The organism is Drancourtella sp. An12 (assembly GCF_002160935.1).
Taxonomy (GTDB): Bacteria; Bacillota; Clostridia; order Lachnospirales; family Lachnospiraceae; genus Sellimonas; species Sellimonas catena.
In genome coordinates this window covers 1-57,671 of sequence record NZ_NFLO01000003.1, presented here as the reverse complement: position 1 = coordinate 57,671, position 57,671 = coordinate 1, and the positions used below count along the sequence as shown (strand labels likewise).

Annotated in this window: 53 protein-coding genes (1 of these 53 running past the window's edge); 51 read left to right on the top strand and 2 right to left on the bottom strand. The window is 44.9% G+C overall.

Annotated elements, in window-relative coordinates; all coding sequences use genetic code 11:
* The 25 genes from dxs to B5E64_RS04220 form a co-directional block, all read left to right on the top strand.
* A protein-coding gene (gene dxs / locus B5E64_RS04340; protein WP_087167313.1) for a 1-deoxy-D-xylulose-5-phosphate synthase crosses the window boundary here: on the top strand, positions 1–757 show its final stretch. Its footprint begins 1,145 nt before the window's first position; only the last 757 of its 1,902 coding nucleotides appear in the window; its start codon lies off the left edge, out of view; its stop codon occupies positions 755–757.
* A gap of 3 nt (positions 758–760) precedes the next feature.
* Complete coding sequence (locus tag B5E64_RS04335) at positions 761–1,573, top strand: TlyA family RNA methyltransferase (RefSeq protein ID WP_087167312.1); 813 nt, start codon at positions 761–763, stop codon at positions 1,571–1,573.
* Between the two features lie 4 nt (positions 1,574–1,577).
* On the top strand, positions 1,578–2,387 hold the full coding sequence (locus B5E64_RS04330; protein WP_087167311.1) for an NAD(+)/NADH kinase: 810 nt from the start codon (positions 1,578–1,580) through the stop codon (positions 2,385–2,387).
* 4 nt (positions 2,388–2,391) lie between these two features.
* A complete protein-coding gene (argR, locus tag B5E64_RS04325) occupies positions 2,392–2,841 on the top strand; it encodes an arginine repressor (RefSeq protein WP_087167310.1) in 450 nt (149 codons plus the stop codon).
* A gap of 38 nt (positions 2,842–2,879) precedes the next feature.
* Positions 2,880–4,565, top strand: coding sequence for a DNA repair protein RecN (recN, locus tag B5E64_RS04320; RefSeq protein WP_087167309.1), 1,686 nt, complete (start codon positions 2,880–2,882; stop codon positions 4,563–4,565).
* Between the two features lie 103 nt (positions 4,566–4,668).
* The gene (locus tag B5E64_RS04315) at positions 4,669–5,730 is read left to right on the top strand and encodes a SpoIVB peptidase S55 domain-containing protein (RefSeq protein WP_087167308.1); all 1,062 of its coding nucleotides are present in this window, start codon (positions 4,669–4,671) and stop codon (positions 5,728–5,730) included.
* Between the two features lie 130 nt (positions 5,731–5,860).
* Positions 5,861–6,649, top strand: a complete 789-nt coding sequence (gene spo0A / locus B5E64_RS04310; protein WP_087167511.1) for a sporulation transcription factor Spo0A — start codon at positions 5,861–5,863, stop codon at positions 6,647–6,649.
* A gap of 70 nt (positions 6,650–6,719) precedes the next feature.
* A complete protein-coding gene (gene glgA, locus B5E64_RS04305; protein WP_087167307.1) occupies positions 6,720–8,156 on the top strand; it encodes a glycogen synthase GlgA in 1,437 nt (478 codons plus the stop codon).
* 32 nt (positions 8,157–8,188) lie between these two features.
* On the top strand, positions 8,189–9,058 hold the full coding sequence (gene metF, locus B5E64_RS04300; RefSeq protein ID WP_087167306.1) for a methylenetetrahydrofolate reductase [NAD(P)H]: 870 nt from the start codon (positions 8,189–8,191) through the stop codon (positions 9,056–9,058).
* Entirely contained in the window at positions 9,051–9,698 is a 648-nt protein-coding gene (locus B5E64_RS04295; protein ID WP_087167305.1) for a vitamin B12 dependent-methionine synthase activation domain-containing protein, read from the top strand. The genes metF and B5E64_RS04295 overlap by 8 nt, the downstream gene beginning before the upstream one ends.
* 16 nt (positions 9,699–9,714) lie before the next feature.
* On the top strand, positions 9,715–12,177 hold the full coding sequence (locus B5E64_RS04290) for a homocysteine S-methyltransferase family protein (protein WP_087167304.1): 2,463 nt from the start codon (positions 9,715–9,717) through the stop codon (positions 12,175–12,177).
* Between the two features lie 87 nt (positions 12,178–12,264).
* A complete protein-coding gene (gene alaS, locus B5E64_RS04285) occupies positions 12,265–14,910 on the top strand; it encodes an alanine--tRNA ligase (RefSeq protein ID WP_087167303.1) in 2,646 nt (881 codons plus the stop codon).
* Positions 14,911–15,051: 141 nt separating this feature from the next.
* Positions 15,052–15,228 (top strand): 30S ribosomal protein S21, encoded by a 177-nt coding sequence (gene rpsU / locus B5E64_RS04280; protein ID WP_005603101.1) that lies wholly within the window; start codon positions 15,052–15,054, stop codon positions 15,226–15,228.
* Positions 15,229–15,336: 108 nt separating this feature from the next.
* Positions 15,337–16,011 (top strand): response regulator transcription factor, encoded by a 675-nt coding sequence (locus tag B5E64_RS04275; RefSeq protein ID WP_087167302.1) that lies wholly within the window; start codon positions 15,337–15,339, stop codon positions 16,009–16,011.
* A gap of 89 nt (positions 16,012–16,100) precedes the next feature.
* Positions 16,101–17,027, top strand: coding sequence for an ATP-binding cassette domain-containing protein (locus tag B5E64_RS04270; protein WP_087167301.1), 927 nt, complete (start codon positions 16,101–16,103; stop codon positions 17,025–17,027).
* On the top strand, positions 17,011–17,859 hold the full coding sequence (locus tag B5E64_RS04265; RefSeq protein WP_087167300.1) for an ABC transporter permease: 849 nt from the start codon (positions 17,011–17,013) through the stop codon (positions 17,857–17,859). The genes B5E64_RS04270 and B5E64_RS04265 overlap by 17 nt, the downstream gene beginning before the upstream one ends.
* On the top strand, positions 17,860–18,762 hold the full coding sequence (locus B5E64_RS04260) for a HAMP domain-containing sensor histidine kinase (RefSeq protein WP_087167299.1): 903 nt from the start codon (positions 17,860–17,862) through the stop codon (positions 18,760–18,762).
* Between the two features lie 123 nt (positions 18,763–18,885).
* Positions 18,886–20,013, top strand: a complete 1,128-nt coding sequence (locus B5E64_RS04255; RefSeq protein ID WP_242960095.1) for a D-alanyl-D-alanine carboxypeptidase family protein — start codon at positions 18,886–18,888, stop codon at positions 20,011–20,013.
* A 46-nt stretch (positions 20,014–20,059) separates the two neighbouring features.
* Positions 20,060–20,878, top strand: a complete 819-nt coding sequence (locus B5E64_RS04250) for an HAD-IIA family hydrolase (protein WP_087167298.1) — start codon at positions 20,060–20,062, stop codon at positions 20,876–20,878.
* Positions 20,875–21,774, top strand: coding sequence for a metallophosphoesterase (locus B5E64_RS04245; RefSeq protein ID WP_087167297.1), 900 nt, complete (start codon positions 20,875–20,877; stop codon positions 21,772–21,774). Before B5E64_RS04250 ends, B5E64_RS04245 begins: the two co-directional genes overlap by 4 nt.
* Positions 21,775–21,878: 104 nt before the next feature.
* Entirely contained in the window at positions 21,879–22,667 is a 789-nt protein-coding gene (locus tag B5E64_RS04240) for a segregation/condensation protein A (protein WP_087167296.1), read from the top strand.
* A complete protein-coding gene (scpB, locus tag B5E64_RS04235) occupies positions 22,636–23,205 on the top strand; it encodes an SMC-Scp complex subunit ScpB (protein ID WP_087167295.1) in 570 nt (189 codons plus the stop codon). The genes B5E64_RS04240 and scpB overlap by 32 nt, the downstream gene beginning before the upstream one ends.
* 104 nt (positions 23,206–23,309) lie before the next feature.
* Positions 23,310–24,341, top strand: coding sequence for a 3-deoxy-7-phosphoheptulonate synthase (locus tag B5E64_RS04230; RefSeq protein ID WP_087167294.1), 1,032 nt, complete (start codon positions 23,310–23,312; stop codon positions 24,339–24,341).
* Between the two features lie 239 nt (positions 24,342–24,580).
* The gene (locus B5E64_RS04225) at positions 24,581–25,804 is read left to right on the top strand and encodes a D-alanyl-D-alanine carboxypeptidase family protein (protein WP_242960084.1); all 1,224 of its coding nucleotides are present in this window, start codon (positions 24,581–24,583) and stop codon (positions 25,802–25,804) included.
* A 219-nt stretch (positions 25,805–26,023) separates the two neighbouring features.
* Positions 26,024–26,770, top strand: coding sequence for a transposase (locus B5E64_RS04220; RefSeq protein ID WP_162610130.1), 747 nt, complete (start codon positions 26,024–26,026; stop codon positions 26,768–26,770).
* 71 nt (positions 26,771–26,841) lie between these two features.
* Here B5E64_RS04220 and B5E64_RS04215 read toward each other — a convergent pair whose 3' ends face one another.
* Entirely contained in the window at positions 26,842–28,632 is a 1,791-nt protein-coding gene (locus tag B5E64_RS04215) for an aminopeptidase P family protein (protein ID WP_087167291.1), read from the bottom strand.
* Between the two features lie 225 nt (positions 28,633–28,857).
* The gene (locus tag B5E64_RS04210; RefSeq protein ID WP_087167290.1) at positions 28,858–30,234 is read right to left on the bottom strand and encodes a peptide MFS transporter; all 1,377 of its coding nucleotides are present in this window, start codon (positions 30,232–30,234) and stop codon (positions 28,858–28,860) included.
* 1,066 nt (positions 30,235–31,300) lie between these two features.
* On the opposite strand from B5E64_RS04210, the gene B5E64_RS04205 reads away from it, so the two are divergent.
* The 26 genes from B5E64_RS04205 to B5E64_RS04080 form a co-directional block, all read left to right on the top strand.
* The gene (locus B5E64_RS04205) at positions 31,301–32,737 is read left to right on the top strand and encodes a carboxyl transferase domain-containing protein (RefSeq protein WP_087167289.1); all 1,437 of its coding nucleotides are present in this window, start codon (positions 31,301–31,303) and stop codon (positions 32,735–32,737) included.
* Positions 32,738–32,751: 14 nt separating this feature from the next.
* A complete protein-coding gene (locus B5E64_RS04200; RefSeq protein WP_087167288.1) occupies positions 32,752–33,513 on the top strand; it encodes an OadG family transporter subunit in 762 nt (253 codons plus the stop codon).
* Positions 33,514–33,525: 12 nt separating this feature from the next.
* A complete protein-coding gene (locus B5E64_RS04195; protein ID WP_087167287.1) occupies positions 33,526–33,894 on the top strand; it encodes a biotin/lipoyl-containing protein in 369 nt (122 codons plus the stop codon).
* Positions 33,895–33,921: 27 nt separating this feature from the next.
* On the top strand, positions 33,922–35,073 hold the full coding sequence (locus B5E64_RS04190) for a sodium ion-translocating decarboxylase subunit beta (protein WP_087167286.1): 1,152 nt from the start codon (positions 33,922–33,924) through the stop codon (positions 35,071–35,073).
* Positions 35,074–35,092: 19 nt separating this feature from the next.
* A complete protein-coding gene (locus tag B5E64_RS04185) occupies positions 35,093–36,505 on the top strand; it encodes an oxaloacetate decarboxylase subunit alpha (protein WP_087167285.1) in 1,413 nt (470 codons plus the stop codon).
* Between the two features lie 197 nt (positions 36,506–36,702).
* Complete coding sequence (locus B5E64_RS04180) at positions 36,703–37,656, top strand: MurR/RpiR family transcriptional regulator (protein ID WP_087167284.1); 954 nt, start codon at positions 36,703–36,705, stop codon at positions 37,654–37,656.
* Entirely contained in the window at positions 37,641–38,876 is a 1,236-nt protein-coding gene (locus B5E64_RS04175; RefSeq protein WP_087167283.1) for an NAD(P)/FAD-dependent oxidoreductase, read from the top strand. Before B5E64_RS04180 ends, B5E64_RS04175 begins: the two co-directional genes overlap by 16 nt.
* Before the next feature lie 46 nt (positions 38,877–38,922).
* Positions 38,923–39,588 carry a (d)CMP kinase gene (gene cmk, locus B5E64_RS04170; RefSeq protein WP_087167282.1) on the top strand — a complete coding sequence of 222 codons (666 nt, stop codon included), beginning with the start codon at positions 38,923–38,925 and terminating at the stop codon, positions 39,586–39,588.
* 159 nt (positions 39,589–39,747) lie between these two features.
* Positions 39,748–40,482, top strand: coding sequence for a CpsB/CapC family capsule biosynthesis tyrosine phosphatase (locus tag B5E64_RS04165; RefSeq protein ID WP_087167281.1), 735 nt, complete (start codon positions 39,748–39,750; stop codon positions 40,480–40,482).
* A 30-nt stretch (positions 40,483–40,512) separates the two neighbouring features.
* Positions 40,513–41,289, top strand: a complete 777-nt coding sequence (locus B5E64_RS04160; RefSeq protein ID WP_087167280.1) for a Wzz/FepE/Etk N-terminal domain-containing protein — start codon at positions 40,513–40,515, stop codon at positions 41,287–41,289.
* Positions 41,290–41,307: 18 nt separating this feature from the next.
* Positions 41,308–42,000 (top strand): polysaccharide biosynthesis tyrosine autokinase, encoded by a 693-nt coding sequence (locus B5E64_RS04155; protein WP_087167279.1) that lies wholly within the window; start codon positions 41,308–41,310, stop codon positions 41,998–42,000.
* Between the two features lie 20 nt (positions 42,001–42,020).
* The gene (locus B5E64_RS04150) at positions 42,021–42,779 is read left to right on the top strand and encodes an immunoglobulin-like domain-containing protein (protein WP_087167278.1); all 759 of its coding nucleotides are present in this window, start codon (positions 42,021–42,023) and stop codon (positions 42,777–42,779) included.
* Positions 42,780–42,797: 18 nt separating this feature from the next.
* Positions 42,798–44,291, top strand: a complete 1,494-nt coding sequence (locus B5E64_RS04145) for an LCP family protein (protein ID WP_087167277.1) — start codon at positions 42,798–42,800, stop codon at positions 44,289–44,291.
* A 37-nt stretch (positions 44,292–44,328) separates the two neighbouring features.
* Complete coding sequence (locus tag B5E64_RS04140) at positions 44,329–46,221, top strand: nucleoside-diphosphate sugar epimerase/dehydratase (protein WP_087167276.1); 1,893 nt, start codon at positions 44,329–44,331, stop codon at positions 46,219–46,221.
* Positions 46,222–46,486: 265 nt separating this feature from the next.
* On the top strand, positions 46,487–46,999 hold the full coding sequence (loaP, locus tag B5E64_RS04135; protein WP_087167275.1) for an antiterminator LoaP: 513 nt from the start codon (positions 46,487–46,489) through the stop codon (positions 46,997–46,999).
* A 65-nt stretch (positions 47,000–47,064) separates the two neighbouring features.
* On the top strand, positions 47,065–48,324 hold the full coding sequence (locus tag B5E64_RS04130) for an aminotransferase class I/II-fold pyridoxal phosphate-dependent enzyme (protein WP_242960082.1): 1,260 nt from the start codon (positions 47,065–47,067) through the stop codon (positions 48,322–48,324).
* A 9-nt stretch (positions 48,325–48,333) separates the two neighbouring features.
* Positions 48,334–48,966, top strand: a complete 633-nt coding sequence (locus B5E64_RS04125; RefSeq protein ID WP_087167274.1) for a sugar transferase — start codon at positions 48,334–48,336, stop codon at positions 48,964–48,966.
* Positions 48,966–49,484 carry a GNAT family protein gene (locus B5E64_RS04120; protein ID WP_087167273.1) on the top strand — a complete coding sequence of 173 codons (519 nt, stop codon included), beginning with the start codon at positions 48,966–48,968 and terminating at the stop codon, positions 49,482–49,484. Before B5E64_RS04125 ends, B5E64_RS04120 begins: the two co-directional genes overlap by 1 nt.
* On the top strand, positions 49,465–50,397 hold the full coding sequence (locus B5E64_RS04115) for a pyridoxal-phosphate dependent enzyme (RefSeq protein ID WP_087167272.1): 933 nt from the start codon (positions 49,465–49,467) through the stop codon (positions 50,395–50,397). The genes B5E64_RS04120 and B5E64_RS04115 overlap by 20 nt, the downstream gene beginning before the upstream one ends.
* A complete protein-coding gene (locus B5E64_RS04110; protein WP_087167271.1) occupies positions 50,390–51,373 on the top strand; it encodes an ATP-grasp domain-containing protein in 984 nt (327 codons plus the stop codon). Before B5E64_RS04115 ends, B5E64_RS04110 begins: the two co-directional genes overlap by 8 nt.
* Positions 51,374–51,728: 355 nt before the next feature.
* Positions 51,729–52,454: a sugar-transfer associated ATP-grasp domain-containing protein gene (locus B5E64_RS04105; RefSeq protein WP_204247049.1), complete on the top strand. Its 726-nt coding sequence runs from the start codon at positions 51,729–51,731 to the stop codon at positions 52,452–52,454.
* Between the two features lie 22 nt (positions 52,455–52,476).
* Entirely contained in the window at positions 52,477–53,583 is a 1,107-nt protein-coding gene (locus B5E64_RS04100; RefSeq protein ID WP_087167269.1) for an NAD/NADP octopine/nopaline dehydrogenase family protein, read from the top strand.
* A gap of 19 nt (positions 53,584–53,602) precedes the next feature.
* Positions 53,603–54,625 (top strand): sugar-transfer associated ATP-grasp domain-containing protein, encoded by a 1,023-nt coding sequence (locus B5E64_RS04095; RefSeq protein WP_087167268.1) that lies wholly within the window; start codon positions 53,603–53,605, stop codon positions 54,623–54,625.
* Positions 54,626–54,627: 2 nt separating this feature from the next.
* On the top strand, positions 54,628–55,851 hold the full coding sequence (locus tag B5E64_RS04090) for a CapA family protein (RefSeq protein ID WP_087167267.1): 1,224 nt from the start codon (positions 54,628–54,630) through the stop codon (positions 55,849–55,851).
* 45 nt (positions 55,852–55,896) lie between these two features.
* Positions 55,897–57,033, top strand: a complete 1,137-nt coding sequence (locus tag B5E64_RS04085; RefSeq protein ID WP_140398821.1) for a glycosyltransferase family 4 protein — start codon at positions 55,897–55,899, stop codon at positions 57,031–57,033.
* A 2-nt stretch (positions 57,034–57,035) separates the two neighbouring features.
* The coding region (locus B5E64_RS04080; protein ID WP_140398820.1) for a hypothetical protein at positions 57,036–57,671 on the top strand (636 nt) is incomplete at its 3' end.

The window sequence follows — 57,671 nt, the reverse complement described above, 5'->3', positions numbered from 1 at the left end:
GGTGTTTGCGGTGTACTCTTCTTTCCTGCAAAGGGGCTTTGACCAGATCATTCACGATGTGGCCCTTCAGAATCTTCCGGTTGTGTTTGCCGTGGACAGAGGCGGACTGGTCGGAAGTGACGGCGAGACTCATCAGGGGATTTTTGATTTGTCCTATCTGTCCATGATTCCGAACATGACAGTGATGTCCCCGAAGAATAAATGGGAGTTTGCGGATATGATCAGGTTTGCTATCGGATTTACCAAAGGACCGGTTGCCATCCGCTATCCAAGAGGAACGGCATATGACGGATACCGGGAGTTCCGGCCGGCGATAGAATATGGAAAATCAGAAGCAGTCTTTGAGGAGGAGGACATTGCCCTGATCAGTGTCGGTCATATGTTTGAAACGGCTGCAAAAGTCCGGGAAAAGCTAAAAGAGGCGGGTCTCAATGCAAGCCTGATCAATGCCAGATTTGTAAAGCCTCTGGATGAAGAGCGGATTGCAAAGCTGGCGGAAGATCACAGACTTCTGGTAACAATTGAAGAAAATGTAGAAAGCGGCGGTTTTGGAGAACGGGTGCTGGAGTTTGCCAATCGAATGGCTCTGGATGTCCGGATCTTAAACATCACTCTTCCGGATGATTATATTGAACACGGCAGTGTGGATATGCTGAGAAAAGAGGTCATGCTGGACGAAGAATCGATTCTGAAAAAGGTTCTGACCGTCTATGCGGGTATGCAGCATGAGATAGCAATGAAAAAAGGAGACCAGTAAAAAATGAAAGAACGTCTGGACGTATTACTTGTAAAACGAAATCTGGCTGAATCCAGAGAAAAGGCAAAAGCAGTCATCATGTCCGGCAATGTTTTTGTGGACGGACAAAGGGAGGACAAGGCCGGGACAACGTTTCCGGAGGATGTCGCCATTGAGGTGCGGGGCCATGCGCTCCCCTATGTCAGCAGAGGCGGACTGAAACTGGAAAAAGCCATGAAAGAATTTGACGTGGAGCTGCAGGATAAAGTATGCACGGACGTGGGATCCTCCACCGGAGGGTTTACAGACTGTATGCTTCAGAACGGGGCAAAAAAAGTATTTGCCATTGATGTGGGGAGAGGACAGCTTGCCTGGAAACTGAGGCAGGACGAGCGGGTGGTATGCATGGAAAAGACCAATATCCGCTATGTGACGCCGGAGGATCTGGGAGAGCCGATTGACTTTTCTTCCATCGATGTATCCTTTATTTCCCTGACCAAGGTTCTTCTTCCGATTTATCAGTATCTGACGAAGGACGGAGAGATTGTGGCGCTGATCAAGCCGCAGTTTGAGGCCGGCAGGGAAAAAGTCGGCAAGAAAGGGGTCGTGCGGGAAAGAAGCACACATGAAGAAGTGATCCGGATGGTGACGGACTATGCAGCTTCCATCGGATTTACGGTGAAGGATCTGACCTTCTCCCCAATCAAAGGACCGGAGGGAAATATCGAATATCTGGTCCACTTAAAGAAAACAAATGGGGAGGAGGATCGGGATGTGCCGTCAGATGAGGCGATCAAACGTGTCGTGACAGAGGCCTTTGAGACACTGGCAAAATAGAAAGATGAAACAGATTTACATTATCACAAACAGTGGAAAAGACGAACATCATAGAGTGACAAAGCAGGCGGTGTCTTATCTGGAAAGTCATGGTGTGCGCTGCATTCTGAACCGGGAAGAGGCGGAACAGGAAACAATCGACTGCGCCCTTGTCATCGGAGGTGACGGGACATTGATTCTTGCGGCCAGAGAGCTCCTGGGACGGGATGTTCCGATTCTCGGAGTGAATATGGGAACACTTGGATATCTGACAGAAGCGGAGGTGCAGAATCTGATTCCGGCACTGGACCGGCTGCTGGCGGGAGAATATTCTGTGGAAAACAGGATGATGCTTTCGGGAACGCTTAAAGATCTGAGGACAGATACGGCACTCAACGATATAGTTGTAACAAGAAGTGAATCGCTTCATATTGTCAGGCTGAATCTATATGTGAACGGAGAGTATCTGACTTCCTATCAGGCGGATGGCCTGATTATCTCTACGCCGACCGGATCTACTGCCTACAATCTGTCGGCAGGCGGTCCGATTGTGGAGCCGACGGCATCGCTGATTTTGATTACGCCGATCTGTTCACACTCCCTGAATAACAGCAGCATTGTCGTATCGGATGCTGATCTGATTGAAGTGGAGATCGGATCCAGAAGAAACAAAGAAGAGGAAGAAGCGGTCGTGACCTTTGATGGAACCGACATTATGAGGCTGAAAACAGGAGAACGGGTGCGTATCCGAAAAGCCAAAGAAGTGACGAAACTGATCCGGCTAAGCAGGATCAGTTTCCTGGAGACACTGCGGGAAAAAATGAAAGGAAATTAGCCGAATGAAAGTAAACAGACATGCAAAGATTGTGGAATTGATCCGGAAATATGATATCGAGACACAGGAAGAGCTGGCAGAGCGCTTAAATGAGGCGGGATTCAAGGTGACACAGGCAACCGTCTCCAGAGATATCAGGGATCTGAAACTGACGAAAGTGCCGTCAGAGAACGGGAGACAGAAATATGCCCTTCTCAGGCATGATGGAAAAGAAATGAGCGAGAAGTACATCCGTATTTTACGGGATGGCTTTGCGTCAATGGATATGGCAGAAAATATTCTGGTTATCAAAACCGTGCCGGGAATGGCCATGGCTGTTGCGGCAGCCATTGACGCCATGCAGTGGCATGAGATTGCCGGATGTATTGCAGGGGATGACACGATCATGTGTGCCATCCGAAGCAGGGAAGAAACAGTGGAAGTGATGGACCGGCTCAGAGGAATGGTCATGTAACTGCAGCCGGACGGATGTGCATAGAAAATGGAGGAGACATGTTACAAAGTCTGCACGTAAAAAATCTGGCGCTGATCGAAGAGGCAGAAGTCGAATGGAAGGACGGGCTGAATATCCTGACCGGGGAGACCGGAGCGGGAAAGTCCCTTCTTCTTGGTTCAGTACATCTGGCTCTCGGAGGAAAATACAGCGCCTCCATGCTCCGCGAAGGAGCGGATTACGGACTGGTGGAAATGGTCTTTTATATCCGGGATCCGAGACAGAAAGAAAAGCTTGTAGCACTCGAAATTGAACCGGAGGACGGGATTGTGGTTCTGAGCAGAAAACTCATGGACGGAAGGAGTATCAGCAGGATCAACGGAGAGATGGTTCCCATCGGGCGGCTGAAAGCAGCAGCGGAGATCCTGATTGATATTCACGGACAGCATGAGCACCAGTCCCTGCTGTACAAGAAAAAGCATCTGGAAATTCTGGATGCCTACGCAAAGGAAGAGGCAGACCCGGTAAAGAAAAAAGTCCGGGACGCATACCGTGTATACCGGGAGGCGGTAAAGACGTTGGAAGAGGCGGACAAAGCAGAGACCGAGCGCAGGAAAGAGGCCGATTTCCTTTCCTTTGAGGCAGCGGAAATTCGGGAAGCATCCCTTGTAACCGGAGAGGATGAGGAACTGGAACAGCGCTATAAAAAGATGCTCAATGCAAAGAAAATCACAGACAGCATTCAGGAAGCCTACCAGTGCACAGGGGAACTCTCCGATGTATCGGCATCCAGTCTGTTAAGCAGAGCCATCCACGCCATGTCGGAAGCATCGGCGTATGATGAACATATTAAAGAGCTTTACGGAGAACTGCTGGAGATCGACAGTCTGTTGAATGATTTCAACCGGGAACTCTCCGACTGTCAGGAAGAATTCCGCTTCTCCGAAGAAGAGTTTTATGAGACCGAAAACCGGCTCAATACGATCAATCATCTCAAAACAAAATACGGAAAGACCATTGAGGACATTCTGGCATACGCGGAAGAGACCGAAAAAAAACTCGCTGTACTGGCAGACTATGACGCATATCTGGAACAGCTTAGAAAACAGAAAGAAGAAGCACGAGAAGAGCTTCAGATCTGGACGGAGCAGCTGACCCGGATCCGGAAATCCTATGCAAAAGGACTTTCCGAAGAAATCCGTCAGGGAATTCTCGACCTGAATTTCCTGAACGTTGAATTTGAGACAGAGATCCGGCCTCTTTCCGATTTCACCGAATACGGAAAAGACGAGGCGGAATTCATGATTTCCCTCAATCCGGGAGAAAAGAAAAAGCCCCTCGGCATGGTAGCATCCGGAGGAGAACTCTCCAGAATCATGCTGGCCGTCAAATCTGTACTGGCTGACAAAGATGAAGTTGAGACACTGATCTTTGACGAAATCGATACCGGAATCAGCGGCAGAACCGCACAGAAAGTATCCGAGAAAATGGCACTCCTCGGAAAACGCCATCAGGTTCTCTGCATCACCCACCTGGCCCAGATCGCAGCCATGGCAGACGCACATTACCTGATCGAAAAACAGACCGATGATCAGAAAACAACAACCGGAATCCGGCTTCTGAATGAAGACGAAGAAATCCAGGAACTCGCAAGGATTCTGGGAGGAGCCGAAATCACGCATGCAGTTCTTGCCACAGCCCGGGAAATGAAAAAGCTTGCCGGAAACATGAAAAAAACAGAATAGAATACATGGTTTTGAAAATACTAATTGGGGACGTGTTCCGATGCAAAGGAACCCGTCCCCAATGATCATTTTCAGAATATTCAGTTTTTTAGGAGGCGGCGTTATGTGGGTGAAATGGTATCGAAGGGGCGTGCTGATCGTGCTTGTGGCGTTTATGCTCCTGGGTGGGAGCTATTGTTTTCTGGAGTGGAAGCAGGGACAGTTTGAACAGGAGGTCAGTACATCGGAAATTGACGAAAATCTTGTCATTCCCGGAGGTATGCCGGTGGGGCTTTATCTGGAGACAGACGGTGTGATGGTTCTTGGGACAGAGGCTGTGGAGGATGCGGACGGGATCGCAAAGGAGCCTGCCAGACATCTGGTAAAACCGGGAGATTACATTGTAGGAGTCGATGAAAAAGAGATTGGTACGAAAAAAGAGCTTCAGGCGGCGGTGGCCCGGGAGGAAGCAAGTGAAGTTGTCCTTCATCTGCGCAGGGAGGAAGAATACCTGGATGTGAAGACCGAACTGGTTGACAGTGAAGAGGGAAAGAAACTTGGTATCTGGGTAAAGGACAATGAACAGGGGCTGGGAACGATTACCTTTCTGGACAGTCAGAGTCATTTTGGCGCGCTTGGCCATGGAATCCGTGATACGGATACGAACGAACTTCTGGAAATCGGGGACGGACGCCTTTACACGACCAGCATTCAGGATATCCAGAAAGGAAAGGCGGGGGATCCGGGAGGAATGGAAGGCGTGATTGTCTACAATAATTACAATATCCTTGGATCCATCGACCAAAATACCGAGGAAGGAATTTACGGAACCATTGACCGGATTGACGCACTGTTTTCGGATCAGGAGCCGGTTCCGGCGGCTGCAAAAAAAGAGGTTCACACCGGAGATGCCGTGATCCGGTGTGCAGTAAGCGGAGAGGTGGAAGACTACCGGATTCGTATTACAAAAATCGACTGGAATGCCAGGGAAGCAAATAAGGCATTCGTAATCGAGGTGACGGACGAAAAACTCCTCGGCCTGACCGGCGGAATTGTGCAGGGAATGAGCGGAAGTCCGATTCTTCAGGATGGGAAACTGGTGGGGGCAGTAACCCATGTTTTTGTCCAGAACGCGGCCAGGGGGTACGGGATCTACATCGGGAATATGTTGAACCATGTCAGATAAGGAAAAAGAATGCAGGGAGATGTCGAATTGTTACGACAGCAATTTCTTGATTTGGCAAAATGTGAAATTTATAATAGTGATCGTAGCGTTTTTTAGGAAAGAATGGGAGAAAGCGGAGGTTGAAAGGAAAATGGATCAAGTAAATGTAGCGATCGCAGACGACAATGAACGAATGCTGGAACTTTTGGGAAATATTATCACATCGGACAAAGATCTTTCCCTCGTCGGCAAGGCGAACAATGGGGAAGACGTCTATCAGATTATAAAAACAAAAGAACCTGATGTCGTATTGCTGGATCTGATCATGCCGAAAGTCGACGGGTTAAGTGTGATGGACATGGTCAATAAAGACAGGACAATCCAGAAACGGCCGGATTTTATCATTGTTACAGCGGTTGGACAGGAGAAGATTACAGAAGATGCATTCCGCAAAGGTGCGGCCTACTACATTATGAAGCCATTTCGGAACGAAGTACTGATTGAGAAAATCAAAAGCACAAGATGCAAAAGACATATGGAAGCCCCTATGCAGGCGATGGAGGTACGAAAGAGAGAAGAAGACGCAAAGCCTCTGGAGACGAGGGTGACTGATATGATCCATGAGATCGGGATTCCGGCACATATCAAAGGATATCACTATCTGAGAGATGCGATTATCATGGCGGTGGAAGATATGGATGTTCTGAATGCCATTACGAAAATCCTCTATCCGACGGTAGCTAAAAAGCACCAGACAACGGCAAGCAGAGTGGAGCGGGCCATCCGCCACGCCATTGAAGTGGCATGGAGCAGGGGAAAGCTTGATGTTCTGGATGATCTGTTTGGCTATACAGTAAGCAACGGGAAAGGGAAACCGACCAATTCGGAGTTTATCGCCCTGGTAGCGGATACGATCCGATTAGAATACAAACATCGATAAATTCTTTGCAAATGCCGGAAAATGCGGTATAATAAGTCCATAGTTTATGTTTTATTCAGGAGGAAGACTTATGAAGAAAATATTATTTGTAGCATCTGAGTCGGTTCCATTTATCAAAACAGGAGGACTGGCAGACGTTGTAGGTTCCTTACCAAAATATTTTGACAAAGAAGAGTACGATGTCAGAGTAATGCTTCCGAAATACATGTGTATGAAAGAAGAGTGGAAAGAAAAACTGACATATAAAATACATTTTTATATGGACTTAAACTGGAGAGAGCAGTATGTCGGAATTCTGGAGCTTGTTCATGAGGGCATTACCTTCTATTTCATCGATAATGAATACTATTTCAACGGATTTACTCCGTACGGCGATACGAAATGGGATATTGAGAAGTTTGCGTTCTTCTCAAAGGCAGCATTAAGCGCCCTTCCGCTGATTGATTTCCGCCCGGATATCATTCACTGCCACGACTGGCAGACAGGACTTGTGCCGGTTTATCTGGACAATTTCCGGTACGGCAACGAATTCTTCCGCGGCATCAAGACGGTGATGACGATTCACAACCTCAAGTTCCAGGGAATCTGGGATACGAAGACAGTGAAGGACATCACAGGACTTCCGGCATATTATTTCGCGCCGGACAAGCTGGAAGCATACAAAGATGCCAACCTGTTAAAGGGCGGTATCGTTTATGCGGACAAGGTGACGACCGTCAGCAATTCCTATGCAGAAGAGATCAAGCAGCCGTTCTACGGAGAGCGCCTGGACGGTCTGATGAATGCAAGATCCAACTGTCTGTCCGGTATCGTAAATGGTCTTGATTATAATGAGTGGAATCCGGCGACGGACCCGATGATCGAGCACCACTACGATGTAACGAATTTCCGCAAGGAAAAGGTAAAGAATAAACTTGCGCTTCAGGAGGCACTTGGACTGAATCAGGATAAGAAAACCATGATGATCGGTATCGTATCCCGTCTGACTGACCAGAAGGGATTTGATCTGATTGCGTATGTGATGGATGAGCTCTGTCAGGATGCGGTTCAGATCGTGGCTCTTGGAACAGGAGAAGAGCGTTACGAAAATATGTTCCGCCACTTTGCATGGAAATATCAGGGTAAAGTATCGGCAAATATTTATTATTCTGAGCCGATTTCCCATAAGATTTATGCATCCTGTGATGCCTTTTTGATGCCGTCTCTCTTCGAGCCGTGCGGACTGAGCCAGCTGATGAGTCTGCGCTACGGTACCGTACCGATTGTCAGAGAGACCGGAGGATTGAAAGATACGGTAGAGCCGTACAATGAATTTGAAAAGACAGGGACCGGTTTCAGCTTTGCAAACTACAATGCCCATGAGATGCTTGCAACCATCCGGTACGCGGAGAAGATTTATTATGACAAACGCCGTGACTGGAACAAGATCGTAGAGCAGGGCATGAAGAAAGACTTCTCCTGGAAGAATTCCGCAAGGCAGTACGAAGAGCTTTATGAGAGCCTGTAAAGAATAAAACATAGACAGCTTAGGAGTACAACATGAAAATAAGAGAAAAATTACAATCAGGAAAAGTACATATTTCCTTTGAGGTGTTTCCACCGAAGACGGATGACAAATATGAGAGCGTCCTGAAAGCGGTGGATGAGATCGCCACTGTCAGACCTTCTTTCATCAGTGTTACTTACGGTGCAGGCGGCGGCACAAGCAAGAATACGGTGGGTATCGCATCCCATATTCAGAATGATCTGAAGGTGCCAAGCCTTGCTCACCTGACCTGCGTCTCTTCTACGAAAGCAGAAGTGCGGGAAGTGATCAAAAAATTAAAAGAAGAAGGTATTGAAAATGTGCTGGCTCTTCGGGGCGACATTCCGGAGGGAATGGAGTATCCGGCGGAGGACAAGTTTCAGCATGCCATCGGACTGATCGAACTTTTAAAAGAAAGTGGAGATTTCTGTCTTGGCGGAGCCTGCTATCCGGAAGGACATGTGGAGAGTGAAACACAGAAGGAGGATATCCGGCACCTGAAAGAAAAGGTGGACTGCGGGCTTGATTTCCTGACGACCCAGATGTTTTTTGACAATCATATTTTATACAATTTTCTGTATAAGATCCGGGAGGCAGGAATCACGGTTCCGGTGCTTCCGGGCATCATGCCGGTCACAAACAAAAGCCAGATCAAGAGGATCTGTTCACTGTCCGGAACTTATCTGCCGGAGCGGTTCAAAGCATTGGTAGACCGGTTCGGGGACAACCCGAAAGCAATGCGTCAGGCAGGCGTTGCATACGCGACGGATCAGGTGATCGATCTGATTGCAAACGGAATCAATAATATCCACATTTATTCCATGAACAAGCCGGAGGTTGCAAAGGCGATCATGGAGAATCTATCGGAGATTGTAGATGAATAGAAAGATAAGGGAGGCTGTCCGTTATCTGGGATATGGAAGACATGCGATAGATGAACAGACACTTGCTTTGGTGGAAAGCTCCATGGAGGAGCTTTCTTCCGGGGTAAGAGAGCGATTCATCTATCGCATTTTTGAATTATCTCAGGAGGGGGAGACCTTGAAAATCGGAGATTGGGAAATCAAAAGCAGAAGCCTTTCTAAAAACATGAAAGGCTGCAGACAGGCAGCAGTGTTTGCGGCGACTCTTGGGCCGGAAGCTGACCAGATGATCCGCAGGGCTTCTGTGACGGAGATGGCAAAAGCAGTTGTCCTGCAGGCCTGTGCAGCAGCGCTTCTGGAGGAGTACTGTGACAGCTGTCAGGATCGGATCGCGCAGGAAATGGCAGAAGAAGGAAAATACCTCCGTCCAAGATTCAGCCCTGGATATGGAGATTTTGATATCTGCCATCAGGAGATGCTTTTGAAGATCCTGCAGGCGGACAAGACCATCGGTCTTACGATGACAAAAAGTTTCATGCTGACGCCCACCAAATCGGTGACAGCACTGATCGGAATCAGTACGGAGCAGACGCCCTGTCACAGGCAGGGGTGCGAGGTCTGTGAAAAGACAGACTGCGCATACAGAAGAGACAGCAAGTAAGAAGGAGTGACCAGATATGAGAGAGCGGCTTGGAAAAGAGCTCCTGTTTTTAGACGGTGGAATGGGGACACTTTTGCAGGAGAGAGGTTTAAAGCCCGGAGAGCTTCCGGAGACATGGAATCTGAAGAGAAAGGAAGAGATTATTGAGATCCACAGACAGTATTATGAGGCCGGGAGCGACATAGTGCTGTCCAATACTTTTGGGGCCAATGCGCTGAAATTTCATGACGAGGACTGTTCTCTGCGGGAGATTATCTTTGCTGCGGTAGACAATGTCAAGACCGCCAGAGCTTTGGCCGGAAAGGATGACGGCAGACATTACGCGGCGCTGGATATCGGGCCGACGGGAAAGCTGCTTGAGCCAATGGGAGATTTGTCCTTTGACGAGGCTTACGAAGCCTTTGCTCAGGCGGCCCGTTATGGAGCTGAGGCAGGGGCGGATCTGATTCACATCGAAACCATGAGCGATACGTACGAAGTCAAGGCTGCAGTTCTTGCGGCAAAAGAGCAGACCGGTATTCCGGTGTTTGCGACATTGATTTTTGATGAAAGAGGAAAACTGCTGACCGGGGGCGATGTGACGGGGACAGTGGCCATGCTGGAAGGACTCGGCGTGGATGCTCTTGGAATCAACTGCGGACTGGGACCGGAGCAGATGCTTCCGATTTTAAAGGAGATCTGCCGACATGCCAGTGTTCCGGTGATTGTAAAGCCGAATGCGGGTCTTCCAAAGCAGAGAGACGGAAAGACATGCTACGATGTGACGCCGGAGATTTTTGCGGGATGGATGAAGCAGCTTGTGGAGACCGGAGCCTGCATCATTGGTGGATGCTGTGGTACGACCCCGGCTCATATCCGGGCCATGACAAAGGCATGCAGGGGTATGCAGATCCAGGTTCCAACGGAAAAAACGGAGACGATTGTTTCCTCCTACGGACAGGCTGTGGTACTTGGCGACTGCCCGGTGATTATTGGAGAGCGGATCAATCCGACCGGAAAGAAACGCTTCAAACAGGCGTTAAGAGAGCATGATATTGATTATATTTTAAAGGAAGGCATCCGCCAGCAGGAGCAGGGAGCCCATATTCTGGATGTCAATGTGGGCCTGCCGGATATTGATGAGCCGGCCATGATGGAGGAAGTTGTAAAGGAGCTTCAGGGCATTACGAGCCTGCCTCTGCAGATTGATACGGTGGATCAAAGAGCCATGGAGCGTGCCATGCGGATTTATAATGGAAAGCCGATGGTCAATTCCGTCAGCGGAAAACAGGAATCCATGGACATGGTCTTCCCGCTTGTGAAAAAATACGGCGGTGTGGTGATCGGCCTTGCACTGGATGAAAACGGAATTCCAAAGACCGCCGAAGGACGTGTGGAAGTAGCCGGAAAGATTATCCGGGAGGCTGCAAAGTACGGAATCAGGCCGAAAGACATTGTCATTGATGTGCTGACCATGACTATCAGTTCCGAGCCGGAAGGAGCCATCACGGTGCTTCAGGCACTGGAGATGGTACGGAAGAAATACCATGTCCGCACGGTGCTTGGCGTGTCCAATATTTCCTTCGGGCTTCCGTACCGCCCGGCAGTAAACTCCGTCTTTTATGCCCTTGCCATGCAGAAAGGCCTGACCGCGGGCATCATCAATCCGGGATCCGAAGAGATGATGAAGGCCTACCGTTCCTATCTAGCGTTGATGAACTTTGATAAAAACTGTGAAGCGTATATTGCGGCGTATGCAGATTATAAACCGGCCGGACCGGCCCGGACAGGCAGTCCGGCATCCGGGAAGACAGACAGTGCCGGCGGTGCTTCCGGAACTGGAAACGACCGGAAAACCGGGGAGATGGATCTGCGTTACACCATTGAGCGGGGGCTGAAAGAGGAAGCAGGCCGTCTGGCAAAAGCCCTTGCAGAGACGGAGGAGCCTCTTTCCATTATCAATCAGCATCTGATTCCGGCCCTTGACACGGTGGGAAAACGGTTTGAGCAGGGAACGCTGTTCCTTCCGCAGCTTTTGATGAGTGCGGATGCGGCGAAAGAGGCCTTTGCGGTACTCAAGGATACGATGGAACAAAGCGGCATTGTGCAGGAGAAAAACGGAAAAATCATTCTTGCCACGGTCAAGGGCGACATCCACGATATTGGGAAAAATATCGTCAAAGTGCTGCTGGAAAATTACGGATTTGATGTGATTGACCTGGGAAAAGACGTGGATCCGGAGCGGATCGTGGAAACAGCGGTCAAAGAGGACATCCGCCTGGTGGGATTAAGCGCTCTGATGACAACGACTGTGGTCAATATGGAGGAAACCATCCGGCTGCTCCGAAAAGAAAAGCCGGACTGCCAGGTTATGGTGGGCGGAGCGGTGCTCAATCAGGAGTATGCAGACATGATCGGAGCGGATTTTTACGGGAAAGACGCCATGCAGTCCGTCCATTTTGCGCAGAAAGTCCTGCATTCCGGGGAGAAGGAATCTTGACACCTTCCGTGCAATCCAGTATGATTAATAAGATAAGCAAAAGAAGAGAGAACGCTTGAAATATACAATGAGGAGGCAGACAGCGTCATGCAGACTTATGGAGTCAATGAGTTAAGAAAGATGTTCCTGGACTTTTTCGAGAGCAAAGAACATCTCGTTCACAAAAGTTTTTCCCTGGTGCCGCACAACGATAAGAGTTTGTTGCTCATCAATTCCGGGATGGCACCATTAAAACCATACTTTACCGGACAGGAGATTCCGCCGAGAAGACGGATGGCTACATGCCAGAAATGTATCCGTACCGGTGATATCGAAAATGTAGGAAAGACCGCAAGACACGGTACCTTTTTCGAGATGCTCGGGAACTTTTCCTTCGGAGATTATTTTAAAAGAGAGGCGATCCACTGGTCCTGGGAATTCCTGACCGAAGTGGTAGGACTTGATCCAAACCGCCTGTATCCGTCCGTTTACGTGGATGATCAGGAAGCCTTTGATATCTGGAACAAGGAGATGGGCATCCCGGCAGACCGGATTTACAAGTTTGGAAAAGAAGACAATTTCTGGGAGCACGGTTCCGGACCTTGCGGACCATGTTCCGAGATCTACTATGACCGCGGCGAAAAATACGGCTGCGGCAAACCGGACTGTACAGTAGGCTGTGAGTGCGACCGTTACATGGAAATCTGGAACAACGTATTCACCCAGTTTGATAACGACGGACACGGCAATTACAGCGAACTGGAACAGAAGAATATCGATACCGGAATGGGACTGGAGCGTCTGGCAAGTGTTGTACAGGACGTGGATTCCATTTTTGATATTGATACAATGAAAGCGCTCCGTGACCATGTATGCCGGATTGCGGGCGTGACTTACAAAGAGGATGAGAAGACGGATATTTCCATCCGTGTCATCACAGACCATATCCGTTCCGTGACATTTATGATTTCCGACGGAATCATGCCGTCCAACGAGGGAAGAGGCTACGTGCTTCGACGTCTCCTGCGCCGCGCATGCCGTCACGGAAGAATTCTGAATATCGAAGGAAAATTCTTGTCCGGTCTTTGCGAGACGGTAATCGCCGGATCCAAAGACGGGTACCCGGAACTGGAAGAAAAGAGAGATTTCATTCTCAATGTCATTAGTAAAGAGGAAGACCAGTTTAATAAAACCATCGACCAGGGTCTCGGCATCCTTGCAGAGATGGAAGCAGAGATGAACGAAAAAGGAGAGAAGATTCTTTCCGGAGACAATGCGTTCAAGCTCTACGACACATATGGATTCCCGCTGGATCTGACAAAAGAGATCCTGGAAGAAAAGGGAATTTCCGTAGATGAGGAAGGATTCCAGAAAGCCATGCAGGTACAGCGGGAGACCGCACGTGCAGCAAGAGGCGTAACAAACTATATGGGAGCAGACGTGACTGTTTATGAGTCCATTGACCCGTCTGTGACATCGACTTTTGTTGGATATGAGACATTGACACACAGCTCCAGGGTAACGGTGCTGACGACAGAGAACGAACTGACTGAGGCGCTGACCGAAGGCGTGGAAGGTACGATTTTCGTAGAAGAGACTCCGTTCTATGCAACAAGCGGTGGACAGAATGCAGACAAAGGTGTGATTACTTCCGAAGATGGAAGCTTTGAATTCGTAGTAAAAGACGTGAAGAAACTTCTGGGCGGAAAGATAGCGCATATTGGATATACAGTAAAAGGCATGATCCGTACCGGAGAGACGGTTGTGCTGAAAGTCGATGAGGAGAACAGAAGACTCTCCGCAAGAAACCACAGTGCGACTCATCTGCTTCAGAAAGCACTGCGTACCGTACTTGGAACGCACGTAGAGCAGGCTGGTTCCTACGTGGATGCGGCAAGACTTCGTTTTGACTTTACCCATTTCTCCGCACTGACGCCGGAAGAAATCAAAAAGGTAGAAGATATTGTAAACAAAGCTATCGCAGATGCCCTTCCGGTGAAGGTAGAAAACCTTCCGATCGAAGAGGCAAAAAAGACAGGGGCGCAGGCTTTGTTTGGTGAAAAGTACGGCGATATCGTCCGCGTTGTCAGCATGGGAGAATTCTCCAAGGAATTTTGCGGTGGAACACACGTGGACAATACTGCATCCATCGGATCCTTCAAGATTGTTTCCGAAGCAGGTGTGGCAGCAGGTGTGCGCCGTATCGAGGCACTGACTTCCAAAGGATTGATGGAATACTATGCAAATCTGGAAATGATTCTTCATGAGGCTTCCAGGGCTTTGAAGACGACACCGGATCATCTGGAAGAGAAGATCAGCCATCTGCAGGCAGAGAACAAAGAGCTTAGAAGCGAAGTGGAAAGCCTGAAGAGCAAACTGGCAAAGGATGCCATGGGAGATGTCACAGATCAGGCAGAAGTGATCGATGGAATTTCCGTGATCGCAACAAAAGTCGAAGGCGTAGACATGAACGGACTGCGTGATCTCGGCGATCAGTTAAAGGAAAAAGTCGGTGAAGGAGTCATCGTGATCGCATCTGTGACAGACGGAAAAGTCAGCCTGATGGCGACGGCGACAGACGGCGCGGTGAAGAAAGGCGCCCATGCAGGAAACCTGATCAAAGCCATCGCAGGACTGGTCGGCGGAGGCGGCGGCGGACGCCCGAACATGGCACAGGCCGGCGGCAAGAATCCGGATGGCGTGGATGCTGCACTGGAAAAAGCAAGAGAAACCGCAAAAGAACAGCTGGCATAATCCCGCAAAAGTGCGCACAAAGATGCGAAAAACTCCTTGACGGATAAAGAAAATATGGTATAATACTTGTAGTGCAATAAAATACCCGAACAGTCGTATGATGCACAATACAGGACTGGAGGGGAGGTTAGGTGTGAGACTATGTCAAATGTAATCGTTAAAGAAAACGAAAGTTTAGACAGCGCTTTACGCAGATTCAAACGTAACTGCGCAAAAGCTGGTATCCAGCAGGAGATTCGTAAGAGAGAACATTACGAAAAACCAAGCGTAAGACGTAAAAAGAAATCTGAGGCTGCTAGAAAACGTAAATATAACTAAGATGTGCAGAGACAGGATGCCGGAAGGCATCCTGTTTTTTTCTATGTTTACAGAAAACTTCGGACGTGCTACGATAGGAAAAGATGAGCCAAAAGGAAGGAAGACAGGATGAATATGATTTTGATTGTGGAAGATGATGTCAATATCAATGAGATGCTGAAAGAAGCGTTGGAAAAGGAAGGATACCGCTGCGTACAGGCATTTTCCGGGACAGAAGGGAGATTTGTGCTTTCGCAGGAACGGCCGGATCTGGTCCTTCTGGATCTGATGCTGCCGGGCATGTCCGGGGAGGCGCTTCTGAAAGAGATCCGTGCAAAAGGGGCCATTCCGGTTATTGTTCTTTCTGCAAAAGATGAGATGGACGATAAGGTGGATGTTCTCCTTGGCGGCGCGGATGATTATGTGGTCAAACCTTTTGAGATCCGGGAAGTGCTGGCAAGAGTCCAGGTACAGCTCAGAAAAAGTTCCGGCGCCAAAGAAACGAAAGTGCTGGAGCACAATGGACTTCTCCTTGACCGTGAGGAGCACCAGATCTACGTAGACGGGGTGCGTCTGGAAGGAGTGACCAGGCAGGAGTTTTTGATTCTGGAACTGTTTCTTAGCTGGCCCAAAAAAGTATTCAGCAAGGAAGAGATTTTTGAGGCGGCATGGGAGGAGCCGTTTATGGGTGAAACGAAGGCCATTGATGTGCATATCAGCAATATCAGGAAGAAACTAAAAACAGTATCGGACCGGTCGTTTATCGATACAGTATGGGGAATCGGCTATACACTTTCCAGATGAGATCTTTACGAAGTCTTTACTTTTTATTTGCGAAGGATTTGGAAAGAGAGTGTAAGATGAAAGCAAATAAAAAAAGGAGATGAATAAAAGTGAATCAGACGATAGTCAGAACCCAGGGACTTACAAAGCAATACGGGCATCACAGGGCGGTCAGCCGGATCAGCATGCATGTCCGGAAAGGGGCGGTATACGGACTGATCGGACGAAACGGCGCCGGGAAGACAACGTTTTTAAAAATGCTTGCCGGACTTGCATCGTCAAGCAGCGGTGAGATCGAGATATTCGGGCTGAGGGGAAAAGAACTTGCAAACGTACGGTCCCGGATCGGGTGCCTGATCGAGGCACCGGGGATTTACGGAAATTTAAGCGCCTATGATAATCTGGACCTGAAATGCCGTTTTTTCGGAATTCATAAAAAAGGATACATTGAGGAGATTCTGAAAATTGTAGGCCTTTCAGACACGGGAAAGAAAAAAACGAAGCACTTTTCTCTCGGGATGAAACAGAGACTTGGAATCGGCCTTGCTCTGGTAGGCGAGCCGGACCTGCTGCTGCTCGACGAACCGATTAACGGACTGGACCCGCAGGGAATTGTGGAGATCAGAGATACCATCCTGAAACTGAATAAAGAGAAAAATATGACGATTGTGATTTCCAGCCATATTCTGGAGGAACTCTCCAAGATTGCGACGGATTATGGCATTATCCATCACGGGGAACTGATCGAGGAGATTACACGGGAAGAACTGATGGAGCGCTGCGGCGAGCGGATTGAGATTGCTACGGGAGTGCCGGAACAGATTGTGCCGATACTGGACCGGCTTGGAATTCAGCAGTATCAGATCGTGGATTCCGGTCATGTGTGGGTCTTTGAGAAGATGGACCGGAGCGCATGGTTAAACAGGGAGCTGATTCGTGCCGGGGCGGATATCCGGGAATTGAAGGTGTGCAGCGAGAAGCTGGAGAATTATTATCTGAATCTGACAGGAGGTGCCGGTCATGCTGAATATCATTAAAATGGACTTTTACCGGATGCTGAAATCAAAAAGCCAGTACATTCTCTGGATCTTGCTTACTGTGATGCTGGTTCTCACTACTGCATCCATGCGGGAAGAATATAAGGATCCACAGGCAAGTGCCAATAACTGGGAGACGATGCAGGAAGGAGTAGAAGATACGGCGGAAAATCTTGGCATGTATGTGACAGTGCCGACAGAACCGGGGCAGAAAGCAACGCTCTATGACATGTTTTATGCCAACATGCAGGGGAAAGTGGAAGCGATTTTTATCGTCATTTTTGCCGTTCTCTTTGCAACGGCAGATATTCGGAGCGGATACATTAAAAACATCGGAGGACAGTGCAGGAGGCGGTCGGATCTGGTGATTTCCAAGGCAGTGATTTTATTTTTCTATACGGTACTGACCTTTTTGCTTACTTTGGCAGTTCAGGCTTTCTGTAATGCAGTATTTTACGGATATCTGGAGATCGGTCCGGTATCGGAGTTCCTCGGATATATCGGAACCCAGCTGCTGCTGCACTATGCACTGGCTCTGATTGTGATGGGAATTTCGATTCTTATTCTCAATAATATTATCAGCATGACGCTGGCGATCATGCTCTGCATGAATATGACGGTCCTGCTCTGGGGAATGGTCGGAAGAGGACTTCAATCAGTCTTTGACAGGACAGTGGACGTTCTTTCTTACACGGTAACGGGATCGATCAGTATACTGCAGCTTCACGGAGATCCGGATCTCCTGATCAAGGCAGCCCTGGTGGCGATTGTCTACGGAACAGTCTTCACTGTAGTCAGTGCCATTGTATTTCAAAGAAGGGACATCAGATAAATGGAATGGATCATTGGAATTCTTGCGGCCCTGGTGGCTGTACTTCTTATCATACTGGCAGTATACAAGCGGCAGATACGGGATATCTGCCGCCAGCTGGCGTTTCTGAAAGAATATGAAAGCAATCTTCTGATTACAAGGCAGATGGATGCTTTCGGCATCCGGGAACTGACAGATGAACTGAATGAAATGCTGGAACTGCAGAGAGAGCAGCGGCGGAGATATCTGAAAAAAGAGCAGGATATTTCCGATGCTTATACGAATCTTTCCCACGATATCCGAACCCCTTTGACTTCGCTTGATGGATATTTCCAGCTGTTAAGAGACAGCAAAGAGCAGAAAGAACGGGAACGGTATCTAAAAGTGATTCAGGAGCGGATTGTAAGCCTGAAAGAGATGCTGGAAGAGTTGTTCACCTATACAAAACTGAAAAATGAGACCTATGAGCTGAAACTGGAGCCCCTTTATCTGAACCGGATTTTGACCGAGACGGCGTTTTCTTATTATGATGTCTGGGTGGAAAGAGGCATGGAACCGGAGATTGATCTTACCGAGGAGCAGCTGCAGATCGAAGGAAACGAAGCGGGGCTTCGCCGGACGCTCCAGAATATTATCAAAAATGGTCTCGATCATGGAGAGGGGAAGATGAAATTCTCCATGTTCAGGAAAGATGGCTGGGCTGTGGTGGAGTGTGCCAACTATACGGCCAGCCCGGACGAAATTGATGTAGGAAAAGTATTTGAACGGTTTTATAAGGCGGACGAGGCAAGAAGCAGGACCGCTTCCTCCGGCCTTGGACTTTCCATTGCAAAGGAATTTACTGTACGGATGCACGGAGAGATCCGGGCCTGGCTGAAGGGAAACTGGTTTACGATTCAGCTTCGATTTCCGCTCCTTTCTTGATGGGACAGACATATTTTGGCAGGCAGAATCCTACAATGTAATAAATGCCAGATGAAGAGGTAAGAAGTGAAAAAGTGGATAGCAATGCTGATGGCGTCGGTCCTGTTCTGCCTTTCAGGGAGTATGGCCGTCATGGCAGAAGAAGAGACAGGAGGAGAAAGTGCGGGAAGTGTGACCGTCACGGCTCCTTCTGTTCTTTTGATGGAGGCGTCAACGGGAAAAGTATTGTATGAAAAAGACGCAGATACCAGAAGACCGCCGGCCAGTGTGACCAAAGTCATGACGATTCTTTTGATTTACGACGCTCTTTCGGCAGGGAAAATTCACAAAGAAGATGTGGTGACCACCTCGGAGTATGCCGCTTCCATGGGAGGCAGCCAGGTGTTTCTGGAAGCCGGAGAAGAACAGACGGTGGATACCTTGCTGAAATGTATCGTTGTATCCAGTGCCAATGATGCCTGTGTCGCCATGGCAGAATACATTTCCGGCACAGAGGAGGCGTTTGTGCAGCAGATGAATGAACGGGCCAAAGGTCTCGGGATGGAGAATACAGTGTTTAAAAACTGCAACGGCCTGGATACGGACGGTCATGTGACGACAGCCAGAGATATTGCACTGATGTCACGGGAACTGATTACAAAATATCCGGATGTGTACGAGTATACGAAAATCTGGATGGATACCATCGTACATAAAACGAAAAAGGGCGAGGAAGAGTTTGGCCTTTCCAATACGAATAAGCTCATCCGACAGTACTCCTATGCCACCGGGCTGAAGACAGGATCCACAGGAGAGGCAAAATTCTGTTTGAGTGCCACCGCACAGAAAGACGGAATTGATCTGATTGCCGTTATTATGGCGGCGCCGGACGTAAAGACACGGTTTGCAGATGCTCAGACACTGCTGAATTATGGATTCTCCATCTGCCGGAAGTACGAGGATCAGGACTGGGAGTCCGTGCAAAAAACGGTAAAAGTGGAACGTGGAGAAGAGGATCAGGTAAAGGTCGTGCAGAAGAGCGGTTTCTCTTATCTCGACGTCAGCGGAGCGGATGTAAGCGGAGTAGAAAAGGAAGTGGTGCCAAAGGCCTCTTTAAAAGCTCCGGTGAAGAAAGGACAGAAGGCTGGAACGGTACAGTATCTGCTGAACGGGGAGAAGATCGGAGAAGTGGAGCTGGTTGCGGCGGGCGATGTGCCGGCCATGTCGCTAAAACACGCAATCGAAGATGTTTTGGACAGCTTTTCGTTGTAAAAGGAAGAGAAAAATTATATAATGTCTAGGAAAAGGAGCCAAAAGCATGTTAAAAGAAAAAAAGTATTTTTTATTTGATATTGATGGAACGCTGGCTGTCGGAGAGACATTATATGACGGAACCAAAGAGTTGCTGGAATGGATTGAAAGAAAAGGCGGCCGGAGTTTCTATATCACAAACAATTCTACAAAGAGCAGGAAAGACTATGTTGACAAATTTGCAAGATGGGGTATCGCAGCTTCGGAGGAGCAGTTTATGACTGCTTCCTACGCGGCATGCCTTTATATGAAAGAACACTATGCGGGGAAGAAGGTGTTCGTACTTGGGACACCTTCTTTCGTGGAAGAACTGAAAGGATTCGGAGTGCAGGTGACGGAAGAGGCAGAGCAGGATGTGACCTGTGTTCTTGCCGGGTTTGACGATACACTTCGGTATGAAAAACTGGAAAAAGCGTGTAAACTGCTGTTCCGGGAGGAAGTGGATTTCCTCGGAACCAATCCGGATCTGCGGTGCCCTGCACCTTTCGGATTCATTCCGGACTGTGGTGCTATCTGCGGGATGATCCGTGATACCGTCGGCCGTGAGCCATACTTTATCGGTAAACCAAACCGGGTAATTGCGGATCTGTGTGCAGAGCAATGCCGGGGATCTTCGGAAGAGTTCCTTGTTGTAGGGGACCGGCTTTACACCGATATCGCCTGCGGCATCAATGCCGGAATGGAGACGGCGGTTGTCTACACCGGAGAAGCCGATGAGGAGGAGGTGCGGACAAGCATCTGGAAGCCGGACTATTGTTTTGACACGATCCGTGACCTGTACGAGGCAGTTAAAGCAGCGGCAGAAACGGGGGAAAAGGCAGAATGATAACCGTTATCGTGTGTCTTTTCTTTCTTGCGCTTCTGGTGCTTTTGAGAATTTTTTATGAAAACCATACCTTTGTAGTAACACGCTATGATGTGGATTCCGGGACCAATGGCACAGGAGATGACTGGAAGATTGTTTTTTTAAGTGACCTTCACAATCAGGAATACGGAGAAGGCAATGAAAAACTGCTCCGCGCAGTACGTGACGAGAAGCCGGATCTGATCCTTGTTGGAGGGGACATGCTGATCCGAAGTACCGGTGAAAAATCGGAGAAGGCGGCATGCTTTATGGAACAGCTTCCGTCCATCGCTCCGGTTTACTGTGCCAATGGAAATCATGAGCAGAAAATGAAAGAGTGCGAGGAAGAATATGGAAAGGCCTATCAGAATTATAAAAAAAGGCTGGTCGACGCCGGAATTCATATGCTCGAAAATGAAGCCTGCACCCTGAAGCTTGGAGGACAGAATGTACAGATCGGAGGACTCGAAATTCCGGTTTCCTTTTTTGCCAAGCAGGTTCCATGGAAACACTATGATTCCTTTTGTGATGAGAGTCCGGAACAGTTGATGCCGGAACAGTTTGACATGCGTCCGGTCAAAGACGGAGGTCCGTATAAGATTCTACTGGCTCATCAGGCACTTTATGCGGAAACCTACGCGGACTGGGGAATGAACCTTGTCCTGTGCGGACACCTTCACGGCGGAGTCGTACGCCTTCCCGGGATCGGCGGAATCATTTCACCGCAGCTGACATTATTTCCAAAATATTCGGGAGAACATTCCAGGCGCGGCGAGAGTGATATCATTGTCAGCAAAGGACTGGGAGGACACAGCATCCCGATCCGCTTGTTTGACCGGGCGGAAGTGGTTGTAATCTGCGGACGGCAGGAAAAATAGCAGCGTGTGGGAAACTGCGGGAAGGGAGCGGAATCTCTTGAGAAAAGAAGCAGGATCATGTATAATAAAACGGTTAGACGAAGCGTAGAGAAAGAAGGAACCAAATGGGCATACCGGTAAAGCTTCCGGTGTTTGAGGGGCCGCTGGACCTGCTCCTGCACCTGATTGATAAAAATAAAATAGATATTTATGATATCCCGATTGTAGAGATTACCAACCAGTACATGGAATATATCCGGCAGATGGAACGGGAGGATCTGAATGTCATGAGCGAGTTTCTCGTGATGGCGGCGACTCTTCTGGATATCAAATGCAGAATGCTTCTTCCAAAAGAAGTCAACGAAGAAGGAGAGGAAGAAGATCCAAGACAGGAGCTGGTAGAACAGCTTTTGCAGTATAAGATGTACAAGTATATGTCGTATGAACTGCGGGACCGGGAAGTATTAGGCGAAAGGCGGATGTACCGGGAAGCGGATCTCCCGAAAGAGGTGGTCGAGTACACACCACCGGTAGATCTGGACGAGCTGATCGGGGATCTGACCCTGACCCGGTTAAACGAGATTTTTCAGGAAGTCATGCGCCGTCAGAATGATAAGATTGACCCGGTCAGAAGCCGGTTTGGCAAGATTGAAAAAGAAGAAGTAACACTCCCGGAGAAGATGGAATACATTTCAGAATATACAAGGACACACCGTTCATTTAAGTTCCGGGATCTGTTGATGAAACAGTCATCGAAAGTACAGGTTATCGTAACCTTTCTTGCAGTACTGGAGATGATGAAAGCCGGGAAGATCACTGCAAGTCAGGAAGAAACATTCGGGGACATTTTGATTCTGTCCACAGATGAGGAGGAAGAGGACAATGGAGATACGGAAACTGGAAGGAATCATTGAGGCCATCCTCTTTACCATGGGAGGAGCAGTGGAACTCTCACGCATTGCAAAAGCGGTAGAAGAGCCGGAAGAACGGATTAAAGAGGCGGTTACATCCATGCAGAAACGATACGAAGAAGAGGACAGAGGAATCAGCATTATTGAACTGGAAGATTCCTGCCAGATGTGCACAAAACCCGAGGCTTATGAGTATTTGATCCGCATTGCAAAACAGCCGAAAAAGCAGGTGCTCAGCGATGTTCTTCTGGAGACACTTTCCATCATTGCGTATAAACAGCCGGTTACCAAAATTGAAATTGAAAAGATCCGCGGCGTCAAGTCCGATCACGCAGTCAACAAACTGGTAGAATATAACCTCGTCTGTGAAGTTGGAAGACTGGACGCGCCGGGAAGGCCGCTTCTTTTCGGAACGACAGAAGAATTTTTAAGAAGATTCAGCGTACAGAAACTGGAGGATCTGCCGGGCATCGATCCGGATCAGATGGAACAGTTTAAAGAAGAGGCAGAGGATGAAGCGGAGATCAAGCTGCATGTATGATAATTGCAAACGGGCAATTTGATTGAAACTGTACAGAGCAAACAGAGATCAGGCAAATTTAAAGAAGACAGCAAAAGATAGAAAAAAAGAAAGAGGACAAGATTATGGCAATGAAGATACAGGCCAGACTTCCGGAGCCGGAAGAGCTGAAACAAAAATATCCTATGTCTGCGGACATGAAAAAAATCAAAGAAGAACGGGATGGAGAGATTCAGAATGTATTCACCGGGTATTCCGATAAATTTCTTGTTATCATCGGACCATGCTCCGCAGATAACGAAGATGCAGTCTGCGAATATGTAGAACGGCTCGCCCGACTCAACGAAGAAGTCAAAGACAAACTGATTCTGATCCCGAGGATCTATACGAACAAACCAAGAACAACAGGAGAAGGATACAAAGGCATGCTGCATCAGCCGGAACCGGACAAAGAGCCAAACCTTCTGGAAGGCTTGATCGCTATCCGGAAACTTCATCTGCATTCCATCGAAGTCAGCGGACTCACCGGAGCCGACGAAATGCTTTATCCGGAAAACAGAAGCTACCTCGATGACATTCTCTCCTATGAGGCTGTAGGAGCAAGATCTGTTGAAAATCAGCAGCACCGATTGACGGCAAGCGGCATGGATATCCCGGTAGGAATGAAAAATCCGACCAGCGGCGATCTTTCTGTTATGCTCAACTCTATCAAAGCAGCACAAGGCGCCCACCAGTTTATCTACCGGACACTCGATGTCACCACCAGCGGCAATCCACTCGCACACGCCATTCTCCGCGGCGGCGTAGACAAATACGGAACCTGCATACCAAACTACCACTATGAAGACCTTTACCGGCTCAGCGCAATGTACAAAACATCCAGACTCAAAAACCCGGCAGTCATCGTAGACGCAAACCACTCTAACTCAAACAAACAATACAAAGAACAGATCCGTATTGTCAGCGAAGTCCTGCATAGCAGAAATTATAACACCGATCTCAAAAAACTCATCAAAGGAGTCATGATCGAAAGCTATCTCATCGAAGGCCGCCAGGAAATCACCGACAACCGCACCTACGGACAGTCCATTACCGATCCATGCATCGGATGGGACGATACCGAAAAACTCGTCAAAAAAATCGCAGAAGAATGTTAAAATTTTTATTTTTCAACGTTTCAACGGGGACGTGTTCCGATGCACCGGAACACGTCCCCGTTGAAAAAATTATGAACAAAATGAGTAGCAAACCTTACATGAATATTACGGTAAAAGAACATTTTTGGAATAAAGGTGTCTGAATTTTCATAGAGTTGTCTTAGAAAGTTTGATCTGGGAGTGGTCTGTTGAAAATGAGGAGTTGTAGACGGTTGAAGTGGAAGGCCGGAGTAATTTTTATGATAGGTGTACTTTATATTAGTGTTGGTTTTCCGGTGTTGCAGGTACAGGCGGAAGAAGAAGCTCAGGTGGATAATTTGCAATTATATGCACAGTCAGCTGTTCTCATGGATGGTGAAAGTGGACGGATACTGTTTGAAAAAGACGGTGGGGAAGAGCGGCCAATGGCAAGTACAACGAAGATTATGACCTGTATTCTTGCGTTGGAAACAGGAAATCTTAACGATATTGTAACAGTTTCGAAAGAAGCAGCAAGACAGCCGGAAGTGCATCTTGGGATGAAGGAAGGCGATCAATTTTATATGGAAGATCTCCTGTACTCAATTATGCTGGAGTCTCACAATGACAGTGCGTGGGCAGTGGCGGAGCATATTTCAGGAACTGTGGATGAGTTTACCAGTCTGATGGATCAGAAAGCAAAAAAACTGGGGTGCAACCACACGAATTTTGTGACACCAAACGGGCTGGATGGAAAAGACGAAGACGGAATTCATCATACAACGGCGAAAGATTTGGCGAGAATTATGAGGTATTGCATTATGGAATCGCCACAAAAGGAAGCGTTTTTGCGGATCACACAGACAAAGACAAAAACATTTCAGGATACCACAGGGAAGAAACAATTCACATGCAGCAATCATAATGCATTTCTGGATATGATGGAAGGCGCACTGACCGGGAAAACCGGATTTACCGGAGAAGCAGGATACTGTTATGCGGGAGCGGTAAGACAGGGAGACAAAACACTGATCGTAACACTTCTTGCCTGCGGATGGCCGAATAACAAATATTATAAATGGGATGATATGAAGAAACTGGTGCAGTACGGGCTCGACCAGTACGAATACCGCCAATATTGGGAGGAAGCACTGCAAAATGGCGAAATACGACTTCTGGAGGCAGGAAAAGAAAAAGAAGTGAAGGATTCAACACCACAGGAGGGAAATTTATACAATGATGGAACTGTGAATGCATTCCTGAATATATCTACAACAGACAGGCAAAAACGGATTCTGATGAAAAAGACAGAAACGATCGAAATCCAGATCCAGGAGCAAGATACGATCCAGGCCCCGGTAGAAAAAAAACAAAAACTTGGAGAAGTAACCCTTCTACTAAACGGAGAAGTTCTTGAACAAAAAAATATCATCAGCGGAGACCAAATTTCCAGAAAAGACCTGCTCTGGACCTACCGACAGATCTGGAAAACCTATGCACTGTAAATACACATAAGCAGTCGTCGAAATATACATAAAAAGAATAAGAAACAGTGGTACACTTCTATAAAAAAGAGTATAATATTTTTGGGGACGTGTTCCGGCGTATCGGAACCTGTCCCCGATGAAAAAAATCTGAAATCATATCTTTTAGTTTCTTTTTTCTAAATTGTATCTTATTTATTTTCAATTTTTAATTTGAAATTTACAGAACGGAGTGATGAATTGCCAAGAAATGGTAGAAGAAAATCTTCTTCGGATTTTTATCATGTAATCATCCGGGGAATCAATCGAGAACGCATTTTTGAAACAAATCGACATAAAGAAAAGTTGACAAAGTATTTAAAAGAGAAGGAAGTAGAGACGGTGGAAATCTATGCGTACTGTATTATGTCGAATCATTTACACCTTCTCCTGCACGGACCACTGAAAGAGATTTCTGAGTACATGAAAGCTGTGCAGACGGCTTATGCATTGTATTACAACCGAAAGATGGAAAGAAATGGACATGTATTTCAAAACAGATTTAAAAGTTTCCCAATTGAAAGTGAAGAATATCTCTGGCAGTGTTTCTATTATATCCACTTAAATCCAGTCAAAGCAAAGATTACAGGAAAAATGAACCGATATCAATACAGCAGCGCCCAAGAATACATTTATGAAAAAAAGGGGCTTATTCGCGAAAACGCACGTCAGTTTATTAAAAGTGGACAGATGACTTATTCAGCAGAAAGAGTGATTCCTCAACTTGAAGAAGTTTATATAGAAGATTTGCCGGAAGATACCAAAGAACAGAAAGAAAGGATATTTCGGAAATGGATAGAAATCTATTTGGAAGAACATCCAGATTTACAGTTCTGGGATTTGCAAAAATTACCTGAGAATCGAAAAGATTTTGCAGAAACGATGCTGGATCCCAGAGTTATGTCGAGAAAAGAATTGCTTAGAAGACTCGATAAATTCAGACAATAGCATCGAGAGGTGGTTTTTTAACACATTGGGGACGTGCTCCGATGCGTCGGAACACGTCCCTCGATTTCAAATTAGATCTCTCTTGTATATGTTTTGAGCCATTCTTTTTCTTCGTCTGTTAAGTGTGGAGAAATTTTTTCATATACTTGTTTGTGGTAGTTATTGAGCCATTCTCTTTCTGTTTTGGACAGGTATTCCGGATCGATTCCATCGAGGTCGATTGGTGCGAAAGTAATGGTTTCAAAGTACATGAACTGTCCGTATTTGTTTTTGGTTCCTTTTCTGACGATGAATTCGTTTTCGGTACGGATTCCGAATTTGCCGTCTTCGTAGATTCCCGGTTCGTCAGTGATAACCATGCCTTCTTCGAGCTGGTGGTGTTCGTTCTTGCTCGGTACGACATACCAGCGGAAGCCTGTCGGTGGTTCGTGAATATTTGCAAGGTATCCTACGCCATGGCCGGTGCCGCACTGAAAATCAAGATCCAGTTCCCAGATTGGTCCTCTTGCAAGGACGTCAAGATTGTATCCGTAACATCCGTAGAGGAATTTTGCTCTCGCAAGATTCATCATGGCACGTACAACAGCGGTATAGTATTTTTTCATTTCATCGCTGACAGAACCGAGTACAAAAGTACGGGTGATGTCTGTGGATCCTTCATAGTAACCGCCGCCTGTATCATTGAGGAAGAATCCGCCTTCCTTGAGTTGTACATCACTTTCTTCAGATGGTGAATAATGCATCATGGCTGCGTGGTCGCCGAATGCGCAAAGAGGTTCGAAACTGTCACGGATGTAGCCTTCCTGTTCAGCGCGCAGGGATGTAAGTTTTGCAGCGGAACTTAATTCTGTGATAACCTCTTTATCGTAGCGTGTTTTGATCCAGTGCATGAATTTTGTGATTGCCACACCGTCCTTGATATGAGCTTCTTTGATATTTTCAAGTTCAACCGGGTTTTTCATGGCTTTCATGAGGATAGTCGGGTTTGCGCATTCTACAATTTTGCAAGGAATGTTTTTGTAAAGCGCATAATTCATTTTCATCGGATCGATCATAGCGACTTCATCTGCAGAAAGTGTTTTGATATCTTCGTAAATGTTATTGTATGGATGAATATTTACATTGTTCTTTGCAAATTCTGCATGGATCTGTTCGTTTAATTTACTGTCGTCCACATAGAGTTCTACACTGTCCATTTTTACAATGGCGTAGGAGAGCAGAAGCGGGAAGAAATCGATATCATCCCCACGGACATTTAACAGCCAGCAGATATCATCGAGCGATGCAATCACATGTGCGGTAGCACCCTGTTCGGACATTGCTTTTCTCACGCGCTCCAGTTTGGAAGAGGTACTTTCTCCGGAATATTTTTCTTCAAGGAAAAATGCCGGTTTGTCTGAAAGAGGCGGGCGATCTTCCCAGATCGAGTCGATCAGATCTTCCATATAATCGATACGAATTCCTTTGGAAGCAAGTGCTTCTTCATACTCCTGACCTTCTCCCATGGAAAGTACACGTCCGTCAAATGCGACAGTGCCTCCCTCCGGAACATAGGAAGCAAGCCATTCTGTAACAGAAGGTGTATCGCCTACAAACATCTTCATCAGGCGGATACCGCTTCCTTTCATTTCGTTTTCAGCCTGGAAGAAATATCTTCCGTCTGTCCAGAGTCCGGCATCGTCCTTTCCGATGACAGCAGTACCGTAGGAACCACTGAATCCTGTAATAAATTTTCTTGCTTTGAAGTGCTCGCCTACATATTCGCTTTGGTGAAAATCAGCAGTCGGAACAACATATGCGTCAATTCCTTTTTCTGCCATCAGTGCACGAAGTCTGGCGATTCTGTCTGCTACAACAGTCATGAGAAAAACCTCCTTTTTATCTGAAATAATTTTAGCTATAAATATTTTATCACTATTGGTGCTTAAGTTCAAATCTTATATGGAAGAAATTGTAAAAAATGTACAAAAAACATAGAAAATGATATAACAAAACCGGCATGACAAAAGTCATGCCGGTCTGTGGAAAACAGATTGTTTTCTAAGGAATCACACACAATCAATATGTGGAAATCCTTTGGTTTTCAATTATTTTTCATCAGCCAGTTTATCCAGCTTGCCGCTGAATGCGTACAGCAGAACACCACAGATGATAACAACTGCAGCAATGATGCTGTAGTACAGGTTGAAGTTACCAGCTCTTGAACCAGCATCGAGAGCACCGTACAGGTTCGGGTAAATCAGTGTAGCGATAAATACAGCGATTGGCCAGAATCCTAACAGGAATCCCATCAGTTTTGCCGGTGCGAACATGGAAATAAAGGAGTTTCCAAGTGGTGAGAAAATCATTTCACCAACGGACATTAATAATGCGATCAAGATTACCCAGAACCATGAGCACTGTCCGTCGCCACGAATTACGTTAGCTACAACCATAGCTACGTAGGAAAGACCTACTAAGAAGATACCGATAGCTGTCTTCTTGAACATGGACATATCGCCCTGCGGTCTTGCTGCCATTTTAGCCCATACAACAGCGAATACAGGTCCCAGAACGATACATGTCAGAGCGTTCAGAGAGTCAAAGTAGGATGTCTGCGGAATCTGCCATCCGAACAGGCTCCAGTCAGCCCAGTTCAGGAATTCGGAGCTGTCGCCGAATCCGAAGTAGTAGTATACTACGTTGTAGGACATATACCATGCAATCCAGAAAATAGCAGAGAAAAGTGTAACGATTACGATAGCAACAATACGTTTTTTGTCGCCGGATGTAAGCGGTTTGTTTTCTTCTGCGGATTTCTTCTCTTTGTCAACGAAAGATCTCTGGTCTTTCTTGAATGGCTGTTTACCCTTGTCACCAAGAGATTTGCCATTAGCAAGGAACCAAACTGCATCGATGAGCAGAAGAGCACCAGCGATAAGCAGCAGGAACTGATATCCCTGAGAATCTGCAAGCAGTACTACGAATGTCGTTCCGATGAAAGAACCGATATTAACGAAAGAGTACTGTACAGAGAATGCTGAGTTCAGTTCATCCTGATCATCAAACATCAAACTGTTGACACCGGATAAGTTACCTTTGAATAAACCTGTACCAACAGATACAAAGATAATCATTACCCATACAAGTGTCATGTTGCTTGCCTGCCATCCGATAAGGTAGCCGACACCCATAAGAATCATACCAAGAACTACGCAAAGTCTCGGGCTTACCCAGTAGTCAGCGAGGTAACCGCCGATCATAGGAGTAATGTAAGTAAATGCTACGAAATAAGCGGAAACCTGACCTGCTTCTACAGAAGAAAGTCCCATACCACCCATTGAACTTGTTGTTTCCGTAGCCAGCCAAATAGCAAGAAGCCATTTAACTGTGTAGAATGCACATCTTTCAAATGTGAATCCCAGAGCACAAGCGTAGAAACCAAAAGGATAACCTTTCTTGGATTTAGTAGCTGTGTTTCCCATAGTCAAAACCCTCCAATTTAATTTTTGATTTCTCATACGTAAATCATCCAAGTCATTTTCTTCCCTATATTAATTAAGAAAGAAAACTTACTCAACATACCAAAGTGTGATGAGCTGTCTAATTGAAACAGACACTTTCTGATGCAGCAGATCATGCCGGACTCAGTCAGACAAAAGCGGCCTTTCGGCCAGGTGTCTTTTACAGATTATGAAATCCATTTCCATAATATACCGGCTGGAAAAGACTATGTAAAGGAATATAGTTCGCAAAAGAACAACATCTAAGACAGAATGAACAACTGTCGGAAGCAGAAGTCAGGGAATGGTCTGCCTTGTAGTCTCTGCCTTCATGAAAAGAAGACAATCTGGCAAAAACGGAAGAGGAATTCTCCCTTTTCTTGTTCCGGATGGTGAGCTTTCCTGATTTTATCTGCGGAGACAGACAAAAATATGTCAAAGACTGGATATTCCGCAAAAATAAAATCCGGTCATTTCAGGCATCTGGAACAATATCCGCTATCTGACAGAGAACGGTACTGCACTAGCCGCACACTGAAAGATGCTCCCTTTCGGGAAAGTAAGACAGAAGCGGGAAACTGCCCCGGCCGGCACCGGAAAACCGCATCTTTTCTGACTTGGAAGAAAACATGACGCTTCCGGGTTTTCCTGAATCTGTATTACTGCTTATGCCATAAAAAAGACAAAAGATGTCATTTCCCTTGGTATTCCTTTATAACATTATGACATCCCTGTAATGGCTATTTTAGCACAGTTTCCGTGTCGACACAATGAATTTTTTGTAACACAGTCCAAAATTATTAAATTTTCATAAAAAAAAGACAGATAAAGAAAGAAACTAAAAATTATATTGGGCCAAGTGTAGAAAAAGCTTGAAATATGCTGAAAAAACATTAATACGTTAATATGATAACGCAATATACGAGTGAAAAAATATGTCAAAAATTTCACATAAACTCTTGAAAAAGGATATTAGAAAAAGTATAATATAATTGGCTAAAATTTGGTTTAACTTTTAGGAATATATCACAAATGGAGGGCTAGGTTTATGAGTAATGAAGCAGCAAAAACGCCGGCAGTTTTCAGGATTTCAGAATTACTGGATGCCGGCAGCTTTGTTGAGATCGGTGGCGCTGTCACAGCCAGGAACACGGATTTCAACATGCAGGAAAGCAAGGTTCCGGGAGATGGCGTGATCACCGGATATGGAGTCATTGACGGCAGTCTGGTCTATGTGTACAGCCAGGATGCATCGGTACTCGGCGGAGCAGTCGGAGAGATGCACGCAAAGAAGATTACAGGCCTTTATGACATGGCGATGAAAATGGGGGCACCGGTGATCGGCCTGATTGACTGTGCAGGACTCAGGCTTCAGGAAGGAACAGACGCATTGCAGGCGTTTGGCAGTATTTATGCGAAACAGGCACTCGCTTCAGGAGTGATCCCGCAGATTACTGCTGTATTTGGTACCTGCGGCGGTGGAGCTGCAATCCTTTCCGGACTTTCCGATTTCACATTCATGGAAGAAAAAGGAAAGCTTTTTGTTAATTCCCCGAATGCGATCCCGGGCAATCACATTGAAAAATGCGACACGTCCGGTGCGGCGTTTCAGACAGAGGAGGCCGGTAATGTAGATTTCCTTGGAACAGAAAGTGAAATCCTGTCCGGTATCCGGGAGTTGATCTGTATGCTTCCTGCAAACAATGAGGACAACGATTCTTATGAAGAATGCACCGACGACCTGAACCGGTTATGCGCGGGAATTGAAAATGGAGCCGATGACGCTGCCCTCGTGTTATCGATGATCGCTGATGATCAGAAATTTATAGAAGTAAAGGCAGGGTACGCAAAAGAAATGGTGACCGGTTTTGTCCGGATGAACGGACTGACGGTCGGAGCTGTTGCGAACCGTTCCAAAGTATACGATGAAGAAGGCAAAGTACAGCAGGAGTTTGACGGCTCTCTTTCTGCAAAAGGATGCCGGAAAGCAGCCGATTTTGTGACATTCTGCGATGCATTTGAGATTCCGGTTCTGACACTGACAGATGTCAATGGATTCAAGGCATCAAAATGCAGTGAGAAAACACTTGCAAGAGAAGCGGCAAAACTGGTCTACGCATTTGCGAATGCAACGGTGCCGAAGGTGAATGTTATGACAGGTAAAGCGATTGGAAGCGGTTACCTTGTAATGAACAGCAAGGCACTTGGAGCTGACATGGTTTATGCATGGCCGGATGCCGAAATCGGAGCAATGGAAGCAGGTCTTGCGGCAAAGATCATGTATCCTGACGTGTCTGCGGATGAGAGAAAGGAAAAAGAAGATCAGTACCGCAGTATGCAGGAAAGCGCGGCATCTGCGGCGGCAAGAGGATATGTGGATACAGTGATCCGTCCGGAAGATACAAGAAAGTATGTGATCGGAGCTCTGGAGATGCTGTTCACAAAAAGAGAGGACCGTCCGTCCAAAAAGCACGGAACGGTATAGAGAGGTGAGACGAGTTGAAGAAAAGAATTAGTTTATTTGCAGTCATCCTTGCCCTCGTATTTACTCTTTCCGGATGCAGCAGCAGTTCTGATGCAAATTATGATGAAGATACAATGATCGAGCAGGCGGATGCGCTGATCTCAAGTTTCAGCCAGATGTCTACGGAAGAACTGGATGCATTTAAGGATGTAAGTGAACTGCAGTTGAATCTGACACTGCTTCAGTCAGGATTTAATGTGCAGGCATCCAATTTTACCACGATGATTGATGCGTGGGAAGCTGGAGTTGAAGAGTGTGGTGATTATATCAGCCACGGAGATTTCACTGTGGAGCAGAGTTCGGACAGCATCATGCTGACAACAGATGCCGAGTACGAAGACAGAGATGCTGAGATTACGATTGAGTTTAACGAAAAATCGGAGATGGAGAGTTTTACGGCGGCAGCCAAATATTCAACCGGAGAAATTCTTCAGAAGGCCGGCCTGAATACAGTCCTTGGAATGGGAACCGTGTTTGTCGTACTGATTTTCATTTCCTTTATCATTTCCCTGTTCGGCCTGATCGGTAAAACACAGCAGAAAAAGACAGAGCCGAAACAGACAGAAGCAGCACCTGCTGCTGTTGAAGAAGAGACTGTCCAGGAAGAGGATCTGACGGATGATCTGGAGCTGGTTGCAGTCATCAGTGCGGCAATCGCGGCAAGTGAGGGGACTTCTACAGACGGATTTGTAGTACGTTCCATTAAAAAAAGAAGAAAGAACAGTCAGTGGAAATAGGAGGAAGCAATCATGAAAAGTTATACAATTACAGTAAATGGAAACGTATATGACGTTACAGTAGAAGAGAAGAATGAAGCAGGAGCGGCATCTGCGCCGGCAGCGGCACCAAAGGCAGCACCGAAAGCACCAAAGGCACCGGCTCCGAAAAAAACGCAGGGTGCAGGCAGCATCCGTGTGGAAGCAGGGGCGGCCGGAAAAGTATTCAAAATCGAAGCTTCTGTAGGTCAGAAAGTCAAAAGGGGAGAGCCGGTTGTCATCATTGAGGCGATGAAGATGGAGATCCCTGTTGTTGCTCCGGAAGACGGAACAGTGGCAAGTATCGAACTTGCAGTAGGAGATGCATGTGAAGCGGGAACCTTGCTTGCAACATTAAATTAATGACAACTGACAATTGGAGGTTAGAACATGAGCTATATAGTTGAGACGTTAGGGCGTCTTGTAGAGCAGACGGCATTTCTGAACCTGACGGTTGGCAACCTGATCATGATTGCAGTTGCATGCTTGTTTCTGTATCTTGCGATCAACAGAGGGTTTGAACCGCTTCTTCTCGTCCCGATTGCTTTTGGGATGCTCCTTGTAAATATCTATCCGGACATTATGCTGTCTTTTGAAGATTCGGATAATGGAACCGGTGGACTTTTGTATTATTTCTATAAACTGGACGAGTGGTCTATTCTGCCGTCGCTGATTTTCATGGGCGTCGGAGCAATGACAGACTTCCGCCCGCTGATTGCGAACCCGAAAAGCTTCCTTTTGGGAGCAGCTGCACAGTTTGGTATTTTTGCAGCATACCTCGGAGCGATGGCAATGGGATTTTCTGACAAAGCAGCGGCAGCAATCGCCATCATCGGCGGAGCGGACGGACCGACATCGATTTTCCTCTGCGGAAAGCTTCAGCAGACCGCACTTCTTGGACCGATTGCGGTAGCGGCATATTCCTACATGGCACTGGTACCGATTATCCAGCCGCCGATCATGAAGCTTCTGACAACAGAAAAAGAACGTAAGGTCAAGATGGAACAGCTCCGGCCGGTATCCAAGCTGGAAGCGATCCTCTTCCCGATCATCGTTACTGTTGTTGTCTGTCTGATTCTTCCGACGACAGCACCGCTTGTCGGAATGCTGATGCTTGGAAACCTCTTCCGTGAATCCGGAGTGGTACGCCAGCTGACAGAAACCGCGTCCAACGCGTTGATGTATATCGTTGTCATCCTGCTTGGTACTTCCGTAGGAGCAACGACAAGCGCGGAAGCGTTTTTGAATCTGGATACGATCAAGATCGTCATCCTGGGACTGATCGCATTCGCGTTCGGTACCGCGGCGGGTGTTCTTCTTGGTAAAGTCATGTGCTATGTAACCGGAGGCAAGGTCAATCCGCTGATCGGGTCCGCAGGAGTATCTGCAGTGCCGATGGCAGCCAGAGTATCACAGAAAGTCGGTGCTGAGGCAGATCCGACAAACTTCCTTCTGATGCATGCAATGGGGCCAAACGTAGCCGGCGTTATCGGAACGGCAGTCGTGGCAGGAACATTTATGGCGATATTCGGAGTGAAATAAGTTCGAGGAGGAGATTGAAATGGCAGAGAAAAAACCAATTAAAATAACAGAGACGATTCTGCGTGATGCACATCAGTCCCTGATCGCAACAAGAATGACGACCGAGCAGATGATGCCGATCGTAGAAAAACTTGACAAAGTCGGATATCATTCTGTGGAATGCTGGGGAGGAGCAACCTTTGACGCTTCTTTACGTTTCCTGAAAGAAGATCCATGGGACAGACTCCGTAAATTCCGTGACGGTTTTAAAAACACAAAGCTGCAGATGCTGTTCCGCGGACAGAACATCCTCGGATACCGTCCTTACGGCGATGATGTAGTAGAGTACTTTGTGCAGAAATCCGTTGCAAACGGAATTGATATCATCCGCATTTTCGACTGTCTGAACGACCTTCGGAATCTTCAGACCGCAGTCAGGGCGGCAAATAAAGAAAAAGCCCATGCACAGGTGGCCCTCTCCTACACAATCGGAGACGCCTACACTCTGGAATACTGGGTACAGAAAGCAAAAGAAATCGAGGAGATGGGTGCGGATTCCATCTGCATCAAAGATATGGCAGGCCTTCTGCTTCCTTATAAAGCAACCGAACTTGTAACCGCTTTAAAAGAAGCAACAAACCTTCCGATCCAGCTCCATACCCACTATACATCCGGAGTCGCATCCATGACCTACTTAAAAGCAGTGGAAGCAGGTGTAGATGTGATCGATACGGCAATGTCACCATTTGCGCTCGGAACATCCCAGCCGGCAACCGAAGTCATGGTAGAAACATTCAAAGGCACACCGTACGACACCGGATTTGACCAGCAGCTGTTGTCCGAGATCGCAGATTACTTCCGCCCGATCCGTGATGAAGCACTGGAAAGCGGACTCTTAAATCCGAAGAATCTGGGAGTTAATATCAAAACACTCCTCTATCAGGTACCGGGAGGCATGCTCTCCAACCTGACCTCCCAGTTGAAAGAACAGGGAGCGGAGGACAAATATTATGAAGTGCTTGAAGAAGTACCAAGAGTCAGAAAGGACCTCGGAGAACCACCGCTTGTCACACCGTCCTCCCAGATCGTAGGAACACAGGCTGTCTTCAACGTTTTGATGGGAGAACGCTACAAAATGGCAACCAAAGAAACAAAAGATATCCTGAAAGGCAAATACGGCGCAACTGTCTGCCCGTTCAACGAAGACGTCAAGAAAAAATGCCTCGGCGACGAAATCGATGACTGCATCACCTGCCGCCCGGCAGATCTTATCCCGGATGAACTGGAAACACTCGAAAACGAGATGAAACAGTGGAAACAGCAGGACGAAGATGTACTGACCTATGCCCTCTTCCCGCAGGTTGCAATCGACTTTTTCAAATACCGTCAGGCACAGCAGACAAAAGTAGACGAGACAATTGCAGACACAAAAAACGGAAGTTATCCTGTTTAAACGTACAACTTCTAAATAAAAAGCAATACAGATTTTTCTATTGGGGACGTGTTCCGATTCATCGGAACACGTCCCCAAAATTTAATAAATGCTTAAATCTTTGTCCTCTTTCTTGTCGACTCTTGTGAAATGCTTGTAATTAAGGTGAAAAAGGAGTATACTTAATTAGCTATTATGGACTTTTGGAGGAGTTAGTCATGACCGGCAAAAATGAGTTGCTTGAAAGAATTGAGGAGCGGTATGACGGGATGAGCAAGAGCCAGAAGAAACTGGCGGACTATATACGGTCTTCTTATGAGAAGGCTGTTTTCATGACTGCGGCCAGACTGGGTGATGTGGTCGGTGTCAGTGAGTCTACAGTTGTACGTTTTGCGTCCGGTCTTGGGTACAAGGGCTATCCGCAGTTTCAGAAAGCGCTTGAGGAGCTTGTGAGCAACCGTCTGAATTTTATTCAGAGGATGGAGGTTACTTACGGGCGGATCAGCCAGTCTGAGATTCTGATGAGTGTGCTCCAGTCGGATATAGAGAAGATTAAGCTGACGATGGAGCATATTGATCAGAATGCCTTTGAGACGGCGGTCGATACGATTTTAAATGCCAGGAAAATCTACATTGTGGGCATACGAAGCTGTGCCACACTTGCAAATTTTCTTGGCTTTTATCTGAATCTGATCCGGGATAATGTGGTCAGCGTGGACACGAACAGTTCCAGTGAGATTTTTGAGCAGATTATCCGGATTACGGAGGAGGATGTGATCATCGGTATCAGCTTCCCGAGATACTCCATGAGAACGTTAAAGGCTCTGGAATTTGCGAACAACCGGGGGGCAAAGATCATCACACTGACGGACAGCGTTCACTCACCGATGAATCTTTATTCGTCCTGCAGTCTGATCGCGCGCAGCGATATGGCTTCGATTGTGGATTCGCTTGTGGCGCCGCTGAGTGTGATTAATGCGCTGGTGGTTGCACTCTGCATGAAAAAGCAGGACGAGGTTGTGGACACGCTGGGGACACTGGAACAGATCTGGGATGAGTATCAGGTTTATTCAAGCGATGAACTGCATCCGGTCAGGGATAAAATACCACTTCATTTTCCGGACCAGAAGAAAGTGAATGATCAGAGGAGAACGGAATGGGAAAAACAGTAGTAATCGGAGGAGGCGCGGCAGGAATGATGGCCGCCATCTTCGCAGCAAGAAATGGAAACCAGGTAGAATTATTTGAGAAAAATGAAAAACTGGGTAAAAAGATCTATATTACCGGAAAGGGAAGGTGCAATCTGACGAATTCCTGTGATATGGAAGAGCTTCTGGATTCTGTGGTTACAAATAAAAAGTTCCTTTACAGCAGTTTTTACGGATTTACAAACGAAGAGACCATGGAGTTTTTCAGCGAAATCGGACTGAAGATGAAAACAGAGCGGGGAAACAGGGTGTTTCCGGAGTCCGATCATTCTTCTGATGTCATCCGTGTACTGGGAGATGAATTGAAACGCCAGGGAGTTCAGGTACACTTAAACACGAAAGTACAGCAGATCGGAACAAAAGACGGGGCGTTTGCCTGCCTGTACCTTGCGGACGGGACGGAAGTACAGGCAGATACATGTATTATCGCCACAGGAGGAAACTCCTACCAGACGACAGGGTCAACAGGAGACGGTTACCGGTTTGCAAAAACCCTTGGACATACCGTAACCAGCATCCGTCCGGCGCTGGTGCCGATGGAGACGAAGGAATCTTTTGTAAAAGATCTTCAGGGCCTTTCTCTTAAGAATACGGCAATTACCATCCTGGACGGGTCGAAAGTCCTTTACGAAGATTTTGGTGAAATGCTTTTTACGCACTATGGAGTGAGCGGGCCGATGATATTAAGCGCCAGCTCTTTTGTCGGAAAAATTCTGGAGGAAAGACCGCTGAGACTCCGGATTGATTTGAAGCCGGCGCTTTCCTTTGAACAGCTGGATGCGAGACTTCTGCGGGATTTCGAGGAGAATAAGAACAAGCAGTTTAAAAACGCACTTGCCAGGCTTCTCCCGGCCAAGATGATTCCGGTGGCTGTTGAGCAGAGCCGGATTCATCCGGAAAAGAAGATCCACGAAATCACCAGAGAAGAGAGGCTTGCTTTCGCGGCATTGCTAAAAGGTCTGGAGCTGACCATTACCGGGCTTCGGGATTTCAATGAAGCCATTATTACACAGGGAGGCGTCAATGTCAGGGAGATCAACCCGGCAACGATGGAATCCAGACTGGTAAAACATGTCTATTTTGCGGGAGAGGTTCTGGATCTGGATGCTGTGACAGGCGGATTCAATCTTCAGATTGCATGGTCTACCGGAAATGCGGCGGGTTCCTGTGCTTCTGAGGAATAAGGCACAGTCAGACTGAGAATAAATACAGTATCGGAGGATGAAAATAATGGGTTATCAGATAGCGATTGACGGACCGGCCGGCGCCGGGAAAAGCACCATAGCAAAACTTCTGGCAGAAAGAAAAGGCTTTATTTATGTAGACACCGGGGCAATGTACCGGGGGCTTGCCTGGTATTTTCTGACAAAAGGAATCCGGCCGGACGATGAAGAGGCGGTCACAAAAGCATGTGAAGAGGTGAAAATTGACATTGCCTACGAAAATGGAAAGCAGCAGATTTATGTAAATGATAAAAATATTACAGACCATCTCCGGGAGGAAGCAGTCGGAAATATGGCATCAAAAAGCTCGGCCGTTCCGGCGGTACGCGCCAGACTGCTGGAACTGCAGCGGGATCTGGCAAGGAGAGAAGATGTTGTAATGGACGGCAGAGATATCGGAACAAGTGTTTTGCCGGATGCAGATGTCAAGATATTCCTGACGGCAAGTGTTGACACGAGAGCCGGACGAAGGTACAATGAATTGTTGGGAAAAGGGGAATCCTGCGATTATGCTCAGATCGCAGCAGATATAGAAGAACGTGACAGAAGAGATATGACCAGAGAGATTTCCCCGCTGTGCCGTGCAGAAGACGCAGAGCTGATTGACAGCTCAGAGATGACGATTGAAGAAGTTGTAGAAAAAATAGAATCTTTCTGCCGCGAATCAAGATAAAAAGGAATGAGAACTGACCGGAGAGGAGGAATTACTGTAATAAATTGTAATAACGACGTAAAAAAATAGAAAGGATTGTAACTATTGCTTGAAAATTGCGGAGTGGCTAACGTATAATAGTTGACAAAGCAATAGTATGGAAAGATTGGAGTAGGATAGATGAACCAGTTTGTAGATATTCATTGTCACATTCTGCCGGGGGTGGATGATGGATCCCAGTCTCCGGAAGAAACAAAGGCCATGCTGGAGAAAGCATGGGATGAGGGGATACAGATCATGGTGGCGACCCCTCACTATCACAAGCAGAGAGGGAAAAATGATATCGATCTGATCAAGAAACAGTTGCTCCTGACTCGAAAGCTTGCAAAGGAAGTTCACCCGAAGATGCAGATCTGTCTTGGGATGGAGATTTATTACGGGGAGGATGTCCCGGAGCTTTTAAAGACCGGGAAAGCAGTGAGCATCAGAAAATCCAGATATATCCTGGTGGAGTTTTCGCCGGGAGACGATTTCCAGTACATCCTGAATGCTGTGAGAAAGCTTCAAATGAGCGGCCACACCGTTATTATTGCGCACATTGAGCGTTACAACTGCCTGAGAGAAGATATCTCAAACGTAGAATATCTCAGGGAGATGGGGGCGTATCTCCAGGTGAACGCGGGAAGCATTACAGGAAGTTACGGCAGAAGCGTAAAGAAGTTTCTGCGGGAGGTATTAAAAGCGCATCTTGTCCAGCTGGTAGGGACAGATGCACATGGTCCGGAGAAGCGGTCACCGAAGATGCAGGAGGCATACAAAGAAGTTGTCAAACGCTGCGGTGAAGAGTATGCGGACCAGATCTTCGGGCAAAATGCCAAGAAAGTTCTTCGCAATGAAGAGATTGACGAGTACTAAATGAGAATGAATTAGGAAGGTATAGTGTTTATGGAAGGGACAAACCAGAATGTGAAAGAAAATGATGAGATTACAATAGATCTCACCGAATTGTTTATGACGTTATGGAGCAAGGCACATATTATTATTCTGTCAGGAATCCTGCTGGGACTTCTGGCATTTGTTGGAACCAAACTTTTTATTACGCCAATGTATACTTCAACAACCCGGTTCTATGTGCTGACCAGAACAACGGACACCGGAAACGTGACATACAATGATCTGCAGACAGGATCACAGCTGACGAAAGACTATGCGGAACTGGTAAAGAGCCGTCCGGTTCTGGAAGAAGTTATTTCTGTTCTGAATCTTGATATGGATACAGAAGAGCTGGCGGATAAGATTACGGTTACCACACCGACAGATACCCGTGTCATGTCCATTAATGTAAGAGACGCCGAACCGAAACAGGCAAGAGATATTGCAGATGCGGTACGCCAGGCGGTAGGAATTCAGATTCAGGATATCATGGATGTTGACTCTGTCAAGACGGTAGAGGAAGCAAACCTGCCGGACAGCCCGAGCAGCCCGAGCGTGATGCGTAATACGCTGATCGGCGCAATTCTCGGAATTCTGATTTCTGCCGGTATTATCATTCTGGTATTTATGCTGGACGATACAGTAAAGACGCCGGAAGATGTAGAGACATATCTTGGACTGAATGTTCTTGCGTCCATTCCGGTTTATGACGGGGCAAATGCAAAGAATAAAAAACGTGTAAAAGGGCTCTCGGCCCGGAATTTCCAGAAAAAAACTGCGAAAAAGTAAGGTTTGGGAGGTCTGAAGATGAAAGAAATATCATTAAATTTAAAGAGTATGCAGGATTACAGAATTAATGAATCCTACAAACAGCTTCGTACAAATATTGAATTCTCCGGAGAGGAAAACAAGATCATTGCAATTACAAGCTGTACTCCAAGTGAAGGAAAGAGTACGGTATCATTATCAACGGCATACTCTCTTGCAGAGGCGGGAAAAAAAGTTCTTTTTATTGACGCGGATCTTAGAAAGTCTGTTCTTGCCGGAAGATATAAAGTGACAGGAGAAATGAAAGGTCTGACCCATTTTCTTTCCGGTCAGGGAGATCTTTCTGAAATTCTCTGCAAAACAAACGAAAAAGGCCTGTTTGTCATTTTTGCAGGTCCGGTTCCGCCAAATCCGGCAGAACTCCTTGGAAGCAAAAAGTTTGCCGCACTGTTAAAAGAGGCAAGAAATATTTATGACTATATTATTATCGACACACCTCCGCTTGGAAGTGTTATCGACAGTGCAATCGTGTCCGCAGCATGTGACGCGGCGATTCTTGTTATTTCAGCCAATACGATCAGCTACAAGTTCGCGCGTTCCGTAAAGGATCAGCTTACCAAGACAGGATGTAATATTCTGGGAGTTGTTCTCAACAAGGTATCCATGAAGCAGAATAAATATTACGGTAAGTATTACGGGAAATATTACGGACATTACGGAAGTGACAATTAATCGATTAGGAGAACGTTAAGATGAGACAAAGGCTATTAACCCTGTGTCTGATAGCAGGCTGTGCGGTGCTGGTAGCCGGTGCGGCCGTTATCACTGCTTCACAGGATAAAACAGCACCGGTCATCACGATCGAAGACAAAGAGAAAGAAATCACCTACAAAGACGGAGACAATTATGAAGAACTCCTCGCTGACGTAACTGCCGAAGACAACCGGGACGGAGATGTGACGGATCAGATTTTTATTGACAAAATTACGGTAGTAAGCGATGGAACCCGCGCAATTGTACAGTATGCGGTAATCGATGAGAGCAATAATGTCGGAACCGAAACACGGATGGTCAATTATGAGGGAACCGGGCAGGCAGAACAAAATGTCAGCCAGCCTGAAGCAGAGGAACCGTCCCAGGAAGAGGAAGCGCAGACAGAGGAAGATACTTCAGAGGAAACTTCAGAGGATGAACAGGCAGCACAGGAACAGGCTTCCGCTGAGGAAACACAGGAGGAAAATACCGGAGAACTGACACCGGACGGGGCAAATCCGGCAATCCGTCTCACGGAGACGTCCAGATCAATCCGTGCAGGAGAATCATTTGACGTCCTTTCCGTGATTGACCAGGTGGTGGATGACCAGGACGATGCGGCGACATTATCCAGAAGAATTCACGCGGACGGAGAGTACAATACATCCGTTCCGGGTACATATACAATTCGCTACTATGTGATGGATACGAACAATAATACATCAAATATTGAAGAGTTTACATTGACTGTACAGTAGGTAAAAGGAGTGATAAAAATGCCGCAGAGAAGAGAGCAGAGGGAACGCAGGAGACATCAGGGCCGCCGCGGTTCCCGGCATTACGACGAGAAAAAAGGGAGAAATACTCTCGGAAAAGTGATTGCAGTAATTCAGCTTCTGATTTCTGTGATTTTTGTCGGTATCTTATTTAACAGTGGAATGATTCCGATGAAGTATCTGGCAGCAGGAGCTGTTGTGCTTCTGCTGTTGTTCGCCCTCACATTTGGAATGCAGTATATCAGGAACAAAATTCATATTGTGGGGATTGTACTGAGTATTCTGATCAGTGCCGCACTTGCTTTCGGAACCTATTACTTTATGAATATGCATCAGGCAATCAGTAATATCGGAGGAGCTGAGTATAAAACCGACAATATGATCGTTGTGGTCAAAAAGGAAGACAGCGCGGAGTCGATTCTAGATGCGCAGAATTATATTTTCGGAGTTCAGACGGCCGCTGATCAGACAAACAACGAAAAGATGATTACCAAGCTTTCCACACTGATCGGACAGGAGCCGAATGTGTCGGAGTTCAATACTGTTCAGGAGGAAGCACAGGCCCTTCTGGATGGCAGAATTGAGGCGGCTATCTATAATGAGGCATTCAACAGCCTGATTACAGACGAGATTGAAGGATATGAAGATCAGGTTCGTATTCTGTATCAGTATGGAATTGATACAAAACTGGAAAAGGTAGACCAGAGCGTGACAGAACCGTTCAATGTCTATATCAGCGGAATCGACGTATACGGTCCGATTTCCACAAACAGCCGAAGCGATGTGAATATCATCGCAACAGTGAATCCGGAAACACGCCAGGTGCTTCTGACAACAACGCCGCGTGACTACTACGTGACACTTCCGGGAGTTTCCGGAAACCAGCGGGACAAACTGACTCATGCCGGAATTTATGGAGTGGATGTTTCCATGGCAACACTGGAACAGCTTTATAATACCGACATCAATTACTACGCGAGAGTGAACTTTACCTCACTGATTGAAATTGTCGATACACTTGGCGGAGTCGACGTCAATTCCGAGTATGCTTTTGAAGCGGGAGGATATTCTTTCCAGCAGGGTGTGAACCATTTAAACGGGAAACAGGCACTTGCCTTTTCAAGGGAGCGTCACAGTTTTGCTACCGGTGATAACCAGAGGGGAAAGAATCAGGAAGCCGTGATCACAGCAATTATCAACAAGATGCTGACACCATCCATGCTTACGAAAGCTATGGATATTGTAAAAGAGCTTGACGACTGTGTAGAAACGAATGTATCTATGGACCAGCTCTCAAAACTGATCCAGATGCAGCTCAATTCAGGCGGCAGCTGGAGTATCCTGACCGACAATGCGATCGGAACAGGAGACAGCAATACTTGTTATTCATCCGGAAGCCAGATGCTGTATGTCATGAATCCGAATGAGGTTTCTGTAAACAGCATTTCAAGCAAGATCAACCGGATTTTAGGTGGGGAAAAAATTACACAGTAGAGGGCTGTGAAAATAAAAGAATGAGGAGTAAAGTGTTATGAGAAAATGGATGGCAGATAAGCTGTTTCTGTATCATTGGGTACGTATCTCAATCTTACTGTTTATCTATGATGTAATTGTAATGAATGTGTCTTACGGACTGGCATTATGGCTGAGATTTGACTTCCGCTTCTCGGACATTCCGCCGGAATATCTTTTTACCTGGATCAGGTATATTCCGATTCATACCGTATGTACACTGATTCTGATGTTTGCATTTAAACTGTACCGGAGCATGTGGCGGTTTGCAAGTTTTGACGAACTGTCGAGAACCACAATTGTATGCGCGATTTCCATGGCACTTCATATTGTGGGGACTACCGTGATTTTTCAGAGAATGCCGATTTCGTATTATGTAATGGGGGGAATTCTTCAGTATTTTCTGATTACAGGTATCCGTTTCTCTTACCGGATTTACCGGATGTTTGTCACAAGGACTTCAGCAGCGGCTGTAGAATCCAGAGATGTGAAAAATACGATGATCATCGGTGCCGGAGAGGCCGGCAGGGCAATCATCAGTGAATTTAATAAAAGCGGAGACAAGATGCACACAAGAATCCGCTGTATTATTGACGATAACAAAAACAAAAAGAACCGTTATATCGACGGAATTCCGATTGTCGGAACAAGAGAAGATATTCCTGAGATGGTAAAGAAATATCAGATTCAGAAAATTATCTTTGCAATTCCTGCGATTTCGGCTTCTGAAAAGAAAAATATTCTCGAGATCTGCAAGGAGACGGGATGTGAAATGCAGATCGTTCCGGCTGTCTATCAGCTGGTTAACGGCGAAGTAAAAGTAAGTTCGATCCGTCCGGTAGAGATCGAAGAGCTTCTCGGACGGGAAAGCATCCGGATGGACCTTGCAGAGATTTCCGGATATGTAAAAGACAAAGTCGTACTTGTCACAGGAGGCGGCGGTTCCATCGGAAGCGAGCTCTGCCGGCAGATTGCGGCATACGGTGCAAAACAGCTGATTATATTTGACATTTACGAAAATAATGCCTATGATATTGAACAGGAGCTGAGAAGAAAATATCCGTCATTAAATCTGGTCGCATTGATCGGATCTGTGCGGGATACCGGATGTCTGGAAAAGGTATTCTCCACGTATCATCCACAGCTCGTTTTCCATGCGGCAGCACACAAACATGTACCGCTGATGGAGACAAGCCCGAATGAGGCAATCAAAAATAATGTATTCGGAACCTACAATACTGCAAAACTCGCCAACGAGTACGGTGTAGAAAGATTTGTCCTGATTTCGACGGACAAGGCGGTCAATCCGACCAATATCATGGGTGCCAGCAAGAGAATGTGCGAGATGGTCATTCAGATGATGTCACGCCATTCCAAAGGAACCACCTTTGCGGCAGTACGTTTCGGAAACGTACTGGGAAGCAACGGAAGCGTAATTCCGCTGTTTAAAAAGCAGATCGCAGAGGGCGGACCGGTTACCGTCACACATCCGGATATCATCCGGTACTTCATGACGATTCCGGAGGCAGTATCCCTTGTGCTGACTGCAGGTTCCTACGCAGAAGGCGGCGAGATCTTCGTTCTCGATATGGGAGAACCGGTCAAGATCCTCGACCTTGCCACCAACCTGATTAAACTTTCCGGACTGAAACCGGGAGTGGATATCGAAATTAAATTTACAGGCCTCCGACCTGGCGAAAAGCTTTACGAAGAGCTTTTAATGGCAGAGGAAGGTCTGCACAAAACAGATAACAATCTGATTTTCATTGGAGAACCGATCGATATGGATGATGACAAATTCCTGATGGAGCTTGCAGAACTGAAAGATGCATGCTACAAGGAAGTATCGGATGTCAAAGAACGGGTATCCAGAATCGTACCTACTTATCAGTATAAGAAAAAAGAAAAATAACAAAGTCGTTTTGGACTTGAAAATATCTTAACCAAATCAAATCGTCGCTTTGTCGCGTTTGAATGGGAAAGTGGTCATTATGGAATATCGTGATTCACCCGGAAAAGCGTTCGGGTGAAATGGCGAAGCATACCCTTTTTACTTTCATGATTTGGAAGTGAAAAGAGTATGCTTTTTTCATGCAGAATATTTCAAAAAAGCGACTTCCCTCACAATTTAATGAAATGAAATACGACAAGGCCTCATTTGAAGAAAGAGGACTTCTATGTGGTATGTAGTACAGGTACGCACAGGTACCGAGGAAGAGATCATCACACAATGTGAAAAAACGATCGATCACGGGATTTTAAAGCGCTGCTTTATCCCTTACTATGAATCAATGAAGAAGTACAAAGGAGAATGGCATCTGGAGCAGAAAATTCTGTTTCCAGGATACGTTTTCATGATTACAGACGAAATGGAACAACTGTATCTTGGCCTGAAAAAAGTGATCGGCCTTACAAAGCTGATCGGGACAGGAAGGGAAATCATTCCGCTAAAACAGGAGGAAGTAGACTTCCTGACCGAATTTGGAAAAGAAAAACAGGTTGTTGAGATGTCAACCGGGATTATTGAAAACGGTCGGATCCGGATCACCGACGGCCCATTGAAAGGACGCGAAGCCATGATCCGCAAAATCGACCGGCATAAGCGAAAAGCAAGCCTTGAGATCCCGATGTTCGGGAGAATCCTGGAGACCCAGGCAGGCCTGGAAATCATAGAAAAAATTGAAACATAAAAGGAAAAACAGTCTGGAAAAACTTCCGGGCTTTTTTTAGTGGAAAAAAAGAGGAGTGAGGGAAGATGAGTAAGAAGATGGAACAATTTTCATCAAAGGTATGGCTTTCCAGTCCGACCATGCACGGCCCGGAACTGGAGTATGTAAAAGAAGCATATGAAACCAACTGGATGTCAACCGTTGGGGAAAATATTAATGAGACAGAACGGCTTGCCTGCGAAAAAATCGGCTGTAAGCATGCGGTGGCATTATCAGCCGGAACAGCAGCACTTCATATGGCGGTGAAGCTGGCAGGGGTAAAGCCGGGAGACAAGGTGTTCTGCTCAGACATGACATTTGATGCCACGGTGAATCCGGTTGTTTATGAAGGCGGCATTCCGGTATTCATTGATACCGAGTATGACACCTGGAACATGGATCCGGTGGCTTTGGAAAAAGCATTTGAACTCTATCCGGAAGTAAAAGTTGTTGTTGTAGCACATCTTTATGGTACACCGGGAAAAATTGATGAAATCCGGGAAATCTGTGACCGACATGGCGCGGTCATCATTGAAGATGCAGCAGAATCTCTCGGAGCAACTTATAAAGGTGTCCAGACAGGAACCTTTGGAACCTATAACTGCATTTCCTTTAACGGAAACAAGATTATCACAGGATCATCCGGAGGAATGCTTCTGACAGATGACGAAGAAGCAGCAAAGAAAGTACGGAAATGGTCTACTCAGTCCAGAGAGAATGCACCGTGGTACCAGCATGAGGAACTGGGATACAACTACCGGATGAGTAACGTGATTGCAGGAGTGGTCAGAGGACAGTTCCCATATCTGGAAGAACATATCGCACAGAAGAAAGCAATTTATGAGAGATATAAAGAAGGATTCAAAGACCTTCCAGTGAAAATGAATCCATATGATGAAGAAAACAGTGAGCCGAACTTCTGGCTGAGCTGTATGGTAATCGATCCGGAAGCTATGTGCAAACAGGTACGGGGAGAGCAGGAAGCATTGTATATCAGCGAGCCTGGAAAGAGCTGTCCGACAGAGATTCTGGAAACACTGGCATCCTATAATGCAGAAGGACGTCCAATCTGGAAACCGATGCACATGCAGCCAATTTACCGGATGAACGGATTTGTCACAAGAGAAGGAAATGGACGGGCAAAGACCAATGCCTATATTGCAGGTGGAACCGTAGGACAGGACGGAAGACCGCTGGATGTGGGAATGGATCTGTTCCACAGAGGCCTGTGTCTGCCGAGTGATAATAAGATGACGTTGGAAGAGCAGGAGAAAGTGATAGAGATTGTGAAGGGATGTTTTGAGTAGGTGTCTGGTATGAGAAGAAGAAAAGGATTTTATGAGGCGTGCATAAAGAGACCACTGGATTTTGTATGTGCGTTAGGTGGGATTATTGTGTTAAGCCCGGTATTGTTGATCACAGCAGGACTTGTAAAGCTGAAACTTGGCAGCCCGGTGATTTTCAAACAGGAGAGACCGGGGCTCTATGGAAAACCATTTTTGCTTTACAAGTTTCGTACGATGACGGATCAAAAAGACGAAGAGGGAAATCTCCTTTCTGATGATATCAGGCTGACAAAATTTGGAAAATGGCTGAGAAGCACAAGCCTGGATGAGCTTCCAGAATTATTCAATATTCTGAAGGGAGATATGAGTATTGTAGGATGTCGGCCTCTTCTGATGGAATATCTTCCATACTATACTGAGAAAGAGTTCCATCGACATGATGTCAGGCCGGGATTGACTGGACTTGCACAGGTCAATGGAAGAAATGCAATTAGCTGGGAGAAACGGTTTGCATATGATCTTTACTATGTGGATCACTGTACATTTCAGATGGATATGAAAATTCTGAAAAAAACAGTGGAAAAAGTTTTGAAAAAATCAGATATTCTTGTTGGAAGTGAAATACCTGCGGGAAGACTTGATGATGCAAGGAGAGAGAAATAATGCAGATTGTTATTAGAAAAATGAAGTGGGAGGATATTCCGCTTAAGGTAAAGTGGATCAACGATGAGCAGAATAATCAGTTTCTGCACTACAATCTTCCTCTGGAGCAGAAAAAAACAGAAGAATGGTTTGAAAAGATTAAAGACCGTACAGACAGATTTGATGGAATCATCGAAGTGGATGGAGAGCCTGTCGGATTAATCGGAATTCTTGGAATAAAAGGGAAACAGGGTGAATATTACATCACCATGGGTGAGCCGGCCTATAAAGGAAAGGGAATTGCTACAGAAGCAACACGGCAGCTTCTACATTATGCATTTACAAAATTGGGACTGGATCAGGTGTATCTGTATACAGAATGCGAAAACCTACCGGCACAAAGACTTTTCGAAAAATCAGGATTTCAGAAAAAGGGTATAGAATACGGAAAGGTTCAAAACAGAGGTAGGAATGTAGATCGTTTTTATTATGAAATCTCAAGAGAGGAGTTTGAAATCAATGGATATTTCGAACTATAAAACTCCCGTTTATCTTCTGGAGGAGAATGATAACAGAGTTTATGTAAAACGCGACGATCTTCTTCCTTTTTCTTTTGGAGGAAATAAAGCAAGAAAAGCAGCATTATTTCTACAGGATATCAGGAAACAGAAAGCAGATTATATCGTGACCTATGGAAGCGGCAGTTCCAACCATGGGCGGATTATAGCGAATATGGCTGCTTCAGAAGGGTTTCCCTGTCTGATCATCAGTCCGGAAGAAGCTTCCGAACGTACATATAACAGAAAAATGATGGAGTTTTTTGGGGCTGAGATTATCGAATGTCCGGTTACGGAGGTACACGATACGATCGAAGCAAATCTGAAGAGACTTCAGGAAGAAGGGAAACATCCTTATTTTATTATGGGTGGAGGTCATGGAAATATTGGGACAGAAGCCTATGTACGGTGTTACGAAGAGATTAAAGAATACGAAAAGCAGGAACAGATTCAGTTTGATTATATTTTTCATGCGTCCGGAACAGGAACAACACAGGCAGGACTTATTTGCGGCCAGATTTTGAATCAGGATGACAGAAAGATTATAGGAATCAGTATCGCAAGAAAAAATCCTTATGGAAGAACTGTTGTTATGGACAGTGTAAAAGAATATCTAAATGGAATTTCAAAAGAAGAGATTGAAAAGAACACCATTTTCCTGGACCAGTATACAAATTCGGGGTATGGGAAAGAAAATAAAGAGATTGAAGATACCATTGAAGAGAATCTAAGAAAATATGGAATTCCTATGGATACTACCTATACGGGGAAAGCGTTCTGGGGAATGAAAAAATATATCAGCGAACAGAAGATTACCGGTAAAAATATTTTGTTTTTACACACAGGTGGAACACCATTATTCTTTGAATATTTAAAGGGGAAACAAGATGAGTAATATATTAGTATTGAGTGTGGGTACAAGAAATAAAATCATTCAGTATTTCAAAAAGGAGTTACAGGGAAAAGGGAAAGTAATTGCAACGGATATGAGCAGACTGGCACCGGCGTTATACGAAGCCGATGCCTTTTATATTGTTCCAAGAATGACGGAACCAGGATACATTGAGAAGATTTTAGAGATATGCAGAACAGAAAAAATTCAGGGAGTACTGTCCCTGATTGATCCGGAACTTTCACTGTTGGCGGAGAATAAAGATCGGTTTGCAGAAATAGGCACCTGTGTTATCGGATCTGATTATGAAGTCTGTGAACGTTCTCTAAATAAATGGGAAATGTACCAATGGCTTGAAGAGCATCACTATCGCTGTGCAAAAAGCTATGTGGATAAGGAAGAGTTTTTTAAGGATATAGAGAAGGGAGAAGCAAAATATCCAGTATTTGTTAAACCTGTATGTGGAAGTGCATCCATCGCAATAAGTAAAGTTTATGACAGGGAGACAATTGAGCTGCTTTTCCAGCATAATGAGGGCCTGATGATTCAGGAGTATCTGGAAGGACAGGAAATTGGAGCAGACTGCTATATCGATATGATCAGTGGGAAACTGGTTTCTATTTTTACAAAAAAGAAACTGGTTATGAGAGCTGGAGAAACGGACAAGGCAGAGTCCTTTATTGATCCAAAACTGAATGAACTGCTCAGCTCGTTTGCAGAAGAAATGGGATATCGGGGACAGATTGATATTGATGTATTTGAAAAAGATGAGAAATATTACATTTCAGAAGTGAATCCGAGATTTGGAGGTGGATATCCACATGCGTATGAGTGTGGGGTCAATCATATGAAACTGATCGTAAATAATCTGGAAGGAAAAGAAAATGAAAAACAAGAGCCAGGTTATGATGAAGGAGTTTATATGATGAAATATAACGAAATATCCATATTAAATGGGGGAAGAGAAAATGAGAAGTAACTTCAGAAAAAAATGGGACGATCTGAATTTGATGATGGAGTCAAAATATCGGGAATACTCTTACAGAAAAAAGGCACGGGTACGATTGAAAAGGATGAATAATGGATTTCAGTGCGACGAAGAGTATGAACAGATCGTGGTTCCTTATTGGCAGCGGTACGGATTAAAGCCAAAGAAAATGTGGTATCAGATTTTTGCTGACCGTGACAAAAAAGTAGATCCACGGTACATACCGGATGACCTCTGGTATGGAACAATCGTACCATATTTCAGTAATACGCAGTTCCGGCGCTTCGGAGAAGATAAATGCCTTCATAACATTTGGTTTCCTGATTTAAAGAAACCGGAAACGATTATGAAAAATATTGCCGGTGTTTTTTATAATGAAAATCATGAAATTATTTCAAGAGAAGATGCAGTGAAGAAATGCCTTTCTTATCAGAAGGAATTTTTAATTAAGCCTTCAATTGACAGTGGGGAAGGACGCTTGATTTCTTTTTTTACTCCGGGTGAGTATCAGAAAGAAGATCTTCTGCGTGCATTAAAAAAGATGGGAGCAAATTATATCGTGCAGGGGGCAGTAAAGCAGCATGAAACTCTTGCAAAATTAAATCCGTCATCTTTGAATACGATCAGGATTGTATCTTTTTTGTTTGAAGGAGAAGTTTATATCCTGTCCTCTATTTTGAGAATGGGTGCAAGTAATGCACGAGTTGATAATATTGGAGCCGGTGGATATGCCTGTCCAATTCATGAAGATGGTTCATTGAATGAATTAGGCGTTAATCGAAAAGCAGAATGGCGTTCTAAAAATCAGAATGGAATTTATTTTAAAGATATTGTGGTTCCATCCTATAAAGAAATTGTCAAAATTGTGAAAAAAGAACATAAAAAGCTTGCGCATTTTAAACTGATCGGATGGGATTTCTCAGTAGATACAGAAGGAGATCCGGTTTTTATTGAATACAATGTATGCCCGGGTTCGAACCAGATTACTTGTGGTCCGACATTTGGAGATTTGACAGAAAGAGTTCTGGAAGAAGTTTTTATAAAGAAAACTTTAAAAGACGCACAAAACTAAAGAAAGAAAAGGAGAACATAAAATGAGAGTAGCAGTAGTAGGAGCTGGAAATGGGGGCTGCGCAGTAGCAGCAGATATGGCATTTAGAGGAGTAAATGTAACATTGGTCAAAACTTCTAATGCAATGCATGACGATAATTTTGAATATCTTCAGAAAAACGATGGGAAAATGACGCTCCTGGATTTTGGAGAAAACGGCAGTATGAATCCACAGGATCTGGAAATTGTGAGAAAAGAAGGTCATATTTCCAATGTAACAAGAGATTTGTCTGTACTGACAGAAATGGATGTAATCATTGTGTACATTCAGACAAATTATCATGAAGAATTGATTCAGAGAATGGCGCCATTTATCAGAGATGGTCAAATTTTGCTTATTAATCCTGGATATTTTTCGACAGCGTATGTACTGAAATATTGTGGAGATAAAGATATTTCAGTAGTAGAAGCACAAAGCTCTTTTATCGACGGACGTATCATGGAGCCAGGTATTTTTAAAGTTGGATTCAGAAATGTAAGAAATCCGTTAGGGGTGTATCCGGCAAGAAATCTTTCTATTGTTAAGGAAAAACTGGATCAATTAGGATTCCCATTCCATTATATGAACAGCGTGGTGGGGGCAGCACTTCATAATCCAAATATGATTGTTCATACTATCGGATCACTTTTAAGTATTCCTATGATTGATGCAATGGGAGATGAATTCTGCATGTATCATCGAGCATTCACGGAGCATGCATGGAATGTATTGGAAAAATTGGACTCTGAAAAGATGGATATTCTCGAAAAGATGGGATTCGAACGTCTGTCTTATGTAGAAGCATGTAAGTTCAGAAACTCTTTAGATGATGAAAAAGATGCGAAAGAAGTCTTTTTCTCCTATGCAGCAATGCCGACAAGAGCCAAGGGACCGGTAACGGTAAATTCACGTTATGTTACGGAGGATGTCCCGCAGGGATTGGTGATGTTAGAGTCACTTGGGAAAGCGCTGGATATTAAAACACCAGTTGCAACAGCATTGATTGAAGTCGCAAATGCGGCATTAGGACAGGACTTCCGGAAAAATGGAAGAACACCAGAAAGATTGGGAGAAGAAAATATTAAAAAGATCTTAGATGATTGCAGATAGTAAGTAGGAGAAAATAGATATGCAGGAATCGATACAGGAAAAGTTTAAAAGGTTATTTCGAGATATCTATATTAATATAGATCCGAATGCTTCCACTTGGAAGAGATTAAAGATCACGGTTGATTTTTTGTGGGAAAAGTTTCGATATGATATTGAATTGATAGATTATATCCAATATCAGTTTTATTATAAAAAGCGTGAAGAAAGGGACAAATTTATTACTCATGGAAAATTGGTAGAAATTATCAAAATATGTAATGATCCTAGGTCAAGAAAATATTTTGATCAAAAACCACTTTTTAACGAACATTTTCAGAAGTATACGGGAAGAAATTGGATTGATACAACTAAATGTTCAAAAGATGAAGTAAAAGATTTTTTGAAAAATCATAACAAGATATTTGCAAAGTGTCCAGATGGAATGTTCGGGAAAGGGATAGAAATTATTGATACAGATTCTATTCTTGACTTTGACACTTTTTATAAAAAGGCTTTAAAGCAAAAATTATTATTAGAAGAAGTTTTAACACAGCATAAAGAATTGGCAGAATTTAATCAGAGTTCTGTCAATTCTTTTCGGGTCGTAACTCTTGTTTGCGCAGATAATACCGTAAAAGTAATGGCTGGAGTGTTGCGTTTGGGAAGAAAAGGAAAATTTGCAGATAATTTCCACCATCATGGAATTGCTTCTTTAATTGATGTAGAGACAGGAATTGTTTGTACTGTTGGAGTCGATCGAGAATGGAACAGGTTTGTAATCCATCCTGATTCAGGTAAACCAATTGTAGGTTTTAAAGTGCCAGAATGGAATAGTATTGTAGATACAGTAAAACAGGCTGCTATGGTTCATCCAGAAGTGAGATATGTCGGATGGGATGTAACGATTAAGGCAGATGGAACTATTGTACTCATCGAAGGAAATCCAGGAGCAGATCCAGATGTTACGCAGATCGAAGATCAGATAGGAAAATGGCCAATATATAAACCGTTATTAGAGCAAATCAAGAAGCAAAAAAAGATAAACAATGTCGGGAGGAGGTAGCGGTGAAGATAACTTTTATTGGAGATATCATGTGTGAAAAACCCTTGCAAAGATATTACAACAAACATCCTAATTATGATTTCAATGATATATTTAAAGAAACGAAAAATCTTTTTTCGAACTCAGATTTAGTTGTTGGAAATTTAGAAACTGTATTTGCTGGGGAAAATGTGAGTTATACAAATCACATCTATAACTTTAACACACCAGATCCATTTGCAAGAGCAATGAAACAGGGTGGAATTGATATGGTTACAACTGCTACTAATCATTGCCTTGATAGAGGAATAGCGGGGTTAATCAGAACGCTGGATATTTTGGATCAGAATAAAATTGATCATACAGGAACATATAGAAATGAAAAAGAAAGACATACTATTTATTATAAGGAAATAGAAAATAAAAAAATAGCATTTTTATCCTATACGTATGGAACTAATACGCATGAGACGAATGTTATTTTGAAAAAAGAGCAGTTATATCATTTAAACTTATTAAAGCCTCAAACGTATAATCTTCAAAAAGTAGTAGGGCAAAAAAGATCTTCAGTTTTTAGAAAAATGATTGCAAGATTACTAGGTCAAAAAATATCTTTAGAGACAAAAATGAAGATCAAAAGAAAAATGCATATGACTCATAATGTGCCAAGAGTTGACATACTTTCAAGAGAAGAACTTGATAGTACATATTTAGAACAAATAAAATCTGATATCATTCAAGCAAAAAAAGAAACAGATTTTGTTGTTGCGTGTGTTCATATGGGAGGACAGTTTAATTCTGTTCCAGGAGAGTTTTCAGAGTATATCATGAAATTTTTGGTGAATCATGGGGTGGATCTGATTATTGGAACGCATCCGCATGTAGTTCAAAAATACGAAACAATCAATAATACACCAATTGCTTATTGTTTGGGAAATTATAGCATTTCTCCAAGTTCGGTTTATCTTTTGGATGAATACAAACCAGAATATTCTATTGCAATGCATGTTTATCTAAAAAACGATAATATTCAAATTTCAAAAATAACATTTAGTATTTTAAAAATTGTTGAAGAAAAAAATGGAAAACTGACAGTTTGGCCGATTGACCAATTATATAAAAAGTTGGGAGCAAAAGAAAAAGAGAAGCTGAAAAAGGATGCAGCATATATTTATAATCGGTTTTTAAATTTGAAAAAAAATGAAATTGACATTTTAAAGGAATATCGTATTCCTGATAAAAAGTAGGTGAGAAAGGAATGAGAAAAGAATTTGAAGATTTGTTTTATATCTATGAGTAGTTCAACTAATCAGGATGGAGCCTCATTATCAATGCTCAATATTGCGTGCGAACTGGCAAAACGTGGAAATGAAGTTGTTTTAGTTCTTAGTAGTGATAAAAACATTGAATGGATTAGACAAAAGGAGCATATTAAGTGTTACATTGTACCGGCATATAGCATGAGGATTAATATTTTAAAAAGAAGAAAGTCTACAGGAATTAAATTTTTTATAAAATATATGTTTAATTATTTTTATATGCTTAAAGCATATAAAATTTTAAAAAATGAGAATGTAGATTTGATTCATATTAATGGTCTTAATCATCAAATGGGAGCACAGATAGCCGACAAATTGGGAATACCATATGTTTGGCATATCAGACAGTTAATGGAAGAAGATTTGGGACAAACTATTTTTGCAAAAAATAAAGTGTGGAAATATGTAAAAAAAGCGGATGCTGTTATAGCGATATCAAATACAGTAAAAAATAAATTTGAAAAAGAATTTCACAGAAAAATAGTTACTGTATACAATGGAGTTCCTATTGAAAAATATGAAGTAGAAGACAAAGATATTTTTAATAGTGAGACGGCAAAATTGATTTTACCAGGGCGTATTGATCCAGGGAAAGGACAGATGGATGCGGTAAAAGCGATTGAAGAGCTAAAAGTAAATAGGAAGATAAACACTGAATTATATATTGTTGGAAATATAGAAGACAGGACATATGAGCAAAGAATTAGAACTTATATTGATAAAAAAAATTTGGATAGCAATATTCATATTTTGCATTATGTTGCTGATCTTAGAAAACTTAGAAAACAATGTGATATTGGGTTAACTTGTTCCAAAAATGAAGCATTTGGACGAGTCACGATTGAAAATCAACTGGCAGGATTATTGGTAATTGGTGCTAATACAGGAGGGACAACTGAAATAATAAAGGATAATGAAACAGGATTACTTTATAAAGAAGGCGATTATATGGATTTAGCAGATAAGATTGAATATGCAATCATAAACAAAAATACCATGAGAAATATTGCCAATCATGGCAAAGATAATGCAATAGACCAATTTTCTATTGAAAGAGTTGTCGATCAATTGATTGGAATTTATGAAAACTGTAAAATGCAGAGGGGATAAAAATGGCAATTGTTAGCATCGTTTTTTCAATCATTATTGCGGTCCTTTTTCTTAAAATAACGAAAAATATTTATAATGCAGCAACGATTTTTTGTGGGTATTGGGGGATATTAGTTTTTCTAAATTATTTATCATTAGATGGTATGCAGAAGCCAAGTGAACTTACATATTCGTATATCTTTTTAGGAATATTTGGATTTACGATTGGGTGTGTCTTGGCTTTACTAAGGACAAAAAGAATCAATGTCAAGGTGAGAAAAGGAGAACCCAATTATTTCTTGCTTAAAATAGCTTGTGTGATTATTATTGCTTATTGTTTATACAGAATATCTTTAATAGTTGTTTTTTTGGCGCAAGGATATTCATGGGGAGAAATACGATTAATGCATGGTATTGCGGGAGATTCGGGAGAAGGAACTTTAAAAGGGGGAACTTTTAGCCAGATATTACATGATTGGTGTGTTGCACCTTTATTATATTTGTTGGCTCCAACACTGGTGATTGACCTTTTTGGATATACCGGTGCGCTGAAAGCGCCTGTCCGGTGTTTTGGAAATCACCTGTCCGAAAAGAGGAAATCACTGTTCCAGACAGATAATAAATGTGGCGGAGCCGCCATCCTGAAGAATAGAACCTCC

What these genes read in the sequence shown, in the direction of transcription:
- rpsU (WP_005603101.1), top strand. Translation starts at nt 15,052, where the DNA reads ATGTCAAATGTAATCGTTAAAGAAAACGAAAGTTTAGACAGCGCTTTA.
- B5E64_RS04290 (WP_087167304.1), top strand. Translation starts at nt 9,715, where the DNA reads ATGAGAGAGCGGCTTGGAAAAGAGCTCCTGTTTTTAGACGGTGGAATG.
- B5E64_RS04145 (WP_087167277.1), top strand. Translation starts at nt 42,798, where the DNA reads ATGCCGCAGAGAAGAGAGCAGAGGGAACGCAGGAGACATCAGGGCCGC.
- B5E64_RS04175 (WP_087167283.1), top strand. Translation starts at nt 37,641, where the DNA reads ATGGGAAAAACAGTAGTAATCGGAGGAGGCGCGGCAGGAATGATGGCC.
- B5E64_RS04140 (WP_087167276.1), top strand. Translation starts at nt 44,329, where the DNA reads ATGAGAAAATGGATGGCAGATAAGCTGTTTCTGTATCATTGGGTACGT.
- B5E64_RS04225 (WP_242960084.1), top strand. Translation starts at nt 24,581, where the DNA reads ATGATAGGTGTACTTTATATTAGTGTTGGTTTTCCGGTGTTGCAGGTA.
- scpB (WP_087167295.1), top strand. Translation starts at nt 22,636, where the DNA reads ATGGAGATACGGAAACTGGAAGGAATCATTGAGGCCATCCTCTTTACC.
- B5E64_RS04205 (WP_087167289.1), top strand. Translation starts at nt 31,301, where the DNA reads ATGAGTAATGAAGCAGCAAAAACGCCGGCAGTTTTCAGGATTTCAGAA.
- B5E64_RS04085 (WP_140398821.1), top strand. Translation starts at nt 55,897, where the DNA reads ATGAGTAGTTCAACTAATCAGGATGGAGCCTCATTATCAATGCTCAAT.
- alaS (WP_087167303.1), top strand. Translation starts at nt 12,265, where the DNA reads ATGCAGACTTATGGAGTCAATGAGTTAAGAAAGATGTTCCTGGACTTT.
- argR (WP_087167310.1), top strand. Translation starts at nt 2,392, where the DNA reads ATGAAAGTAAACAGACATGCAAAGATTGTGGAATTGATCCGGAAATAT.
- B5E64_RS04255 (WP_242960095.1), top strand. Translation starts at nt 18,886, where the DNA reads ATGGCCGTCATGGCAGAAGAAGAGACAGGAGGAGAAAGTGCGGGAAGT.
- B5E64_RS04245 (WP_087167297.1), top strand. Translation starts at nt 20,875, where the DNA reads ATGATAACCGTTATCGTGTGTCTTTTCTTTCTTGCGCTTCTGGTGCTT.
- metF (WP_087167306.1), top strand. Translation starts at nt 8,189, where the DNA reads ATGAAAATAAGAGAAAAATTACAATCAGGAAAAGTACATATTTCCTTT.
- recN (WP_087167309.1), top strand. Translation starts at nt 2,880, where the DNA reads ATGTTACAAAGTCTGCACGTAAAAAATCTGGCGCTGATCGAAGAGGCA.
- glgA (WP_087167307.1), top strand. Translation starts at nt 6,720, where the DNA reads ATGAAGAAAATATTATTTGTAGCATCTGAGTCGGTTCCATTTATCAAA.
- B5E64_RS04190 (WP_087167286.1), top strand. Translation starts at nt 33,922, where the DNA reads ATGAGCTATATAGTTGAGACGTTAGGGCGTCTTGTAGAGCAGACGGCA.
- B5E64_RS04125 (WP_087167274.1), top strand. Translation starts at nt 48,334, where the DNA reads ATGAGAAGAAGAAAAGGATTTTATGAGGCGTGCATAAAGAGACCACTG.
- loaP (WP_087167275.1), top strand. Translation starts at nt 46,487, where the DNA reads ATGTGGTATGTAGTACAGGTACGCACAGGTACCGAGGAAGAGATCATC.
- B5E64_RS04185 (WP_087167285.1), top strand. Translation starts at nt 35,093, where the DNA reads ATGGCAGAGAAAAAACCAATTAAAATAACAGAGACGATTCTGCGTGAT.
- B5E64_RS04275 (WP_087167302.1), top strand. Translation starts at nt 15,337, where the DNA reads ATGAATATGATTTTGATTGTGGAAGATGATGTCAATATCAATGAGATG.
- B5E64_RS04165 (WP_087167281.1), top strand. Translation starts at nt 39,748, where the DNA reads ATGAACCAGTTTGTAGATATTCATTGTCACATTCTGCCGGGGGTGGAT.
- B5E64_RS04315 (WP_087167308.1), top strand. Translation starts at nt 4,669, where the DNA reads ATGTGGGTGAAATGGTATCGAAGGGGCGTGCTGATCGTGCTTGTGGCG.
- B5E64_RS04265 (WP_087167300.1), top strand. Translation starts at nt 17,011, where the DNA reads ATGCTGAATATCATTAAAATGGACTTTTACCGGATGCTGAAATCAAAA.
- spo0A (WP_087167511.1), top strand. Translation starts at nt 5,861, where the DNA reads ATGGATCAAGTAAATGTAGCGATCGCAGACGACAATGAACGAATGCTG.
- B5E64_RS04115 (WP_087167272.1), top strand. Translation starts at nt 49,465, where the DNA reads ATGGATATTTCGAACTATAAAACTCCCGTTTATCTTCTGGAGGAGAAT.
- cmk (WP_087167282.1), top strand. Translation starts at nt 38,923, where the DNA reads ATGGGTTATCAGATAGCGATTGACGGACCGGCCGGCGCCGGGAAAAGC.
- B5E64_RS04160 (WP_087167280.1), top strand. Translation starts at nt 40,513, where the DNA reads ATGGAAGGGACAAACCAGAATGTGAAAGAAAATGATGAGATTACAATA.
- B5E64_RS04180 (WP_087167284.1), top strand. Translation starts at nt 36,703, where the DNA reads ATGACCGGCAAAAATGAGTTGCTTGAAAGAATTGAGGAGCGGTATGAC.
- B5E64_RS04110 (WP_087167271.1), top strand. Translation starts at nt 50,390, where the DNA reads ATGAGTAATATATTAGTATTGAGTGTGGGTACAAGAAATAAAATCATT.
- B5E64_RS04105 (WP_204247049.1), top strand. Translation starts at nt 51,729, where the DNA reads ATGAAAAATATTGCCGGTGTTTTTTATAATGAAAATCATGAAATTATT.
- B5E64_RS04330 (WP_087167311.1), top strand. Translation starts at nt 1,578, where the DNA reads ATGAAACAGATTTACATTATCACAAACAGTGGAAAAGACGAACATCAT.
- B5E64_RS04100 (WP_087167269.1), top strand. Translation starts at nt 52,477, where the DNA reads ATGAGAGTAGCAGTAGTAGGAGCTGGAAATGGGGGCTGCGCAGTAGCA.
- B5E64_RS04155 (WP_087167279.1), top strand. Translation starts at nt 41,308, where the DNA reads ATGAAAGAAATATCATTAAATTTAAAGAGTATGCAGGATTACAGAATT.
- B5E64_RS04210 (WP_087167290.1), bottom strand. Translation starts at nt 30,234, where the DNA reads ATGGGAAACACAGCTACTAAATCCAAGAAAGGTTATCCTTTTGGTTTC.
- B5E64_RS04335 (WP_087167312.1), top strand. Translation starts at nt 761, where the DNA reads ATGAAAGAACGTCTGGACGTATTACTTGTAAAACGAAATCTGGCTGAA.
- B5E64_RS04130 (WP_242960082.1), top strand. Translation starts at nt 47,065, where the DNA reads ATGAGTAAGAAGATGGAACAATTTTCATCAAAGGTATGGCTTTCCAGT.
- B5E64_RS04120 (WP_087167273.1), top strand. Translation starts at nt 48,966, where the DNA reads ATGCAGATTGTTATTAGAAAAATGAAGTGGGAGGATATTCCGCTTAAG.
- B5E64_RS04240 (WP_087167296.1), top strand. Translation starts at nt 21,879, where the DNA reads ATGGGCATACCGGTAAAGCTTCCGGTGTTTGAGGGGCCGCTGGACCTG.
- B5E64_RS04250 (WP_087167298.1), top strand. Translation starts at nt 20,060, where the DNA reads ATGTTAAAAGAAAAAAAGTATTTTTTATTTGATATTGATGGAACGCTG.
- B5E64_RS04150 (WP_087167278.1), top strand. Translation starts at nt 42,021, where the DNA reads ATGAGACAAAGGCTATTAACCCTGTGTCTGATAGCAGGCTGTGCGGTG.
- B5E64_RS04215 (WP_087167291.1), bottom strand. Translation starts at nt 28,632, where the DNA reads ATGACTGTTGTAGCAGACAGAATCGCCAGACTTCGTGCACTGATGGCA.
- B5E64_RS04295 (WP_087167305.1), top strand. Translation starts at nt 9,051, where the DNA reads ATGAATAGAAAGATAAGGGAGGCTGTCCGTTATCTGGGATATGGAAGA.
- B5E64_RS04195 (WP_087167287.1), top strand. Translation starts at nt 33,526, where the DNA reads ATGAAAAGTTATACAATTACAGTAAATGGAAACGTATATGACGTTACA.
- B5E64_RS04095 (WP_087167268.1), top strand. Translation starts at nt 53,603, where the DNA reads ATGCAGGAATCGATACAGGAAAAGTTTAAAAGGTTATTTCGAGATATC.
- B5E64_RS04260 (WP_087167299.1), top strand. Translation starts at nt 17,860, where the DNA reads ATGGAATGGATCATTGGAATTCTTGCGGCCCTGGTGGCTGTACTTCTT.
- B5E64_RS04230 (WP_087167294.1), top strand. Translation starts at nt 23,310, where the DNA reads ATGGCAATGAAGATACAGGCCAGACTTCCGGAGCCGGAAGAGCTGAAA.